At 68.9% G+C, this 55,542-nt stretch carries 49 protein-coding genes and 2 pseudogenes (1 of these 51 cut by a window edge); 29 read left to right on the forward strand and 22 right to left on the reverse strand.

The annotated features are described in order from the left end of the window. Positions 1 to 333 precede the first annotated feature (333 nt). Positions 334 to 2,163, reverse strand: a complete 1,830-nt coding sequence (locus H537_RS48150) for a tannase/feruloyl esterase family alpha/beta hydrolase (RefSeq protein ID WP_169517189.1) — start codon at positions 2,161 to 2,163, stop codon at positions 334 to 336. A gap of 304 nt (positions 2,164 to 2,467) precedes the next feature. On the opposite strand from H537_RS48150, the gene H537_RS0138155 reads away from it, so the two are divergent. Then, complete coding sequence (locus H537_RS0138155; RefSeq protein ID WP_029002044.1) at positions 2,468 to 3,133, forward strand: TetR/AcrR family transcriptional regulator; 666 nt, start codon at positions 2,468 to 2,470, stop codon at positions 3,131 to 3,133. Positions 3,134 to 3,220: 87 nt separating this feature from the next. After that, a complete protein-coding gene (locus H537_RS0138160; RefSeq protein ID WP_029002045.1) occupies positions 3,221 to 3,568 on the forward strand; it encodes a hypothetical protein in 348 nt (115 codons plus the stop codon). Positions 3,569 to 3,939: 371 nt separating this feature from the next. Here H537_RS0138160 and H537_RS0138165 read toward each other — a convergent pair whose 3' ends face one another. The 3 genes from H537_RS0138165 to H537_RS54115 all read right to left on the reverse strand — a co-directional run bounded on the left by H537_RS0138165 (position 3,940) and on the right by H537_RS54115 (position 5,757). Next, on the reverse strand, positions 3,940 to 4,194 hold the full coding sequence (locus tag H537_RS0138165; protein WP_029002046.1) for a hypothetical protein: 255 nt from the start codon (positions 4,192 to 4,194) through the stop codon (positions 3,940 to 3,942). 272 nt (positions 4,195 to 4,466) lie between these two features. Continuing rightward, on the reverse strand, positions 4,467 to 4,862 hold the full coding sequence (locus H537_RS0138170; protein WP_029002047.1) for a PxKF domain-containing protein: 396 nt from the start codon (positions 4,860 to 4,862) through the stop codon (positions 4,467 to 4,469). 94 nt (positions 4,863 to 4,956) lie between these two features. After that, on the reverse strand, positions 4,957 to 5,757 hold the full coding sequence (locus H537_RS54115; protein ID WP_029002048.1) for a PEP-CTERM sorting domain-containing protein: 801 nt from the start codon (positions 5,755 to 5,757) through the stop codon (positions 4,957 to 4,959). A 603-nt stretch (positions 5,758 to 6,360) separates the two neighbouring features. Here H537_RS54115 and H537_RS48155 point away from each other — a divergent pair. After that, positions 6,361 to 9,302, forward strand: a pseudogene (locus tag H537_RS48155) (Tn3 family transposase). 80 nt (positions 9,303 to 9,382) lie between these two features. On the opposite strand, the gene H537_RS0138185 reads toward H537_RS48155, so the two are convergent. From H537_RS0138185 to H537_RS52010, 6 genes and pseudogenes are all read right to left on the reverse strand, one after another. Further along, positions 9,383 to 10,375, reverse strand: coding sequence for a tripartite tricarboxylate transporter substrate-binding protein (locus H537_RS0138185; protein ID WP_029002049.1), 993 nt, complete (start codon positions 10,373 to 10,375; stop codon positions 9,383 to 9,385). Between the two features lie 172 nt (positions 10,376 to 10,547). Then, complete coding sequence (locus H537_RS0138190; protein WP_043462068.1) at positions 10,548 to 12,869, reverse strand: NADP-dependent malic enzyme; 2,322 nt, start codon at positions 12,867 to 12,869, stop codon at positions 10,548 to 10,550. 47 nt (positions 12,870 to 12,916) lie between these two features. Beyond that, positions 12,917 to 14,281: a C4-dicarboxylate transporter DctA gene (dctA, locus tag H537_RS0138195; RefSeq protein WP_051244599.1), complete on the reverse strand. Its 1,365-nt coding sequence runs from the start codon at positions 14,279 to 14,281 to the stop codon at positions 12,917 to 12,919. A 332-nt stretch (positions 14,282 to 14,613) separates the two neighbouring features. Then, positions 14,614 to 15,696, reverse strand: a complete 1,083-nt coding sequence (locus H537_RS52000) for an IS110 family RNA-guided transposase (protein ID WP_084151284.1) — start codon at positions 15,694 to 15,696, stop codon at positions 14,614 to 14,616. A 366-nt stretch (positions 15,697 to 16,062) separates the two neighbouring features. Beyond that, positions 16,063 to 16,657 (reverse strand): annotated as a pseudogene (locus H537_RS52005) (IS110 family RNA-guided transposase); the annotation flags it as partial. 349 nt (positions 16,658 to 17,006) lie between these two features. Next, positions 17,007 to 18,323, reverse strand: a complete 1,317-nt coding sequence (locus H537_RS52010; RefSeq protein WP_238446956.1) for an undecaprenyl-phosphate glucose phosphotransferase — start codon at positions 18,321 to 18,323, stop codon at positions 17,007 to 17,009. Positions 18,324 to 18,428: 105 nt separating this feature from the next. Between H537_RS52010 and H537_RS0138210 the strand changes: the two genes are divergently transcribed. The 10 genes from H537_RS0138210 (at position 18,429) to clsB (ending at position 28,473) form a co-directional block, all read left to right on the forward strand. Continuing rightward, positions 18,429 to 19,076 (forward strand): hypothetical protein, encoded by a 648-nt coding sequence (locus H537_RS0138210; protein ID WP_441293990.1) that lies wholly within the window; start codon positions 18,429 to 18,431, stop codon positions 19,074 to 19,076. Next, entirely contained in the window at positions 19,073 to 20,644 is a 1,572-nt protein-coding gene (ubiB, locus tag H537_RS0138215) for a ubiquinone biosynthesis regulatory protein kinase UbiB (RefSeq protein ID WP_029002054.1), read from the forward strand. The genes H537_RS0138210 and ubiB overlap by 4 nt, the downstream gene beginning before the upstream one ends. Positions 20,645 to 20,832: 188 nt before the next feature. Continuing rightward, positions 20,833 to 22,293: a high affinity choline transporter 1 gene (locus H537_RS0138220; RefSeq protein WP_029002055.1), complete on the forward strand. Its 1,461-nt coding sequence runs from the start codon at positions 20,833 to 20,835 to the stop codon at positions 22,291 to 22,293. Between the two features lie 103 nt (positions 22,294 to 22,396). After that, complete coding sequence (locus tag H537_RS0138225) at positions 22,397 to 22,702, forward strand: FmdB family zinc ribbon protein (RefSeq protein ID WP_029002056.1); 306 nt, start codon at positions 22,397 to 22,399, stop codon at positions 22,700 to 22,702. 25 nt (positions 22,703 to 22,727) lie between these two features. Continuing rightward, on the forward strand, positions 22,728 to 23,393 hold the full coding sequence (locus tag H537_RS48165; RefSeq protein WP_043462096.1) for a DUF502 domain-containing protein: 666 nt from the start codon (positions 22,728 to 22,730) through the stop codon (positions 23,391 to 23,393). A 73-nt stretch (positions 23,394 to 23,466) separates the two neighbouring features. Continuing rightward, a complete protein-coding gene (gene aspS / locus H537_RS0138235) occupies positions 23,467 to 25,257 on the forward strand; it encodes an aspartate--tRNA ligase (protein ID WP_029002057.1) in 1,791 nt (596 codons plus the stop codon). A 114-nt stretch (positions 25,258 to 25,371) separates the two neighbouring features. Then, positions 25,372 to 25,632, forward strand: coding sequence for a hypothetical protein (locus H537_RS0138240; RefSeq protein WP_029002058.1), 261 nt, complete (start codon positions 25,372 to 25,374; stop codon positions 25,630 to 25,632). A gap of 107 nt (positions 25,633 to 25,739) precedes the next feature. Beyond that, positions 25,740 to 26,243 carry a dihydroneopterin triphosphate diphosphatase gene (nudB, locus tag H537_RS48170; protein ID WP_043462098.1) on the forward strand — a complete coding sequence of 168 codons (504 nt, stop codon included), beginning with the start codon at positions 25,740 to 25,742 and terminating at the stop codon, positions 26,241 to 26,243. 3 nt (positions 26,244 to 26,246) lie between these two features. Continuing rightward, positions 26,247 to 27,065: an endonuclease/exonuclease/phosphatase family protein gene (locus H537_RS0138250; protein ID WP_084151286.1), complete on the forward strand. Its 819-nt coding sequence runs from the start codon at positions 26,247 to 26,249 to the stop codon at positions 27,063 to 27,065. A 76-nt stretch (positions 27,066 to 27,141) separates the two neighbouring features. Next, positions 27,142 to 28,473, forward strand: a complete 1,332-nt coding sequence (gene clsB, locus H537_RS0138255) for a cardiolipin synthase ClsB (protein ID WP_238446957.1) — start codon at positions 27,142 to 27,144, stop codon at positions 28,471 to 28,473. Here the strand turns inward: clsB and H537_RS48175 are convergent. Further along, positions 28,467 to 29,231 carry a S1C family serine protease gene (locus H537_RS48175; RefSeq protein ID WP_064736129.1) on the reverse strand — a complete coding sequence of 255 codons (765 nt, stop codon included), beginning with the start codon at positions 29,229 to 29,231 and terminating at the stop codon, positions 28,467 to 28,469. The two genes, clsB and H537_RS48175, sit on opposite strands and share 7 nt — an antisense overlap. Positions 29,232 to 29,396: 165 nt before the next feature. Continuing rightward, positions 29,397 to 29,780, reverse strand: coding sequence for a DUF805 domain-containing protein (locus H537_RS0138265; RefSeq protein WP_029002061.1), 384 nt, complete (start codon positions 29,778 to 29,780; stop codon positions 29,397 to 29,399). A gap of 57 nt (positions 29,781 to 29,837) precedes the next feature. Between H537_RS0138265 and H537_RS0138270 the strand changes: the two genes are divergently transcribed. Next, complete coding sequence (locus H537_RS0138270) at positions 29,838 to 30,920, forward strand: ligase-associated DNA damage response exonuclease (RefSeq protein WP_029002062.1); 1,083 nt, start codon at positions 29,838 to 29,840, stop codon at positions 30,918 to 30,920. 10 nt (positions 30,921 to 30,930) lie between these two features. Here H537_RS0138270 and H537_RS0138275 read toward each other — a convergent pair whose 3' ends face one another. Then, complete coding sequence (locus H537_RS0138275; protein ID WP_029002063.1) at positions 30,931 to 33,588, reverse strand: bifunctional acetate--CoA ligase family protein/GNAT family N-acetyltransferase; 2,658 nt, start codon at positions 33,586 to 33,588, stop codon at positions 30,931 to 30,933. A gap of 185 nt (positions 33,589 to 33,773) precedes the next feature. Here H537_RS0138275 and H537_RS48180 point away from each other — a divergent pair, with 185 nt between their 5' ends. Continuing rightward, positions 33,774 to 34,253, forward strand: a complete 480-nt coding sequence (locus H537_RS48180; protein ID WP_043462074.1) for a universal stress protein — start codon at positions 33,774 to 33,776, stop codon at positions 34,251 to 34,253. Beyond that, positions 34,246 to 35,652 carry a phenylacetate--CoA ligase family protein gene (locus tag H537_RS0138290; RefSeq protein WP_238446958.1) on the forward strand — a complete coding sequence of 469 codons (1,407 nt, stop codon included), beginning with the start codon at positions 34,246 to 34,248 and terminating at the stop codon, positions 35,650 to 35,652. The genes H537_RS48180 and H537_RS0138290 overlap by 8 nt, the downstream gene beginning before the upstream one ends. A 43-nt stretch (positions 35,653 to 35,695) precedes the next feature. Here H537_RS0138290 and H537_RS48185 read toward each other — a convergent pair whose 3' ends face one another. After that, positions 35,696 to 36,487: an alpha/beta hydrolase gene (locus H537_RS48185; protein WP_064736130.1), complete on the reverse strand. Its 792-nt coding sequence runs from the start codon at positions 36,485 to 36,487 to the stop codon at positions 35,696 to 35,698. Between the two features lie 158 nt (positions 36,488 to 36,645). On the opposite strand from H537_RS48185, the gene dcd reads away from it, so the two are divergent. The 3 genes from dcd (at position 36,646) to H537_RS0138310 (ending at position 38,706) form a co-directional block, all read left to right on the forward strand. Next, entirely contained in the window at positions 36,646 to 37,215 is a 570-nt protein-coding gene (gene dcd / locus H537_RS0138300) for a dCTP deaminase (RefSeq protein WP_029002065.1), read from the forward strand. 164 nt (positions 37,216 to 37,379) lie between these two features. Next, positions 37,380 to 38,258 (forward strand): KPN_02809 family neutral zinc metallopeptidase, encoded by an 879-nt coding sequence (gene ypfJ, locus H537_RS0138305; RefSeq protein WP_029002066.1) that lies wholly within the window; start codon positions 37,380 to 37,382, stop codon positions 38,256 to 38,258. Positions 38,259 to 38,271: 13 nt separating this feature from the next. Next, entirely contained in the window at positions 38,272 to 38,706 is a 435-nt protein-coding gene (locus H537_RS0138310; protein WP_029002067.1) for a DUF1801 domain-containing protein, read from the forward strand. 6 nt (positions 38,707 to 38,712) lie between these two features. Here the strand turns inward: H537_RS0138310 and H537_RS0138315 are convergent, their stop codons facing one another. From H537_RS0138315 to H537_RS0138325, 3 genes are all read right to left on the reverse strand, one after another. Beyond that, positions 38,713 to 39,870, reverse strand: a complete 1,158-nt coding sequence (locus H537_RS0138315; protein WP_029002068.1) for an alpha-hydroxy acid oxidase — start codon at positions 39,868 to 39,870, stop codon at positions 38,713 to 38,715. 110 nt (positions 39,871 to 39,980) lie between these two features. After that, positions 39,981 to 40,898 (reverse strand): LysR substrate-binding domain-containing protein, encoded by a 918-nt coding sequence (locus H537_RS0138320; protein ID WP_156902231.1) that lies wholly within the window; start codon positions 40,896 to 40,898, stop codon positions 39,981 to 39,983. A gap of 175 nt (positions 40,899 to 41,073) precedes the next feature. Continuing rightward, positions 41,074 to 41,553, reverse strand: coding sequence for a hemerythrin domain-containing protein (locus H537_RS0138325; RefSeq protein ID WP_029002070.1), 480 nt, complete (start codon positions 41,551 to 41,553; stop codon positions 41,074 to 41,076). A 76-nt stretch (positions 41,554 to 41,629) separates the two neighbouring features. On the opposite strand from H537_RS0138325, the gene H537_RS0138330 reads away from it, so the two are divergent. The 4 genes from H537_RS0138330 (at position 41,630) to H537_RS56680 (ending at position 45,345) form a co-directional block, all read left to right on the forward strand. Beyond that, positions 41,630 to 42,034, forward strand: a complete 405-nt coding sequence (locus tag H537_RS0138330; protein ID WP_029002071.1) for a YbaN family protein — start codon at positions 41,630 to 41,632, stop codon at positions 42,032 to 42,034. Positions 42,035 to 42,156: 122 nt separating this feature from the next. Then, the gene (locus H537_RS48190; RefSeq protein ID WP_043462079.1) at positions 42,157 to 42,747 is read left to right on the forward strand and encodes a TA system antitoxin ParD family protein; all 591 of its coding nucleotides are present in this window, start codon (positions 42,157 to 42,159) and stop codon (positions 42,745 to 42,747) included. A gap of 76 nt (positions 42,748 to 42,823) precedes the next feature. Beyond that, complete coding sequence (locus tag H537_RS0138340; RefSeq protein WP_029002072.1) at positions 42,824 to 44,527, forward strand: ExeA family protein; 1,704 nt, start codon at positions 42,824 to 42,826, stop codon at positions 44,525 to 44,527. Beyond that, a complete protein-coding gene (locus H537_RS56680) occupies positions 44,527 to 45,345 on the forward strand; it encodes a general secretion pathway protein GspB (protein WP_029002073.1) in 819 nt (272 codons plus the stop codon). Before H537_RS0138340 ends, H537_RS56680 begins: the two co-directional genes overlap by 1 nt. A 73-nt stretch (positions 45,346 to 45,418) precedes the next feature. Here H537_RS56680 and H537_RS0138350 read toward each other — a convergent pair whose 3' ends face one another. Then, positions 45,419 to 45,922, reverse strand: coding sequence for a CBS domain-containing protein (locus tag H537_RS0138350; RefSeq protein WP_029002074.1), 504 nt, complete (start codon positions 45,920 to 45,922; stop codon positions 45,419 to 45,421). A gap of 291 nt (positions 45,923 to 46,213) precedes the next feature. Between H537_RS0138350 and H537_RS0138355 the strand changes: the two genes are divergently transcribed. Together H537_RS0138355 and H537_RS48195 are read left to right on the forward strand one after the other, a co-directional pair. Continuing rightward, positions 46,214 to 47,038: an extracellular solute-binding protein gene (locus H537_RS0138355; RefSeq protein ID WP_043462081.1), complete on the forward strand. Its 825-nt coding sequence runs from the start codon at positions 46,214 to 46,216 to the stop codon at positions 47,036 to 47,038. Then, positions 47,035 to 47,247: a ribbon-helix-helix protein, CopG family gene (locus H537_RS48195; protein ID WP_043462083.1), complete on the forward strand. Its 213-nt coding sequence runs from the start codon at positions 47,035 to 47,037 to the stop codon at positions 47,245 to 47,247. Before H537_RS0138355 ends, H537_RS48195 begins: the two co-directional genes overlap by 4 nt. 30 nt (positions 47,248 to 47,277) lie before the next feature. Here H537_RS48195 and H537_RS0138365 read toward each other — a convergent pair whose 3' ends face one another. The 3 genes from H537_RS0138365 to dinB form a co-directional block, all read right to left on the reverse strand. Beyond that, complete coding sequence (locus tag H537_RS0138365) at positions 47,278 to 47,670, reverse strand: DUF779 domain-containing protein (RefSeq protein ID WP_029002076.1); 393 nt, start codon at positions 47,668 to 47,670, stop codon at positions 47,278 to 47,280. A gap of 118 nt (positions 47,671 to 47,788) precedes the next feature. Beyond that, the gene (gene adh, locus H537_RS0138370; RefSeq protein ID WP_029002077.1) at positions 47,789 to 49,309 is read right to left on the reverse strand and encodes an aldehyde dehydrogenase; all 1,521 of its coding nucleotides are present in this window, start codon (positions 49,307 to 49,309) and stop codon (positions 47,789 to 47,791) included. Between the two features lie 471 nt (positions 49,310 to 49,780). Next, a complete protein-coding gene (dinB, locus tag H537_RS48200) occupies positions 49,781 to 51,031 on the reverse strand; it encodes a DNA polymerase IV (protein WP_051244609.1) in 1,251 nt (416 codons plus the stop codon). A gap of 189 nt (positions 51,032 to 51,220) precedes the next feature. On the opposite strand from dinB, the gene H537_RS0138380 reads away from it, so the two are divergent. Together H537_RS0138380 and H537_RS48205 are read left to right on the forward strand one after the other, a co-directional pair. Continuing rightward, on the forward strand, positions 51,221 to 51,487 hold the full coding sequence (locus tag H537_RS0138380) for a hypothetical protein (RefSeq protein ID WP_029002078.1): 267 nt from the start codon (positions 51,221 to 51,223) through the stop codon (positions 51,485 to 51,487). Between the two features lie 351 nt (positions 51,488 to 51,838). After that, entirely contained in the window at positions 51,839 to 52,717 is an 879-nt protein-coding gene (locus H537_RS48205; protein ID WP_051244611.1) for a universal stress protein, read from the forward strand. Between the two features lie 37 nt (positions 52,718 to 52,754). Here H537_RS48205 and H537_RS0138390 read toward each other — a convergent pair whose 3' ends face one another. Continuing rightward, positions 52,755 to 53,117: an HPF/RaiA family ribosome-associated protein gene (locus H537_RS0138390; protein ID WP_029002079.1), complete on the reverse strand. Its 363-nt coding sequence runs from the start codon at positions 53,115 to 53,117 to the stop codon at positions 52,755 to 52,757. Positions 53,118 to 53,216: 99 nt separating this feature from the next. On the opposite strand from H537_RS0138390, the gene H537_RS48210 reads away from it, so the two are divergent. Together H537_RS48210 and H537_RS0138400 are read left to right on the forward strand one after the other, a co-directional pair. Next, positions 53,217 to 54,965: an ATP-dependent DNA ligase gene (locus tag H537_RS48210; RefSeq protein WP_051244613.1), complete on the forward strand. Its 1,749-nt coding sequence runs from the start codon at positions 53,217 to 53,219 to the stop codon at positions 54,963 to 54,965. A gap of 142 nt (positions 54,966 to 55,107) precedes the next feature. Then, a protein-coding gene (locus tag H537_RS0138400) for a patatin-like phospholipase family protein (RefSeq protein ID WP_029002080.1) crosses the window boundary here: on the forward strand, positions 55,108 to 55,542 show its 5' end (the start). Its footprint extends 594 nt past the window's final position; only the first 435 of its 1,029 coding nucleotides appear in the window; its start codon is at positions 55,108 to 55,110; the stop codon falls past the right edge of the window.

The following is a 55,542-nucleotide window of genomic DNA, read 5'->3' on the forward strand; positions in this document are numbered from 1 at the left end:
GGGGTGAGCGGGCGCGGCGGCGTGTACTGCGCATGAACGAGAGGCTCGCAACAAGGCCTACTGGCCCGAGGCCATGGAGCACGCGCTGACGGACCCGGACGAGCCGCCCACCGCTGCCCAGTTCCGCGACATGTGCTGCACTGCGCCGGTGTCAAGTTTCCATACGCGGTTGGAGTTCAAGCAGGCACACTGGGGGCGCAGGTCAGGCGCAAGAACTTGCCTCCGTCCAGCACCGCCCGCGAGGTGGCGTGGGCAGCCGGCGTGGTGCCGTGGACAACGGGCGCAAGAGATACGACCCGTGCTCCTTGCAAACCCCTTCAATGATTCGCCCTCTCAGGAATCACCACCGCTTGCACGAGCACGTTCGCGCTCACTACGCTGGCGCTCTTGATCACGCGTGAAGTCGGCCAACGGAACACATTGAACCGACGCACTCCTGGCCCGGCCCTCGGTCTTGCACCACAGTTGCTGGTTGGGGGTGTAGTGGAACAGACCCGCCCAGTGGAGCACGTCGCTCACGCCTGGGGTGGGAGGCCCCTGGACATAGCTCGACGCCTGGTTCACATTCCCGCGGCCGTTGTAGACAGAGGTCGACGGGTACGGGAACACCTTGCGCGTACGCGTCACCGGCGAGGTGGCGTCTCCGGTCGTACGGTACGAGATCACTTGTGCCGCGGGCGCCGTCTGGTCCTCTACCCAGTTCATGAGGGGCGTGAGCATATCGAGCGTTGCGGCGACAGGCCCACCGGCGCAGTGGTAGACGCCGGGAAGCATGTACAGCGTCATGAAGTGGGATGCGGCATCCCAACCCATGTAGTTGCGAACCGCATTGAAATAGTTCAGCGTTCCAAACGGCGAAGTGCCGGGGTCGGCCCAGCCCTGCCACATGATGAGCTTGCCGCCACGTGCAGCAAATGCGGTGAGGTCCGGGTTCGTCGGGTCATTGATGCCGTGCAGGGCATCAAGGTACCGGAACTCCTGGCTCGTGAACCGGATGTTGGCGTTGGTGATGCCGGTTTCGTGGAAGCGGGCCATGTAGTTGGGAAAGTCGTACGAGAACGCGAACTCGCTCGACGTGTCCTGGCTGTAGACCACGCCCGGTGCCAACGCAATGGAGCCAGCCCAGGCCAGCTCAGAGCCGTAAGGCATCCCGCCTGGCGCAAGTAGCCTTCCATTTTCATCCACCGGGCCCTGGTGGATACGGTTCGCGGCGCGCGCCTGCGCCGGTGTCAGGCACGAAGCGTTGTCGGCGCCGTTGCAGATGAGCGAGTTGGCGTTGAAACGACAGGCACGGGGATCCTGGATCATGCCGCTCTCGTCTGCACAAGCGGCCAGCACGGCCTTGGCCAGCGCCGGGATCTTGTCCGACGTGAGGATCGACGTCCCGTTGGGCGCACGGTTCACGCGCACGTTCCACGAGTGAGAGAAGGTATTGGTCGCCGTGTTGTCGATCGTAGGCGCACCGGCGAGGATGCCTTCGTAGTCCTCGGGATAGCGCTGGGCGACGTGCAAGCCGGCGCGACCACCGCTGGAGCAGCCGTCGAAGTACGAAAACTGGACGGGCCGGCCATAGAACGCACGCATGATGGCTTTCACCGCCACCGTCGCCTTGTGGTTGGAGCGGTAGTAGAAGTCGATCAGGCCATCCGGGTTGTTGAGGGCCCACATGCCGTCGGATATGGAGGCGAGGAATCGGTTGGGATTCATCTGACCCACATGCCCGCCGTTATGGCCAGCAACGGCGAGTTCGCCCGAGAGGATGCGCGGACAGTTCGTGGCTGCTGAAGGGCTGTAGCTCACAGGCAAGCTGATGAGGTTGCCGCAATAGCCGCCACAGCCTTGCATGACCAAGCGCCCGGTCCAGTTGTCCATCGGCAGCCGCACGTTGAACTGCAGCTCAGGCGCCACATAGCCGCTGACCACGCACTGAGCCGTCGGGATGCCGTTGCCTGCGGGGGTCTCGAGGGCGGAATTGATCTTGGTGGGGGCGTCCTCCAGCCTGCTGAAGTCCACCTTCATCAGGTCGGCGCAGGACATGACGGGAAGCGTTACCGACCCGCTCATGGCTTGTGCCAGGGGATGCAAGAGCCACAGCGCGGACGCGAACACCACGGCCAGAAGGCTTCGCGGCCTTCGTGCCGGTCCAGACAGGAGAGAAATCATGCTGTCTCCTATTGGCTTGCCAAAGCGGCGGGCAGGCATCAGGCCACGGTCAGGACGATGGACGTTGAACGGCCCAAAGCTGCCTGAGTGAGGTTGCGTCACCACGCTTGACCATGGAGCGCCCTACCCCTCGCAAGAGAATGCGAATTCACCCTCGTTGACTACACCGCCTTGGATCCGGGGAGCTCACGGTAACGGCGCTGTTAACAAAGCCGTTAAGGGCAAACCCGCCTTTCGCGCTGACTCTGGCCCTAGGCACTGATGTAGGGGGGGTGCAATCCTGGAACGCTGATACTCTTTGCAAATGGCTGCCAACGTTTCGACCAAACGAACGCCTGCCACCGTGCCGGGACGAGACACGGAGGTGGTGCGCGCCAGCCTGCTGCGGGCGGCGGCGTCAGAATTTGCCAGTCGGGGATTCGCGGGTGCCCGGCTCGAAGCCATTGCGGCCGAGGCCGGCGCCACGCGGGCGATGATCTACTACTACTTCGGCGGGCGCGAAGGACTGTACATCGCCGTGCTGGAAAACGCGTACCGGGAGATCTGGCTGGCCGAGCAGGCCATCGACACGGACGGCTTGGCGCCGGACCAGGCACTGCGCAAACTGGTCGAGTTCCGCGTGGACTACTACGTGAACCACCCTGTGTTCGTCTCCCTGGTTGCCATCGAAAACCAGCATGAGGCTCGCTACCTCAAGCAACTGCATTCGATGCCGTCATGGTCCGGGCCTTCTTTGGCCCGGACGTCGGAGATCCTGATCCAGGGACAGGCCAGCGGTGTTTTCCGTAAGGACATCGATGTGCTGGATCTCTACCAGCTCATCGTTTCGCTGGGATTCTTCAATGCCTCCAACCGCTACACCTTCGGCGCCATCTTCGGCCGCAACTGGTCCGACGTGGAGCATGTTCGGCAGTTCATTTCGGATGCTGTGTTGCGGTATGCCGATGCTCGCCGGCCAGACGGCAGGTGACTGGGTTTAGCGCACCCGCCAGTCATCAAAAAGCGTTCCGTACCAGTCCAGCAGTGCTACTGCGGCACGGTCCCGCGCCTGGGAGCGGTGAAAGCCAATCGTGCTCGCGAGCTCTCCAGCTACGCCGAGCGACCCGAGGCCATCGAGCACGCGCTGGCGCTGCTAGACCTGGACGAGCCGCCCACCGCTGCCCGCTTCCGTGACCTGTGCAGCACCGCGCCGGCGCCACCCTTCCGCGCGAACCCCGAGCCCAAGCAGGCGCTGCGCGCTGCCGAGATCCGGCGCAAGTACCTGCGGCCGGTGCCTCCCAGAGCGGGCCGCGAGCGCGCCTGGGCCGCCGACATGGTGCGGCGTGCCGATGCTGGCGAGCGCGTTTCAAAGTACGGCCTGCGGCTGGCATTCGATGCGCTGGGGCGGCAGGGCGTGGTGGACTGAACGGCGCTCTTGTCCGGAGTCACTCGGCGATGTCATTGATGGCACGGTCGGCAAAGTATTCGTCATCAAGCCGCATCCACCGCTGCCATCCACGCCAGCGAGATACTCCATGACAAGGCAAGACCTGACGTCGTGTGGCGGAGCCCGCACAGCAAAGCCACCGGGTATCCGAGTTGAGGGCCGGCGCAAGATCCTGCGCTGGCGGTGCGGCCCAGGATCGACCGCAAAGTAGCCTGGTCTGCTGAAACTGTGCAGCAGGCACGTGCCAGGGAGCGGCTGGATCTGGCGGCCAGCAACGGACGCCACACAGCTTCAGCCCGACGGCGTGCTGGTCCGCTGGGCACGGACCGAGCGGCACTGATTCAGGGCTGTCAGTCCTGCTGCGCGCGAATCGAGCCCAGCCACTCCACCAAGTCCCGCATCTGCTCCCGCTGCCGCTCGTTGAGCACGGTGGACAACGCGCCCGAGCCGAGTTGCTGCTCCAGCAAGGCCGTCATGGCGAGCTGCATTTGAGCGTGCCTGGGGTGCGTCTGTATGAGCGCGCCGATGGCCACCGTGAGGCCGGCAATGCTGGCGCGCAACGAGTCGATCCCTGCCGTGAGGTCTTCTTTGTCTTCGCTATCCATGGAGGGCCTTGCCATCGCCGCGCAGCGGCTGGAGTCTTGCGTCTGCAAGCAAGGCGCTCGCCCTACTGGTCCCATGGATGCAGGTTCGTAGCGATGCCCAGTTCCGAAGCTTTGATCAAGGAACCGTAGCACCCGCTGCAAGTAGCATCACCCGAAGGCCATGTCATTAGCGCCCCATCGTCAAAAACCAGCCGGTCCGCCCTCCGGCTCAGCAGCGCCATGGCGGGGTCCCCTTGCCTATAAGCATTGGCCCCCTGCCCCGTTGAACCGGCCTACCTGAAGCGGAAAAGCGCGGTGTGCTCGATGCCGTCGGCAAAGCGCAGGAGCAGCCTGTGGCACTGGCCGCTCCAACCAGGATCGGTTTTCCAGACGAAGGTGTAGATGTCGGTTTCGGCGTCATAGCGCAGGCTGTTGCTGCGGGCCTGCACGGAGTGCTCGATTTCGTCAGTGTTGGCGTCAGCGCGGCATGAGACCCACCGTGAAACCGGGAAACTTTCGGCGAAGATGTCCAGGCCGTGGTTGCCGCCCAGACGGAACCTTACGGTGACGCCTGCGCCTGCCTCGAGCGTATTGATCTCAGGCAGGGCGTTTACGGGGCCACGGAAACCGCCAAATCGGTAGCTGCTCTTGAGTGCCACCGTGTGAAAGACGCCCGCGTCGATCGCCATGATGCCGCGCAGTCCGGAGGGTATGGCTGTCTGGCCAAATGTGCCGTCACCCCAGGCCACCACCGTGCCGTTGCGTTTGAGCGGGCTCTGCAGATTAGGTTCGGCGTCGGCGCGCTGCGACGCCGACCACGGCCAAGCCCGCCAGCATCAGTGCGTAGGTCGATGGCTCAGGAATGCCCGCCACTCTGCCACCGGCGACGACACCCCACTTGCCCCACAGCACGGCTTGGTGGTCCTTGTCGTTTCGCAGCAGCACCGACATCTGCCCCATCAGATGCTCGGTATCTGGCGGCGAGGTAGGGGTTACGAACGCGCTCACTTCCTGCTTGAACGGATCGCCGTCGATAAACTTTGACTGGAAAAACACGCTGGCGTAGGAGCCGTCATTACCAAAGCCGCGACGAGCATCGACCCAAGGCGTACCCCAAGCATCCAGCGTGTACTGCCCGGTAACCCGTATCGCCGTGTTGGCTGACAGCACGAACAGCGGTTGCCCGTCAACGGTGCGGTACAGGGCACGGCTTTGGTATTCGTTGTGCTTGGTATCGGCGTAGCCGTTCACGCTGATATCAAAAGTACCGCCGGCAAGCAGTCCAGCGCTCGAGACGGAGGAAAAGCCGCTCTTGCCGTCGCTGGGGTCTTCGACAAAAGCTGAAGCGGGCACGGTGAAACTGCCCATGGCCCTGTCGCACCCGTTGCCGACGTCGCAGAAGTGGTAGTCGATGAAGGACTGGGCCAGCGCGCCGCCGCTGAACCGCACGTAGGGCGTGATGCCGTCGTTGGGATCCAGATCCACCAGCTCGTAGTGCAGATCGGTGAGGCTGGCGGTGGAACCGACGGCAGCCAAGGCGGGGGCGGATACGGCAACCAGCAAGGTGCTCAGGACGAGTTTCATCAAGGCGTCTCCATCCAGAAAAATGAAGAATTTCTGGGAGCAGAAGGTACGGCGAGCCTGCGCAGCATCCGTGCAAGACCGCCGCCCAAGAACCATCCGTTGTTGCTGGCACGGGTCAAAGGATGCTGACGTTACGTCCGTAACCAAGCCCTTCAGAGCATCGCTGGTCGAGGGGCGGGCCCAGTGCCGTTGCTCCAGATCAGCTCTTGTTTTACGGCCATCGTGACGCTGCAACCAAGTGTCTTCATGCCGGCCAAAGGCTCTTGTCTTCGCTATCCATGGTGATCGTTGCCATGGCCACGCAGGCGGCTGGAGTCCTGCGTGCGCAGGCAAGGCATCGGCGCCTTGCGCCCATGGATGCAGTCTTTCCGTGTCGGTGCTGCGAATGGCCATGCAGCTGCCAGGCGAGCACCGTTTTCACCAGGCGGCTATGGGGTGGACGGACTCCGCGTGCAAATGGGTGCGCTTGGGGTTACGTCCAGTTGCGATCGCTAGGACTAGGGTTCTCACTTATTCGGCAGCCCAGATGCTGACGGCTGGCTGATGGCAGCACTCACTGCCACCCAGTAGAGTCGGCGTCCCACTTCCTGCGCCGAGGCAGCGATGTCTGCATTTGCCGACCGCTTCGTTGGATGCGACTGCCTGCCGGGGCGGCTGAGCGATTTCGACCGGGAGCACTACTTCTCCCTGACCAAGGCCGACGCCGAGGCCGTGAAGGAGCACTTCCGGGAAGCCCACCAGCTGGCCGCGGCGCTGATGGTGCTGTTCATGCGCGTGGCCGGGCGTCCCCTGGACGGTTTCACCGTCCTGCCGCGCAACCTGCTGCGCTGTACGGCCGGCGCCCTTGGCGTAACGGCCCCGTCCATTGCCAGCCTGCGGTCGATCTACAGACGCAAACAGACCCTCTTCACCCACCAGCGCTGGGCCAAGGAGTATCTCGGGCTCACCGAGCTCGATGCCCCGCAGGAGCACGACCTCGTGTCGGCACTGGAGGTGCGAGCGCAGGATGCGGCGCACACCGATGACCTCGTGCAGGTGGCCAGGCACTGGCTCTTCACCCGTCGCATCCTGATTCCCTCGACCCGCCGGCTGCTGGACTGGGCGCGCAATGCCTTTGCCAAGATCGAGACGCAGATCGTGATCTGCGTGGCCGATGCCGTGGGCCGCGCGAAGGCTGCGAAGCTGCTGCTGGCTGTGCACGCGCCGCAGCCCGGCACGGACGTGAGCCGCATCGAATGGCTCAAAACGCCGCCCAGGCGACACAGCCCCACGACGCTGGCCGAGACACTGGAGAAGGTTCGATATCTCAAGACGCTGGGGCGCACGAATGGGACCTTTCCGGCGTGGTGCTGGCGCGGCAGCAGGCCTACGCGCGTCAGATACAGGCTCGGCGGCCCTACAGGACCCGCGACATCAAGCTCGCCGCGCAACTTGTCGAGGTGGTGTGCTTCCTGCGCGTGACGCTGCTGGAGCTCACTGACGCGGCGCTGCACCTGGCCAGCCGGCGCGCGCAGCAACTCGTTCGCTCGGCAGCCGAGCGCGCGCGCACACGGCACGCCCAGGAAAGCGCGAGCCAGCTGCGACAGGCCGCGTTGGCCAAGGCGGTGCTCTACGACGGCACCAAGTCCTGGGAGGAGCGGGTGCTGAAAGCGCAGGAACTGCTGGCCACGGTCGGCGATGCCGTGCCGGTCAGCTTCGCGTCGCGCGTGCGAAGGGCGCTGGCCGACGACTCGACGCGGGTCCATGCCTGCCTCGATGTCCTGTCCGGGCTGGAGTTTCACGGGAGGGCCAAGGATGCTGGCCTTGAGCAGTGGCAGGCGTGGACCGCGTTGCGCGCCCGGGTCGGCCGCGAGGGCGTCGGGCGCAACGACATCCCGGACGTGGGAGCGGCCTGGAGGAGCCTGGTGCAGCAGTCGGACCACAAGGCGGGCTGGCGTGCCTTCGAGGCCAGCACGATGCTGGCATTGCGGCGCAGCCTGCGCCGCGGCTCGGTGTGGATCGACCACTCCCTGAGCTTCCAGGGCCGAGAGCAGTTGCTCATCCCGCCACAGCAGTGGGCGTTGCAGCAGCGCGAGCATGTGGAACTGCCGGGCGTGCCAGGGTCGTTCGACGCGCTGCTGATGCCGCTGGTGGCTGCCATCCACGCGGGCATGCAGGCCCTGGTGGAAGCGCTGCGCGTGGGCAAGGTGGAGATCGGCACGGACCGGATGCTGCACCTGCCGGCCCTGGCGGCGCTGCCCGACGATGGCGAGCCAGTGCGCACGCGCGAGGCCATCTACCAGCGCATCGGCGACGTCCAGCTGCCCGACCTCATCCTTGAGGTGGACGCCGCAACCAACTTCAGCGATGCGCTGCTGGGGCACCGGGCAGCCTCTTCGCAGGAGCTCATCGCCGTGTACGGTGCGCTGCTGGCGCACGGCACGGACCTCGATGCCAGGGGCGTGGCGCACATGATTCCGGGGCTGGATGCCGCTCAGATCCTCGTGGCCATGCGCGCCATCGAGGGCAGCGGGCGGCTGCGCCGCGCTAACGAGCGCGTGGCCGAATTCCAGAGCCGCCTCCCACTGGTGGCACTCTGGGGCGACGGCGACAAGGCGTCGAGCGACATGCCCGCCCTCGATGCGTCACGGCATCTTTGGAACGCGCGCGTCGATCCGCGCCGGCGTACCTACGCCGCGGGCATCTACACCCACCTGCGCGACCGCTGGGGCATCGTCTACGACCAGCCCATTGTGCTGGGCGAGCGCCAAGCTGGAGCCGCCATCGAGGGCGTCGAGCAGCACAACCGGGTCGAGGACCGCATTCGGCTGTCCTTGGTTGCTTGCGATACCCATGGCTGGACGGACGCTGCGATGGGAGTCGCGAAGCTGCTGGGGTTTGATCTGTGTCCGCGCTTGCGCGATCTGGCCGAGCGCAAACTTTTTCTGCCCAGGCCGTATCTCATTCCCGAGGAGTTGGACGCCGTGACGGAGCGACGCGTTTCCCTCAAGGCCATCGAGCTTGGCTGGCCGGAGCTGCTGCGCCTGGCCACGTCGATCCGCAGCGGCCGGGTGTCGGCGGCGCAGGTGATGCAGCGCTTCGGCTCGGCGGCGCGAGGCGACCCCGTGCACAGGGCCGCCGAGCATCTGGGCCGGCTGCTTCGTACGGTGTTTTTGTGCGACTACCTCGCCGTGGCCGACTTTCGGCGCGAGATCCACACGCTGCTCTCGCGGGGGGAATCCGTGCACCAGCTCCAGCGCGCGGTCTACAGCGGTCGCATAGCGCCCGAGCGTGGCCGGCGTCCCGACGAGCTGCGGGCCATCTCGGGTGCTCACAGTCTGCTGACGAACGTCGTGCTAGCTTGGAATACCCAGCGCATGAACGACGTGGTCCTTGCACTGCGCGGCAGCGGCATGCGCATCGAGGACGATTGGCTGCGGCACATCGGGCCGGCTCACTTCGGGCACATCAACTTCCGCGGCACCACGCGCTTTGGAGTCGAAAAATTCTCCGAGTCGCTGTTGCGGGAGAACAGTGGCGAAGCGGCCAGTTTCAAGCTCAGGTAGCGGCTGGCTCGCGCAAGGTTGTAGTGGCACGACAGCGGGGCACAGGACAGAACCCATGTGCACCTGCCTGTGCATGTGCATCAGTCGGCGTATGCGCCGGCCGCCTTGATGACCTTGGACCAGCGAGCCGCCTCTGCCTCTACGAACTTCCTGTGCCCGGCCGGTTCTACGCGCCCATCTGTGACGACGGAAATGCCCAGCGCCTCCTGGCGCTTGATGAGGTCTGGGTCTTTGAGTGAGGCGCGCAGTGCCCCGTTGAGCTTGGTCAAGACCGCGGGCGGCGTGTCCTTGGGCGCGTAGAGGCCGTGCCAGATGGTGACGTTGAAATCACTCAACCCGGACTCGGCCAAGGTCGGTATGGCTGCGAGCGCTGGCAGCTTCATGCGCTGCGCGCTGGTGACGGCGTAGGCCACGACCTTGCCGCTCTCGATCTGCGGCACGCTGTTGGTGGCCTGTTCGCACATCAGGTCCACCTGCCCGCCCATGAGGTCCGTCATGGCCGGACCGGTGCCCTTGTAGGGCACGGTGGTCAGCTGCAGGTTCAGCGCGCTTTGCAGCATCAGCCCGCACAGGTGCGAAGCCGAGCCGACGCCGGCATGGGCCAGGTTGACCTTGCCGCTGTTGGCCGAGAGCCACTTGCGGAGGTCGGCGAAGTTCTTGGCTGGAAGGTTCGTACGCCCGATCAGCGTTGAAGGCGCCTCGTTGATCAGGCCAAGGTAGGCGAAGTCGTCGATTCCCTTGTAGGCCAGCTTGCGGTACAGGGCGGGGGCGGTCGCGAAGCCGATGTGGTGCACCAGCAAGGTGTAGCCGTCCGCCTTGGCGTTGGCCACCTTGGCCGCGCCCAGCGTACCCCCAGCACCACCGACGTTCTCAACCAGGATCGTCTGGTTGCCGAACTGCTTGCGCATCGAGTCGGCCAAGTCCCGGGCAATCTTGTCGCTTGGCCCGCCGGCTGCGAACGGCACGACCAGCGTGATGGGCTTTTCCGGGAACTCGGCCCGCACAGCCTGACCGGTCATGGCCATGAATCCGGCCAGGGTGATGGCACTGGCGCGGTAAATGATTCGACGCATATGTCTTGTCTCCGGATATGTGTTGGGCGGGCTTGTTGCCGCTGTCGATGATCAGAAAACGAATGCGCCAAGGCCAATGCCGGATTTCTCTGGTTTGATGCCTGGCCGGCATGGCCTTGCGCGCATGCCGCCGGCGGGCTCGTTGCCTGCGGCGGCATGCACCCTGGTGCGGTCAGGCGACCGGCCTCACGGGTGCATTGGCATCGGCCACGGTCAGCGCCGTCATATTGACGATGCGGCGCACCGTCGTGCTGGCCGTGAGGACGTGCACCGGCGCCGCGGCGCCAACCAGGATGGGGCCGATGGCGATGTTCCCGCCGGCCACCACCTTCAGCAGGTTGTAGGCGATGTTGGCCGCGTCCATGTTCGGAAACACCAGGAGGTTGGCGTCGCCTTCCAGGGCGGAGCGCGGCATCACCTGCTGCCGCTGGCTGCTGTCGAGTGCCAAGTCGCCATGCATCTCGCCGTCCACTTCGATCCACGACGCGCGCTCGCGCAGCAGAGCCAGCACGCGGCGCATCTTCACGGCGCTGGGCTGGTCGCTGCTGCCGAAGTTGGAATGCGACAGCAGCGCCACCTTCGGCGCCAAGCCAAAGCGCAGCATCTCCTCGGCCGCCATGACGGTGATCTCGGCCAGTTCTTCGGCACTCGGGTCGTAGTTGACGTGCGTGTCCACGAGGAAGACCTGCCGGTTGGGCAGTACGAGGCCGTTCATGCAGGCATAGACCGGCACGCGCTCGCGTTCGTCGCCAGGGCGCGCGCCGCGTTTGCCGATGACCTGGTCGATGTAGCCCAGATGCTGCGCCGTGGTGCCCCAGCTGCCGCAGATCAGGCCGTCCACCTCGCCCTTGTGCAGCAGCATGGAACCGATGAGCGTCAGGCGTCGCCGCATCTCGATCTTGGCCGTCTGCGCCGTCGTGCCCTTGCGCTCCGTCATCGCGTGGTAGGTCTGCCAGAAGTCGCGGTAGCGCTCATCGTGCTCGACGTTGACGATGTCGTAGTCGATGCCTTGCTTGAGGCGCAAGCCGAATTTCTCGATGCGCTGGGCGATCACGGCCGGGCGGCCGATCAGCGTCGGGCGCGCCAGACCCTCGTCCACCACGATCTGCGCCGCACGAAGCACCCGCTCCTCCTCGCCTTCCGCATAGGCCACGCGCTTCTTCGCCGCGCTCTTGGCCATGTCGAAGATCGGCTTCATCGTCGTGCCGGAGGCGTACACGAAGGCCTGCAGCCGCTCCCGATACGCTTGCAGGTCGGGAATCGGGCGTTGCGCCACACCGCTGTGCTTGGCGGCCAGGGCCACCGCGCTGGCGATCTCGATCATCAGCCTGGGGTCGAAGGGCTTGGGAATCAGGTAGTCTGGCCCGAAGGCCATGGTCTCGCCGACGTAGGCCGCTGCAACCCGGTCGCTTTGTTCGGCCTGCGCCAACTGCGCAATGGCATGCACCGCCGCGATCTCCATCTCGTCGGTGATGGTTGTGGCCCCGCAGTCCAGCGCCCCACGGAAGATGTAGGGGAAGCACAGGACGTTGTTGACTTGGTTCGGGTAGTCGGCGCGGCCGGTGGCCATGACCGCGTCGTCACGCACGGCGCGCACCGCCTCCGGCGTGATCTCGGGCGTCGGGTTGGCCAGCGCGAAGATCACGGGGCGCGAGGCCATGCGCTCGACCATGGCCGCCTCGAGCACGCCGCCCGCGGACAGGCCCAGGAAGACGTCCGCGCCGCCGATCACGTCCGCCAGCGTGCGCGCATCGGTGTTCTGTGCGAACTCGCGCTTGTCCTCGTCCATCAGCTCCTTGCGGCCCTCGTAGACCACGCCGGCCAAGTCGGTGACGAACACGTTCTCGCGCTTCAGTCCCACCTTGAGCAGCAATTTCAGGCAGGCGAGCGCAGCCGCCCCGGCGCCGGAGGCCACCAGCTTGACCTGCGCGATGTCCTTGCCCACGACCTTGAGCGCGTTGAGCATGGCTGCCGCTACCGTGATGGCGGTGCCGTGCTGATCGTCGTGGAAGACAGGGATCTTGAGCCGCCGGCGCAGCTCACGCTCCACGTAGAAGCAGTCCGGCGCCTTGATGTCTTCCAGGTTGATCGCGCCGAAGGTAGGCTCCAGCGCGGCGATCACGTCCACCAGCTTCTTCGAATCCTTCTCGTCAATCTCAATGTCGAACACGTCCACGCTGGCGAACTTCTTGAACAGGACGGCCTTGCCCTCCATCACCGGCTTGGAGGCCAGGGCGCCGATATCGCCCAGGCCCAGCACGGCCGTGCCGTTGCTGATGACAGCCACGAGGTTGCCGCGGGCGGTGTACCGATAGGCGTTGGCCGGGTCGGCGATGATCTCCTCGCACGGCGCGGCCACGCCGGGCGAGTAGGCCAGCGACAGGTCGCGCTGGTTGACCAGTGGTTTCGTTGCGGCCACCGCAAGTTTGCCGGCGGGCGATTGGGCGTGATAGTCGAGCGCGGCTTGGCGCAGGTCTTTGGAGTGGGTGGTCATGGTGGTCAGGACTGAAGCGTTGGGGTAGATGGCGTCGCGCGCTGGAGTCAGGAGCGGACCGGCAGGTCGCCTGCAGTCAACGGCGAGCTCTCCATCGGCAAGCCATCGCCTGCCTGGGCCTGCGCGACACCGCCGCCGGTCACCTCGTGCCAGCGCGCCTCGTCGAATGCCCCTTCCCACTTGGCCACCGCGATCGTGGCCAGCCCGTTGCCGATCAGGTTGGTGATGGCGCGCGCTTCGTTCAGGAAGCGATCCACCCCCAGCAGCAGAACCAGCCCGGCCACGGGAATGGTGTGCAGGCTGCCCAGCGTGGCGGCCAGCGTCACGAAGCCTGCGCCGGCCACGCCCGCAGAGCCCTTGGACGTGAGCATCAGCACGCTCAGGATCACCAGCTGGTCGGACAGCGACAGCGGCACGTTGGTGGCCTGTGCCACAAATACCGCTGCGATGGTCAGGTAGATCGCCGTGCCGTCCGGGTTGAAGGTGTAGCCCGCGGGCAGGACCATGCCGACGATGCTCTTGCGGCAGCCTGCGGCTTCGAGCTTCTTCATCATCTGCGGCAGCACCGACTCCGTGGACGCCGTGCCGAAGGTGATGAGCAACTCCTCACGGATGTAGCGCAGGTAAGAGCGTATCGAGATGCGGCAGATCCGGGCCACCGCGCCGAGCACGACCAGCACGAACAGCGCGCAGGTGGCGTAGACCGCCACGATGAGCTTGCCGTAGGCGGCCATGGAGCCGATGCCGTACTTGCCGATGGTGAAGGCAATCGCACCGAAGGCACCGATGGGGGCGAGCACCATCACCATGCGCACGATGCCGAACATGCCCTGCAGGAACATGTCCAGCATGTCGATGAAGGGCCGCACGCGGTCACCGAAGCGCGACATGGCCGCCCCGAACAGCACGGCAAACAGCAAGATCTGCAGCACGTTGCCTTCGGCGAAGGAGCCGACGACCGACTTCGGGATGACGTTCATGAGGAAGTCGACGGCGCCCGTGTGCTGGCTCTCGGCCATGCTCGTATAGGCCGAGATCGACTTGCCGTCGAGCGCTGCCGGATCGACGTTCATGCCCACGCCGGGCTTGATGACGTTGACCACCAGCAGGCCCACCACCAGCGCGAGAGTCGAGAGCACCTCGAAGTACAGCAGCGCCTTGGCGCCCACCTTGCCGACCTCCTTGAGGTCGCCCATGCGGGCGATGCCCACGACGATGGTGGCGAAGATGACGGGCGCCAACAGCATCTTGATGAGCTTGATGAAGCCGTCGCCCAGCGGCTTCATGTCGGTGCCGATGGCCGGGTAGAAGTGTCCCAGCGCCACACCCAACAGGATGCCGATCAGGACCTGCACGTACAGCCGGCGCAGGAGCGGTACCCGTGCCGTGGAAGCGGCCGTCTCAATGCTCATGATGTCTTATATGGACTACAGGGACTTCCCGCCCTGTCAAGCTACTTCGTTGGCATGTGTCTGTTTCCCTGATCTGAACTGCTCAACCTGAAGTACGTGCACAGAGATGGGACTGCAAATCTACAGACGACCTTATGGCACCAAAGCATTGCGGTGCGGGTCCAGATACCAACCGCTCAGCAGGACTCCATTCGCCCCGAGTCGCTGCCCACAAGGAGCACGACTGTCCATATACCGAGTTCACCTGCTGCCGGTCCTACCTGTGTGACGTATCTTCGCTTCGCAGCTCTTTCAACGGGCTATGTGGTTAAGGGGTTCGTCGGCGAGTGCCATTAACCGAGGCCAGCACACCGTTGTGGCATGACAGACACATGATTCGGGTCGAACTTGGCACCTCGTGTAAGGACAGCCCACAAGATCCGAGCGTTCTTGTTGGCCAGGGCCACTGCGGCCTTCTGCCAGCCAGTGCGCATCATGAGCTGCACCATCCACTGCGATATCCGGTCATGGCGCTTATGAGCACTTCGCAGCGCGCATTTCGCTCCTTGTATCAACAAGGTGCGCAGGTAATCATCTCCACGTTTTGTAATGCCACCAAGGTTTGTCTTGCCGCCGCTGGAACACTGGGTAGGAACCAAGCCCAACCAAGCTCCGAATTGTGCTCCCGACCTGAACTGCGCCAAGTCGCCTACGCAGGCAATCAGTGCCGAGGCGCCAATGGGGCCGACTCCACAAAGATGCATAGCGGCTTTGGCTTCTTCACTGCTGCGCACGTGTGCTGCGATGCGTTCATCGCACCACGCAATGCGCTCTTCAAGTTCTCGCCAATGTGCCTGTGCCTGCTGCAACGCCAGGCGGGCGACCGTTGGTAGGCCGCTGTTCGCATCCTCCATGGCGTCCGGTAGAGCACGTCGCAGCGCTTCTGGCGACTGAGGGAACACCAGTCCGAACTCCGCTAACAGCCCGCGGATTCGGCTGATGCAGCCCGTGCGCTCTTCCTTGTAGCCCTCGCGCAGTCGATGGACCATCATCATGCCCTGCTGGTCCACCGACTTCACCGGCACGAACCGCATGCTCGGTCGCGAAGCAGCCTCGCACACTGCAGCGGCGTCATTGGCGTCGTTCTTGCCCGACTTGCCCTGCATGCGGTACGGAGCCACGAAATGGGCAGCGATGATACGAGCATCCAGTCCCATGGACTTCAAACGCCGAGCCCAGTGGTGAGAACCTCCGCAGGCCTCCATCGCGATGAGGCACCCCGGTGGTAGCTGGGCGCACCAGGGCAAGAATTTCTCGCGCTGCAGTGCCTTGTTTACCACCACGCGTCCCTGGGCATCCACCGCGTGTACTTGGAGCACGTGCTTGGCCAGATCAACACCTACCCGAACGATTTCACCTCGTGTAATGTCGCTCATGGGGCTTCTCCTGTTCGCTCCGAATGACGATCCACAGGTCAATCTTGGTGCTTCGACACCGTCAAAGAACTGGGGAAGTCCCTTCGTATTCGCCCCCTTTTGCCAAGCTCTCAGTGTATGAAGGCGTGAAGGAAGATTGCACCCGTACATCCGGACTTTGGTGCGAGGACAAACTCGCTGTCCCTGATGGGTTCTGCTGACCGGCTTCTCAATCGCTCTCACGCACTCTGGGTGCCAAACGAATCACGGGTTGAGCCGGTCACGGTCTGACCTGTCATGCCATCACTTGCTGAATAGCCTGAGCAATCGGTGGTCTGGATCTCCTGATTTGGTTGTGAGGTTTTAAACGTCTCCGGTCCAACTGCACTATGCAGTTGGGCAGCCTGCTGAGTAGCCGGGTTGGTATTCGCGGTCTTGAGCCAATAGCGCCCACACTACACGTGCATTCTTGTTGGCCAGCGCAACGGCCGCGACGTTGGCGTGGCGCCGCGCAAGCAATTTGGTGAGCCAGTTCTCCACCTGCTCCTTTCTGCGTAAGGAGGCAGAGAGAATGGCGCGCGCACCGTGGATCAGTAGCGTGCGCAGGTACGCGTCGCCACGCTTTACTGATACCCAGCAGCACATTCTTGCCGCCGCTGGAATTCTGGCGTGGCACCAAGCCTAACCAAGCGGCAAACTGACGGCCATTTGAGAAATTCTTCGCATCGCCCACTGCGGCCACTAATGCACTAGCAGTTACAGCTCCGATGCCGGGAACCGCTGCCAGTTTGCGACTCAACGCGTTATTGCGATGCCAAGCCGCAATTTGGCCTTCGATCTCGCCGACTTGGCGGTCAAGTTCCTTTAGGTGGTCCAATAACCGCTGCATTAGATGCCGGAATGCTCCTGGCAGTTCGTTTGTTGCATCTTCGATCAACTCAGGCACACGCAGGGTGAGGTGCGCCATTCCCTGCGGAATAATTCAACGCTTCCACTTTGGCACGTCGATGCCGTTACGGGTGGGGGCGTCCATCCCATTGCTCTCGTTGTAGATGTGTTTGTGGTGCAGCCGTGAATCCATCAGCCGCATGGGCAACCGCGGCCATCCGACGTTGTTCACGCCCGCGCCGGTCACGGCCGACGTTGAGCTAAAAAATCTGTGGCTGGGCACCGAAGAAGTGCTCGATGAGCATTGCAACAGAATCCAAAATTGCCGGAAAGAGAATGTGCCGGGTCTGATTTACTTCGCATGCTCACGCTGACATCAAATTTTCTGCGCTTGCGCCAATAGAGGAGCTGCCAGAAGAAACTCTACTGGTAATGGTTTTGATTTAATAGGCATTCTTGTCAAAAAATACCAATCTCGCGGTTCGCATCATGATGTGAAGGTCCAGCGCAAGAGACCAGTTGCGCAAGTATTCGAGGTCATATTCCACTCGTGCCTGCATTTTATGGATAGTGTCGGTTTCACCGCGATGGCCATTGACCTGGGCCCAGCCTGTAATTCCCGGTTTGACCTTATGGCGTACCATGTACGCCTTGATAAGCTTACGGTACTCCTCGTTATGGGCCACGGCATGCGGTCGTGGACCAACAATGCTCATGCTGCCCTGGAGTACGTTGAAAAACTGAGGAAGCTCGTCCAGTGAGGTGCGGCGCAGAAATGCACCAAGCGGTGTGATTCGCGGGTCATGCCGTGTCGCTTGGCGCACTACCTCGCCGTTTTCTTGACAAGTCATTGTGCGAAATTTGTAGACCAGTATTTCGCTGCCATCCAATCCATTGCGTCGTTGTTTGAAAATTACAGGTCCGGGAGATGAGCGTTTGACGGCTATTGCTATCGCAATCAGTATTGGCGAGATCAAGGCCAAGATCGTCGAGGCAATAACCAAATCAGAAATTCGCTTGACGAGTTCGTTTGTGCCGGTAAATGGGGTCTCGCAAATTCCAACTACAGGAATGCCGTTCATGTCCTGAAGTCTGCCTTGAATGATGCTTATTCCAAATACATCAGGGACGAAAAAGATGGAGGCCGTAGTACCTTGAAGGGATTCAAGCAGTTCTACGATCCGAGGCTGCAGGCCCAGTGGCAGGGTGATATAAACCTCTTTGATGCCGTGCGTACGGATATAAGGCGCAACCTCCTGCAAGGTGCCAAGTACCGTACTGGCTTCCTCGTGCACACGGGCGTCTTGGCGGTCGTCGAAATGACCTACGAACACACTGCCTTGGTCAGCAGTTTCACGCAACGCCCTGGCTACCTTTACGCCCAACAGTCCGCTACCTACCACGACGGCCGGCCGTCGCAGCACAGGAAGCGCGGCTCGGCGCCGCAAGATGAACTGTCCCGTGCATACGCCTATCCACAACAGTACCGGCGTAATGACCGCCCAGGTCAATAGCACACGCCGATTGAAGTAGCCCAGGCTCTGTGTGGCGTAGCCACACAACATCAATGCCAGCAGTAGCACAACCCAGCTATTGACGATATCCATAGCCGCTGCTGGTAGTGGGTCTTTGAAGCGCTGGCGCCCTGGAAAGGTCAGTGCGAACACCAGCAGGCCCAGCGTGAGCGCTGGTCGTTCTATGGGTTGGCCATACCACTTGGTGGCAAGCAGGAACACCACCACCGCGATGGTGGGTTCCATGAAGGCTGCCACGAGGGAAGTGACTGATTGAGGGGCGCTGTAGAACGTCCGTTTGTAACTACGATGGGCGATCATGGAATCCGGTTGACCTGCGTTGGGTGCGGCATGGACAAGCCATGCCGACAGACCAGTTCCTTCCCCCTTTTCTTGCCGGCCATTCTCGGCCCTGTGTCGGTCTGCACCGGCTCGCTTCCCACAGATGCGGGCGTCCAAACCCGGGTGCCTACAATGCCGCGCATGTTGCAAGCCCTCAACGCCCTGTTGGCCCCCGCTCTGATGGAGCGGCTGACCCTGCTCCTGAATCATGTGCTTGACAGCGAGCCTGCGGCGCGCGAGTTGCTTCGCCCCCGCCAGGGCGCGCTGGTGCAGTTCCATCTTGAACAATGGCCCCGGCTGCTGCCACCGACGCCCACGCTGTGTTGGCGCATCACGCCGGCAGGGCTGCTGGAGTGGTGCGATACCCCCCCGACGGCGGCTCAGCTGCATGTACGGGTGGACGCCTCCAACCCTGCCATGCTGATGGCTCAGGCGTTGGCCGGCTCGCAGCCGGCACTCAGGCTTGACGGTGACGCCGCGCTGGCCGCGGACATCAACTGGCTGCTGCAGAACCTGCGCTGGGACATGGCTGCCGATCTGGAGCGGGTGCTGAGCCCCGCAGCAGCGCAGCAGCTCAGCGCGCTGGGTGCAGCACTGGCGCGCGGCTTGCGGCAGACCGTGCTTGGCGGCACGGTGCGCTGGCGTGCCGCTTCATGAGGCAGTTTGCTCGGCTGATCTACATCGCGTTCACCGTCCTGCGCTTCGGCCTGGACGACATCGCGCTGTCGCACTTCCGCCAGCGTTGGGTCCGCGCGCTGGCCGCCGTCGTGACCGTCGGGCGCCGCTACGACGAAGCGCGCGGCGTGCGCCTGCGCCAGGCGCTGGAGCGGCTGGGACCGATCTTCGTCAAGTTCGGCCAGGTGCTGTCCACGCGGCGCGATCTGCTGCCGCTGGACGTGGCCGATGAACTGGCCAGGCTGCAGGACCGCGTCGCGCCGTTCCCGAGCGTGCAGGCCGTGGCGTTGGTGGAGGCAGCTTTCGGGCGGCGCATCGACGAGCTGTTCACGAATTTCAGCCCCGAGCCGGTGGCCAGCGCTTCCATCGCGCAGGTGCACTTCGCCACCCTGCGCGACGGCCGGGAGGTGGCGGTCAAGGTGCTGCGCCCGGGCATGCTGGCCGTCATCGAGGACGACCTGGCGCTGCTGCACCGCCTGGCACGCTGGGCCGAGCGCGTCAGCCCCGATGCGCGGCGGCTCAAGCCGCGCGAGGTCGTGGCCGAGTTCGACATCTACCTGCACGACGAGCTGGACCTGGTGCGCGAGGCGGCCAACGCGGCCCACCTGCGGCGCAACATGGATGGGCTCAACCTCGTGATGGTCCCCGAGATGATCTGGGACCTCTGCGCCCCGGGCGTCATCGTGATGGAGCGCATGCATGGCGTGCCCATCAGCCAGATCGGCCGCCTGCGCGAGGCGGGCGTGGACATCCCCAAGCTGGCCCGCGACGGCGTGACGATCTTCTTCACGCAGGTGTTCCGCGACGGCTTCTTCCATGCCGACATGCATCCCGGCAACATCCAGGTTAGCCTGGATCCGGCCACCTTCGGGCGCTACATCGCGCTGGACTTCGGGATCATGGGCACGCTCACCGAGGTGGACAAGGAATACCTGGCGCAAAACTTCATTGCCTTCTTCCGCCGCGACTACAAGCGCGTGGCGGAGCTGCATCTGGAGTCGGGCTGGGTACCGCCGGGCACTCGCATCGACTCCCTGGAGTCGGCCATTCGCGCCGTGTGCGAGCCGCACTTCGACCGCCCGCTCAAGGACATCTCGCTGGGCCAGGTGCTGCTGCGCCTGTTCCAGACTTCGCGCCGCTTCAACGTCGAGATCCAGCCCCAGCTCGTGCTGCTGCAGAAGACGCTGCTCAACGTCGAAGGGCTGGGGCGCCAGCTCGATCCCGAGCTCGACCTGTGGGCGACGGCCAAGCCGTTCCTGGAGCGCTGGATGAACGAGCAGATCGGCTGGCGCGCGCTGGTGGACCGCCTCAAGCACGAGGCGCCGCACTACGCGCGGCTGCTGCCCGAAGTGCCCCGCCTGCTGCACCACGCGCTGCAGCGCTCGCCCGGCAAGGGCGAAGATTCCCAGGCGCTGCTGCTGGCCCTCCTGTCCGAGCAGCGCCGGACCAACCGGCTGCTGCAGGGCATTCTCTGGGGCGCCCTGGGCTTCGCGCTGGGGGTAGGCCTGATGCGCCTGGCGCTGCGGCTGCACGTGCTGATGCCGCTTTGATGCCGGGCTGAAGGCGCTGCTCCGCGTGGGCTTGCTGCCCGTTTGTGCCGCGGATTGCAGGCACGGCGGCGAGGCGTCAAGGAGCGTGCAAGCTTGCCCCCCGCGATGCAGGGGATAATGCGCGCGCTTTTTCGGCGCCGCCGTCCGGCGGCGCCTTCCCCAGCCTTTCCCCGACCGCAGGCCGTTCCATGCTGCTGACCCTGGTCCTCGTCTACCTGCTGCTGACCATTGCCATCGGCCTGTGGGCCGCCAAGCGGGTCAAGAACACCTCGGACTTTGCGGTCGCAGGCCGCCACCTGCCGCTGGTGATGATCGTCACCACTACCTTCGCCACCTGGTTCGGCTCCGAGACGGTGCTGGGCATCCCGGCCAAGTTCGTGCAGAACGGGCTGGGCGAGGTGGTGGAGGATCCGTTCGGCGCGGGCACCTGCCTGATCCTGGTCGGCGTCTTCTTCGCCGCCAAGCTCTACCGCATGTCGCTGCTGACCATCAGCGACTACTACCGCGAGCGCTACGGCCGCGGCGTCGAGGTGGTGTGCTCGCTGATCATCATCGTCAGCTACCTGGGCTGGGTCTCGGCGCAGGTCACGGCGCTGGGCCTGGTGTTCAACCTGCTCTCGGGCGACGCCATCAGCGTGCCGGCGGGCATGGTGCTGGGCACCGCTTCCATCCTGGCCTACACGCTCTTCGGCGGCATGTGGTCGGTGGCGGTGACGGACTTCATCCAGATGATCATCCTGGTCGCCGGCCTGGCGATCATCGCCGTCTTCGCCGCCGACCAGGCCGGCGGCGCCGACAAGGTGATCGCGCTGGCCACGAGCAAGGACCTGTTCCGCTTCCTGCCCGAGCCGACCTTCACCGACATCGTGTTCTTCATTGCCGCGGCGATCACGATGATGCTGGGCTCGATTCCGCAGCAGGACGTGTTCCAGCGGGTGATGTCGGCCAAGGACATCAACGCCGCCACCAAGGGCCCGGTGATCGGCGGCGTGTGCTACATCGCCTTCGCCTTCGTGCCGATGTTCCTGGTCACGAGCGCGCTGATCATCATGCCGGAGCAGGCCACCGAGCTCATCGAGCAGGATCCGCAAAAGGTGCTGCCCACGCTGGTGCTGGAGCACATGCCTTTCGTGATGCAGGTGCTGTTCTTCGGCGCGCTGCTGTCGGCCCTCAAGAGCACGGCCTCGGCCACGCTGCTGGCGCCCTCGGTGACCTTCGTGGAGAACGTCTGGCGCCAGTTCTTCCCGCGCCAGAGCGACCGCCAGGAGTTGCGCACCATGCGCATCGCGGTGCTGGTGTTCAGCGTGCTGGTGTGCACCTACGCCATCCTCTCCGAGGGCACGCCGATCTACGACATGGTCTCCGGCGCGTACCAGGTGACGCTGGTGGGCGCCTTCGTGCCGCTCACCGCCGGGCTGTACTGGAAGCGCGCCACCACGCAGGGCGCCATCTTTTCGATCGTGCTGGGCATCCTGACCTGGGCCATGTTCCTGGCCACGCCGGCGGGCGAGATGTTCCCGGCGCAACTCGCGGGCTTCCTGATGGGCGCGCTGGGCATGCTGGTGGGCTCGCTGGGTCCGCAGGCGCTCAAGAACCGCCATGGCTCGCACCATGCGCTGCGCGGCCTCGACAGCGGCTTGAAAGCCTGATGCGTGACCTTATCTGCGGCCGCGGGCGCGGCGCCTATTCCTTGCGACATCGCCGCCCCACCTCGGGCTTTATAATTTTTCGTTTTGCATCAAAGGCTTAGCCATGCCGATCTACGCTTATCGCTGTTCCGCCTGCGGTCACGCGAAGGACGTGCTGCAGAAGATGTCCGACCCCGTGCTGAGCACCTGCCCGGCCTGTGGCGCCGAGGCCTTCAGCAAGCAGCTCACTGCCGCGGGCTTCCAGCTCAAGGGTTCGGGTTGGTACGTGACCGACTTCAAGGGCGGCAGTGGCGGCACCTCCGCGCCGGCCGCAGCTGCCAGCAAGGCGGCCGAGCCGGCCGCGGCGTCCTCGTCGTCGTCCGATGCCGCGCCGGCAGCGGGCTGCGGCGGCGCCTGCGCCTGCCACTGATGCCTTTGGGCAAGGGCCGTCGCGCGTGAAGAAATACATCGTTGCCGGGCTGCTGGTCTGGATGCCGCTGGCCGTCACGGTCTGGGTGCTGCTGTGGGTGCTCGGCCTGATGGACGGCGTGTTCGACTGGCTGCTGATCGCCGCATCGGCCGTGCTGCCGCTGTCGGCGCAGGCCGGCCTGGACGACCTGCGCAAGATCCCGTTCCTGAGCGTGCTGGTGATGGTGGCTGGGCTGCTGCTGACCGGCGTGTTCGCGGCCAACGTGCTGGGCCAGTGGTGGCTGCGGCAGTGGGACCGGCTCATGGGCCGCATCCCCATCGTCAAGTCGATCTACAGCTCGGTCAAGCAGGTTTCGGACACGCTGTTCTCCAGCAGCGGCAACGCCTTCCGCGAAGCGGTGCTGGTGCAGTACCCGCGCGCGGGCTCCTGGACCATCGCCTTCGTCACCGGCCGCCCCGGCGGCGAGGTGGCCACCCAGCTCGGCGGCGGCGAGCACGTGAGCCTGTACGTGCCCACCACGCCCAACCCGACCTCGGGCTTCTTCCTGATGGTGCCGCGCGCCGACGTGGTGCCGCTGCAGATGAGCGTGGACGAAGCGCTCAAGTACATCATCTCGATGGGCGTCGTCGCCCCGCCTCCGCCCGTGGCGGCCCCTGTCGCGCCGCTGCCGCTGCGAAACCGCGCCGGCTGAACGACGCCGGCGCCATCTTCCCCACAGGCCGCCGGCCGCGGCGGCCTCCCGAACAAGTCTCCTGGAGCCAACAATGAGAAGCAGCTACTGCGGCCGCGTCAGCGAAGCGCTGATGGGCCAGACCGTGACCCTGATGGGCTGGGCCCACCGCCGCCGCGACCATGGCGGCGTGATCTTCATCGACCTGCGCGACCGCGAAGGCGTCGTGCAGGTGGTGTGCGACCCCGACCGTCCGGAGATGTTCGCCATCGCCGAGAGCGTGCGCAACGAGTTCTGCCTGAAGGTCGTCGGCAAGGTGCGCGCGCGGCCCGCGGGCACCGAGAACGCCAACCTCGTCAGCGGCAAGATCGAGGTGCTGTGCCACGAGCTGGAAGTGCTCAACCCCAGCGTCACGCCCCCGTTCCAGCTCGACGAGGAAAACCTCTCCGAGACCACCCGGCTGACGCACCGCGTGCTGGACCTGCGCCGCCCGTACATGCAGAACAACCTGATGCTGCGCTACCGCGTGGCCATGGAAGTGCGCAAGTACCTCGACGAGCAGGGCTTCATCGACATCGAGACGCCGATGCTCACCAAGAGCACGCCCGAAGGCGCGCGCGACTATCTGGTGCCCTCGCGCGTGCACGACGGCATGTTCTTCGCGCTGCCGCAGTCGCCCCAGCTCTTCAAGCAGCTGCTCATGGTCGCGGGCTACGACCGCTACTACCAGATCACCAAGTGCTTCCGCGACGAGGACCTGCGCGCCGACCGCCAGCCCGAGTTCACGCAGATCGACTTGGAGACCAGCTTCCTGTCCGAGCAGGAGATCCGTGACCTCACCGAGGGCATGATCCGCCACGTCTTCCGCAAGGCGCTGGACGTGGAGCTGGGCGAGTACCCGGTGATGACCTACGCCGACGCGATGCGCCTGTACGGCTCCGACAAGCCCGACCTGCGCGTGAAGCTAGAGTTCACCGAGCTCACCGACGTGATGGCCGACGTGGACTTCAAGGTCTTCAGCACCCCGGCCACGACCAAGGGCGGCCGTGTGGCCGCGCTGCGCGTGCCCGGCGGCGTCGAGATGAGCCGCGGCGAGATCGACGGCTACACCGAGTTCGTCAAGATCTACGGCGCCAAGGGCCTGGCCTGGGTCAAGGTCAACGACCTGGCCAAGGGCCGCGAGGGCCTGCAGTCGCCCATCGTCAAGAACCTGCATGACCGCGCGCTCCAGCAGATCCTGGAGCGCACCGGCGCGCAGACCGGCGACCTGATCTTCTTCGGTGCCGACAAGGCCAAGGTCGTCAACGACGCCCTGGGCGCGCTGCGCGTGAAGATCGGCCACAGCGACTTCGGCCGCGCCAAGGGCCTGTTCGAGGACCGCTGGGCGCCGCTGTGGGTGGTGGACTTCCCGATGTTCGAGCACGACGAGGAAGATGACCGCTGGGTCGCCGTGCACCACCCGTTCACCGCGCCCAAGGACGGGCACGAGAACCTGATGGACACCGACCCCGGCGCCTGCGTAGCCAAGGCCTACGACATGGTGCTCAACGGCTGGGAGCTCGGCGGCGGCTCGGTGCGTATCCACCGCGCCGACGTGCAGAGCAAGGTGTTCAGCGCCCTGAACATCGGCCCCGAGGAGGCGCAGCTCAAGTTCGGCTTCCTGCTGGACGCGCTGCAGTACGGTGCGCCCCCGCACGGCGGCCTGGCCTTCGGCCTGGACCGCCTGGTCACGCTCATGACCAAGGCCGAGTCCATCCGCGACGTCATCGCCTTCCCGAAGACGCAGCGCGCCCAGTGCCTGCTCACCGGCGCGCCCAGCGCCGTGGACGAGAAGCAGCTGCGCGAGCTGCACATCCGCCTGCGCAATCTCGCCGCCACGGCTTGATGCAGCTCAAAGGTCGGGCCCTGTGGGCCCGACCTGGGGGACAGCGTGCAATAAGGACGGCATAGGGTTAACCCCTGGGGTTTACACTGTTAGGGTAAACACTAAGGAAGCACCATGAAGACCCCGATCCTTGCCCTGGCCCTGCTGGTCGTTGCCGCCATCGCCCAAGCCGAAACCGTGGCCCCGGCCCCCGCGCAGACCGCGGTGACCCGCGCCAATGGCGAGCACCCCGCCGTGCTGGCCGCGCGCCAAGCCCGCAACGGCGGCATCGACGCCAACCGCTTCATCGTGGCCCCGCCCGCCAGCACCCGCTGGACCAGCGGCCCCGCGCTGGACGCTGTCGTCGTGCAGACGGCCAACGCCAGCGCCCGCTGATGCAGCGTCCCCGTGCCCTCGGTGCGCGCCTGTGCGTGCGCGCCGCGGCACTGCGGCCTTGACCGGCCGCGCCTTGAGGCGCTTCCCGCGCCGCTATGCTCAGGCGCATGCCTGAAGCCCTTCCCAAGCGTCCCCACAAGATTCCCGAATCCGTGCTGGTGGTGATCCACACCCCGGCGCTGGACGTGCTGCTGCTGGAGCGAGCCGACCATCCCGGCTTCTGGCAGAGCGTCACCGGTTCCAAGGACCGCGTCGACGAGCCGCTGATCGAAACCTGCGTGCGCGAGGTGGCCGAGGAAACGGGCATCGAAGTGCGCTCCCCGGGCATCGGCCTTGCCGCGCTGCAGGACTGGGGGCTGCGCAACGTGTACGAGATCTATCCCGTCTTCCGGCACCGCTACGCCAGCGGAGTGACCCACAACACCGAGCACGTGTTCGGCCTCACGGTGCCCCCGGGCATCCCGGTGCGGCTGGCGCCGCGAGAGCACGTGGCGATGCGCTGGCTGCCCTGGCGCGAGGCCGCGGCGGCTTGCTTCTCGCCCAGCAACGCGGAGGCGATCCTGCAGCTGCCGCGCTTTGCCGGCCGCGCCGGCGCTGCCGCGGAGGGCTGAAGCATGGTGCTCAACCGCTTGCAGTCCACTCAGCTGCCGACGGCCACGCCCAGGAGCGAGAGCGACACCGCGTTGCTGCGCGTGGCGACCTACAACATCCACAAGGGCGTGCGCGGCATCGGCCCGCGCAAGCGGCTGGAGATCCACAACCTCGGCCTGGGCGTGGAGGCGCTGGACGCCGACATGGTGTTCCTGCAGGAGGTACGCCTTTTCCACAACCGCGAGGCGCGCAAGTTCGACCGCAGCAAGTTCGGCTGGCCCGAGCAGGGCCAGGCGCACTTCCTGGCGCCCGAAGGCTATGACGTGGCCTACCGCACCAACGCCGTCACGCGCCACGGCGAGCATGGCAACGCGCTGCTGTCGCGCTGGCCCATCGGCGACGTGGGCCACTTCGACGTCAGCGACCACCGCTTCGAGCAGCGCGGGCTGCTGCACGTGCCGGTGCAGTGGGGCGGCATGACGGTGCATGCCGTGGTGGCGCATTTCGGGCTCATCCACGCCAGCCGCGTGCGCCAGGTGCAAAAGCTCGCCGAGTTCCTGGAAGCCAACGTCCCATCCGACGCGCCGCTGGTGGTGGCGGGCGACTTCAACGACTGGGCCGAGAAGCTGGACCCGCCCATGTACGGCATCGGGCTGCAGCGTGCGCGGCCCGCGGAAGCGCGCGCGCACTGTCCGACCTTTCCCTCGCTGGCGCCGGTGTTCGCGCTGGACCGCTTCTACCTGCGCGGCCTGCGCTGTCGCTCGACCTTCGTGCCTCGCGGCACTGCCTGGGCCCGCATGTCGGACCACCTGCCGCTGGTGGCCGAACTCGAAGCGGCATGAGCGCCCCCGCACGGCCGCTCCGGAGGGGGCGATCCGTCCCGCTTGGCAGGACCGCGCGTAGCGTGAGGGTGCGCCAGTGAGCCCGGAGCGTTCCTCCAGCCGGCGCCGGCGCGCCGCGGCGGACGATCCGCAGGACGCCTCGGCGCTGCTGAACAACTGGTACGACCATCCGCGGGCGCTGTTCTGCGGCGGCAACGAGGTCCAGCTCCTGCGGGGCGGACGCGAGCTCTTTCCCGCCATGTGCGAGGCCATGGCGGCGGCGCAGCACGAGGTCTGGCTCGCCACCTACATCTTTCATGACGACGACGCGGGCCGGCTGGTGGCCGACGCGCTGCTGGCCGCCGCCGCGCGCGGCGTGAAAGTGCACGTGGTGGTGGACGGCTTCGGCAGCAAGGCCTCGCTGCCCGCGCTGTACGAGTGGTTCCGCGGCACCGGCGTGGAGCTGGCGGTGTTCCGCCCGGTGCGGCGCTGGTGGACGCTGCTGCAGCCCGGACAGCTGCGCCGGCTGCACCAGAAGCTGTGCGTGGTGGACGCGGCGCTGGGCTTCGTGGGCGGCATCAACGTCATCGACGACCACAACGACCTCAACCACGGCCACACCGACACGCCGCGGCTGGACTTCGCCGTGGCGCTGCGCGGCCCGGTGGTCGGCCCGGTGCAGCAGACCGTGGGCGCGATGTGGTCGCGCGCGGCCTTCGGCCACGACTGGCCCGAGGAGATGAAGGCGCTGGCGCGCAGCAGCGAGCCGGTGGCGCGCGTGCGCGGGCTGCTGCGGCGGCTGCGCATCACGCCGCCGCTGAAGAACCAGCTCTGCAGCGACGCCGAGCGCCCCGTGCGCGCCGCCTTCGTGGTGCGCGACAACCTGCGCCAGCGCCGCGCCATCGAGCGCAGCTACGTGGACGCGCTGCGCCGCGCGCGCACGCGCATCGACCTGGTGTCGCCGTACTTCTACCCGGGCCACCTGTTCCGCCGCACGCTGCGCGACGCCGCGCGCCGCGGCGTGCAGGTGCGGCTGCTGCTGCAGGGCAAGCTCGACTACCGCATCGCGGGCCTGGCGGCGCAGGTGCTGTACGACGAGCTGCTGCGCCACGGCGTGCGGATCTTCGAGTACATGCCCGCCTTCCTGCACGCCAAGGTGGCGCTGGTGGACGAGGAGTGGGCCACCGTGGGCAGCTCCAACATCGACCCGCTGTCGCTGCTGCTGAACCTGGAGGCCAACGTGATGGTGCGCGACCGCGACTTCACGCGCGAGCTGGCTGCCGAGTTCGAGGCCGCCATCGCCGACTCGCGCGAGGTGCAGGCCGTGCACCTGCGCTCGCGCGGCTTCTGGGGCGCGCTGCGCCGCGGCTTCGTGGCCTGGGGCGCGCACGTGTACCTGCGCGTGGCCGGGATCACCGGGCGCTACTGAGGCACCGCGGGTTCGGCGGGCAGGGCGCCCGTGGGTACGCCCGTGCGCGCCGGCGTGGCGAGCAGCGCCGGCGCGCCGCGCAGCAGCTCCAGCGCGTGCACGATCGGAATGGCGTAGCTGATGCCCGAGGGCTGCGTCAGCGCGCTCTCGCGCCCGGCCTTGACGAACACCATGTTGAGCACCGCCACCACCTCGCCGCTGGCCGCGTCGTACACCGGGCTGCCGCTGTTGCCGGGGTAGGCGGTGGCGTCGAGCTGGTAGAGCACGAAGGGCCCGTCGCGCAGCTGGCGGATGGCCTGGTTGCTGAGCTGCTGCGACGAGGCCGTGGGCAGCGACGCCGGCGTCACGGCCGAAACGATGCCGCGGTGCGTCACCGGCGAGTAGCCCAGCGCGCCGCCGATGGGAAAGCCCGTGAAGCCCACCTCGGTGCCCTCCGGCAGCTCGCGCGCGGAGGCCAGCGTGAGCGCCGGCAGCGGCGCCCCCTCGATCGCCAGCAGCGCCAGGTCATGCCGCCGGTCCAGCGCCAGCAGCGTCGCGGGGCGCACCTCCGCCACGCCGTCGCCGCGCCGGCGCGGCACGCCCACGGCCAGCGGCGCCGCGCTCTCGCTGGGCAGCGCCTCGGGCAGCACGTGGGCGTTGGTCAGCACCCGGCGCCCGTCGCCGATCACGAAGCCGGTGCCGCGAAAGCCCAGCCGCGGGTTGTCGGTGGCGCGCCACGAGCCGACCACCACCACCGACGGTTTGACTTTGGGAATCACCGCGGCCAGTTGCGCCTGGGCAGGAAGCAGGCTGCAAGTGACAAGGACACAGGCGACGAGGGTGCGCGGGAAGCTCATGGGCAAGGAGGGGACGCGGGACGACAGCGGACGGGCCAAGGACTTGCCTCTGCGGGGAGGGCCGTGCGGGACGGGTACAGCGCTGCCTCAGAGCTGGTCGCGAAGGTCCTCGCCGTACTCGTTGCTGCCGGGCGTGCCGGGCAGCAGGCCGTTCTCGATCAGGGTCCAGACCATGCCGATCAGCGGCACTGCGTTGATCAGCACCCACCAGCCGGTCTTGTCGCGGTCGTGCCAACGCTTGACGGACACCGCCAGCGCCGGCCAGGTCAGCAGCAGGTTGACCACGTCATTGGCCTTCTCCTCGCTCATGCCGGCCACGCGCAACAGCGTGTTGGCCAGCACGCCCAGGCCCAGCAGCCCCAGCACGCCGTAAAGCCACCAGATGCGGCGCGGAATGCGGCCCTGAAAGCTGAAATAGATCTGCTGCGGGCTCATCGCCTCTTCGGCGAGCCAGGAGGAAGACGGGGTCATGGTGCGGTGCAACGAAACGCAACGGATTCTCCCATGGGCCCCCCTCACAATCCCCCGATGGACCGTGCACAAGCCACAGCGGCGGCTGCCGCGCGCGACCTTGTGGTGGAACGCCCACAGGGTCTGTACTGCCCGGCTGGCGATTTCTACATCGACCCCTGGCAGCCGGTGCCCCGCGCCGTCATCACCCATGCCCATGCCGACCATGCGCGCCGCGGCCATGGCCACTACCTGGCCAGCGCGGAAGGCGAGGGCGTGCTGCGCACGCGCATGGGGGCGGACATCGCGCTGCAGGCGCTACCCTGGGGCGAGGCGGTGGAGCACCACGGCGTGCGCATCAGCCTGCATCCCGCCGGCCACGTGCTGGGGTCGGCGCAGGTGCGGCTGGAGCACCGGGGCGAGGTCTGGGTGGTCTCGGGCGACTACTGGCTCAGCGGCCACGAGGCCGAGGTCAACCCCACCTGCACGCCCTTCGAGCCGGTGCGCTGCCACTGCTTCATCACCGAGTCCACCTTCGGGCTGCCGATCTACCGCTGGCAGCCGCAGTCGGCGCTGTACGCCGAGATCGACGCCTGGTGGGCCGCCAACGCCGCCGCGGGGCGCGCGAGCGTGCTGATGGGCTACGCCTTCGGCAAGGCGCAGCGGCTGCTCGCAGGCGTGGACGCGGGCATCGGCCCGATCGTCGTGCACGGCGCGGTGGAGCCGCTCAACGCCGCGTACCGTGCCTCAGGCGTCGCGCTGCCGCCCACGCACCGCGTCACCGAATGCCCCAAGGAGGCGCTGCGCCGCGCGCTGGTGGTGGCGCCGCCCTCGGTGTCGGGCTCGCCCTGGCTGCGGCGCTTCGGCGACGCGAGCGACGCCTTCGCCAGCGGCTGGATGGCGCTGCGCGGCGCGCGCCGGCGCCGCGGCGTGGACCGCGGCTTCGTGCTCTCCGACCACGCCGACTGGCCGGGCCTGCAGCGCGCCATCGCCGCCACCGGCGCGCGCCGCGTGATCGTCACCCACGGCTACGAGGCCGTGATGGTGCGCTGGCTGCAGGAGCAGGGCTACGAGGCCGGCGCGTTCAGGACGGAGTACGGGGACGAGGCAATCGAAACGGAGGCCAGCGCGGCGGAGGAGGGCGTTTCGTCCGCCGAGTGAGAGGGGCCGCTCAGAGGTCCATCCAGATCCGCCGCGTCCCGTCCGCGCGGTCCGGCGGCCCTTCCGTGAAGCCCAGCCGCTTGCCCAGCGCGCGCATGGCGGCGTTCTCCTCCAGCACCACCGCCACGATGCGCCGGGTGCCCTGGGCGCGCAGGTAGTTGATGAGCTTTCCCATCAGCAGCAGGCCCAGGCCGGTGTGCTTCAGGTCCGAGCGCACCAGCACGCCGAATTCCGCGTCCTGGTTGTCCGGGTCGGCCACCGCGCGCGCCACGCCCAGCGTGTGCTCGCCGCCTTCCGCATTGGGCTCGGTGGCGATGAACCCCATCTCGCGCGCGTAGTCGATCTGCGTCAGCCGCGCCAGCTCGCTGCGCTCGATGCTGCGGCGGCTGTAGAACACGCGCATGCGGATGTCCTCCGGCGACACCCGCGACAGGAATTCCAGGTGCTGCGCCTCGTCTTCGGGCCGGATCGGCCGCAGCGTGATCTCGCGGTCGTGCCACTGCACCGTCTCCACCAGCGCCGTGGGGTAGGGCCGGATGGCGAAGTTCGCCTCGCCGGACGGGCAGGTGCTGCTGGCGCGGATGCGCGCGTCCAGCGCCACCACGCCGCTGGGGCTGGCGATGAGCGGGTTGATGTCCAGCTCCGCGATCTCCGGCACGTCCGCCAGCAGCTGCGACACCGTCACCAGCACGCCGTACAGCGCCTGGTGGTCCACGGCCGAGGTGTCGCGCCAGGCGCCCAGCAGCTTGGACACGCGCGTGCGCCCCACCATCGAGCGCGCCAGCGGCTCGTTGAGCGGCGGCAGGCCCACGGCGCGGTCGGCCAGCACCTCCACCGCCGTGCCGCCATGGCCGAACAGCACCACCGGGCCGAACAGCGGGTCGATGGTGCTGCCCACGATCAGCTCGCGCGCGTGCGAGCGCTTGACCATCTGCTGCACCGAGAAGCCCAGGATCGTCGCGTCCGCGCGCCGCGTGCGCACGCGCTCCAGCATGGCGACGGCGGCCTCGCGCACTTCGAGCGCGCTGTTGAGGTCCAGCACCACGCCGCCCACGTCGGACTTGTGCGTGATCTGCAGCGACAGGATCTTCAGGACCACCGGGAAGCCGATGCGCTGCGCCGCCTCGGCCGCCGCCTCCGGATCGGGCGCGGTGCTGGTGGTGGCCGCCACCGGGATGCCGCAGGCCGTGAGCACCGCCTTGGCCTCGGGCTCGGTGAGCATCTCGCGCCCGGCGGCCAGCGCCTGCTGCACCAGGGCGCGGGCACGCGCGGTGTCGACCGCGGGGCGCGCCGGCGCCGCGGGCGGCGCCTCCATCAGCTGCGCCTGGTTGCGCGCGTAGTCCACGCCCAGGGCGAAGGCGCGCACGGCCTGCTCGGGCGTGTCGAACACGGGCAGCCCGGCGTCGTGGAAGCGCTCGCGCGCCTCGGCCACCGCGGCCTGGCCCATCCAGCAGCTCAGCAGCCGCGGCGGCATGCGCTTGAGCAGCGGCACCAGCGCCTGCGCGATCTCGCTGCTGGGCACGATGGCCGTGGGCGCGTGGATGAACAGCACCGCCGGCTGCGCCGGGTCGGCCGCCAGCGCTTCCAGCGTCGCCACGTAGCGCTCCACCGGCGCGTCGCCGATGAGGTCCACCGGGTTGGCGTGCGACCAGTTCGGCGGCAGGTGGGCGTCCAGCGTGGCGATGGTGCTGTCGGCCAGCTGGCACAGCTTCATGCCGGCGTCGGCCGCGGCATCGGCGGCCATCACGCCCGCGCCGCCGCCGTTGGTGACGATGACGAGCTCCTCGCCGCGGCGGCCGCGGAAGCGCGAGAGCGTCTCCGCGGCGATGAACAGCTCCTGCAGCGTGCTCACGCGCAGCATGCCCGCGCGCGCGATGGCGGCGTCGAAGACCAGGTCCGAGCCCGCCAGCGCCCCGGTGTGCGAGGCCGCCGCGGCCTGGCCGGCGCTGGAGCGCCCGGCCTTGACCACGATCACCGGCTTGTTGCGCGCCGCCGCGCGCGCGGCGGACATGAACTTGCGCGGCGCGCTGACCGATTCGATGTAGAGCAGGATCGCCCGCGTGCGCGCGTCGCTGGCGAGGAAGTCCAGCATGTCGCCGAAGTCCACGTCCGCGCCTTCGCCCAGCGAGACGAAGTGCGAGAAGCCGATGCCGTTGGCGCGCGACCAGTCCAGCATCGCCGTCATCAGCGCGCCGGACTGCGACACCAGCGCCAGCTCGCCGGGCAGTGCGTCCACGTGCGCGAAGCTGGCGTTCAGGCCCAGCCGCGGCGTGAGCAGCCCGATGCAGTTGGGCCCCAGGATGCGCAGCAGGTGCGGGCGCGCGGCGTCGAGCATGGCCTGCTTGAGCTCGCGGTCCAGCCCGGCCGTCATCACCACCGCGGCGCGCGTGCCGCGCTCGCCCAGCTCGGCGATGAGCCCCGGCACCGTCGCCGGCGGGGTGCAGATCACCGCCAGCTCGGGCGCCTCGGGCAGCTCGGCCACGCGGGCGTAGACGCGCTCGCCGTCGAGCTCGCGCAGCCGCCGGTTGACGGCCAGCACCGGGCCGGCGAAGCGCCCGGCGCGCAGGTTGCGCCACACCGTGGCGCCCACGCTGCGCGGGCGGTCGGAGGCACCGATGACGGCCACCGAGGCCGGATCGAACAGGGAGTCCAGGTTGCGGATGCTCATGGGTTCATGCTCGCATGCTCGTGATTGCGGGCGCCGAAGGCCGCACGCAGCGTGCCCGCGCATGGCGTCGCGGGCGCCTGATTCAAATCAACGGCCACTGCTTTGAGGGCTTGGCGCTTCGCGGCTAAAGTGCCTTGGGGGCCGCCAGCCGGCCCAACCATAACGACAGTTGAAGGAGACCGTCGATGAAGATCCTGCTGCCCGTGGACGGTTCCACCCTGGCGCTGGATGCCGTGCGGCATGCATTGCAGCTGGTGCGTGAGGGCCTGCGCGCCAGCTTCGTGCTGGCCAACGTGCAGGAGCCCGCCACCTTTTACGAAATGATGACCCTGCACGACGCCGAGGCGCTGGCGCGGCTGAGCGAGGGCGCAGCGGCGGACTCGGTGCAGGGCGCGCAGGCGCTGCTGCTGGAAGCGGGCGTGGAGTACGAGGTGCAGGTGGGCCAGGGCGACGTGGCGCACACGCTGCTGGACATCGCCGAGGAGCAGCAGTGCGACGCCATCGTCATGAGCGCGCGCGGTGTGGGCGGCTTCGCCCCCGTGCTGGGCTCGGTGGCGCAGACGATGCTGCACGACTGCAAGCTGCCGCTGACCATCGTGCGCCATGCCGAGGCCGAGCCCGTGCCGCCGGCGGAAGACCTGGACGAGGAGAGCCCTGGTGCCTGATTCCCTGAGCGGCGCCGCGCCGATGTTCGACCTGCTCAGCGCGGGCGCCGCGGCGTGGGACGTGGTGAGCACGGCGCGCGCCAATCCCGCGCTGCTGGCGCAGCGCCAGCGCCAGCGCCTGGTCGAGCTGGTGCGCGGCGCGCAGTCGCAGTCGCGCTGGTACGCGCGGCAATGGCCGGCCGACGCGGCGCGGCAGCCGCTGCAGGCGCTGCCGGTGCAGCGCCGCGGTGAGCTGATGTGCCATTTCGACGAGTGGGTCTGCGACCCGGCGCTGCGCCTGTCGGACGTGCAGGCCTTCGTGCACGACCCGCGGCGCATGGCGCAGCCCTTCCTGGACCGCTACACGGTGTGGGAGAGCTCGGGCACCAGCGGCGAGCCCGGCATCTTCGTGCAGGACCCGGCGGCCATGGCGGTGTACGACGCGCTGGAGTCGCTGCGCCACGGCGGCACCTCCCCCTGGAGCTGGCCCGTGCCGCTGGGGCTGGGCGAGCGCATCGCCTTCGTCGGCGCCACCGACGGCCACTTCGCCACCTGCGTCAGCGTGCAGCGGCTGCGCCAGCGCCATCCGTGGATGGCGGGCAACCTGCAGGCTTTCTCGATCCTGCAGCCGGTGGAGACGCTGGTGGGCGCGCTCAACGCCTGGCGCCCCAGCATCATCGCCACCTATCCCACGGCCGCGGTGCTGCTGGCGGAGCAGGCGCAGGCCGGCGAGCTGCGCATCGCGCCGCGCGAGATCTGGACCGGCGGCGAGACGCTGGAGCCCCTGCTGCGCCGGCACGTGCAGCAGGTTTTCGACTGCCGCATCCGCAACAGCTACGGCGCCTCCGAGATGCTGGCCATGGGCTGGGAGTGCGACCACGGCGCCATGCACCTCAACAGCGACTGGGTGATCCTGGAGCCGGTGGACGACCAGTACCGGCCGGTGCGGCCGGGGCAGGCCTCCTCGCGCGTGCTGCTGACCAACCTGGCCAACAAGGTGCAGCCGCTCATCCGCTACGAGCTGGAGGACCAGCTCACACTCTATGCCGGGCGCTGCGCCTGCGGCAGCGCGCTGCCGGTGATGCACGTGGAAGGCCGCGGCGACGACCTGCTGCACATGGACGCGCGCGCCGGCGGCACCGTGACGCTGCTGCCGCTGGCGCTGTCCACGGTGATGGAGGAGCACGCGCGCATCTACGACTTCCAGCTGCGCCAGTGCGACGGCCGCACCCTGGCGCTGCGCCTGGGCGGCCCGTGCAGCGAGGCGCCGGCAGCGCTGCAGCGCTGCCGCCAGGCATTGCAGCACTTCGCGCACGTGCAGGGCCTAGTGCCGCTGGAGCTGCTGGACGAGACCTCGCTGCCCATGCTGCGCGGGCGCAGCGGCAAGCTGCGCCGGGTGCTGGCGCGGGCGGAGACGTGAAGAACGGTTGTCCGAGAAACCGGCGGCGGGGCGGCGCGTCGTTTCAGTGCGTCCGCAACAGCCCGTCCGCCAGGGCGTCGTCCGCGTAGGGCCGCCACTGGCCTTCGGGCTGCGCCAGCCGGTCCGCCACCACGGCCCAGACCTGCGGATGCCACACCAGCCCGATGTGGCTGGCCTGCACTTCCACGTTCTCGGCCTGCGGGCTAGTGGCTTCGCGGCAGGCCTGCCAGGCCACCACGCCGTCGCTGCGGCTGTAGATCGAGGTCGTGGGCACCGGCGGCGTGGCGGCCAGCCGCGCCAGCAGCGCCTCGTCGATGTGCGGCAGCCGCCCACTGAAGAGCTGGTAGAGCACGCCGACGTTGGTGTGCTCGCCGCGGCCCGCGAAGGGCGTGCCCAGCGTGATCACCAGGCGAACCAGGTCCGGGCGGCGCCGGGCGATCTCGCGTGCATAGATGCCGCCCAGGCTCCAGCCCACGAGGCTGGCGCGGCGACCCTGCTGCCGCACGGTGCAGGCCACGCCTTCGGTGAGCCGGTCCAGCCAGTCCTCCACCGCGCCTTGCGGGCCGATGTTGCAGCCGCGGCCCCAGTCGTTGGCCTCGTAGCCCAGGTCGCGGCAGCAGCGCTGCAGCGGCGCCATGGCCACGGCGTCAGCGCCCAGCCCGGGGAAGAGCACCACGGGATGGCCGTCGCCCGAGGGCAGCCGGCTGCGGTCCATGAAGCCGGCGCTGACGTATTCGAACAGGGCGCGCATCGGCTCCAGTCCCATGAGGGCCAGCGGCGGCGCGCCATAGGCATAGGTACAGCTCGACGAGGGCACGGGCGGGGAAACGGACATGGCGGGACTCGAATGCTGTTGGTACGGCAGTCCAGGCAAGCCCTGCGCCCGTCACGCACCAGCTTGAGGCGCGTCATGGTGTCAGCGCTGTCCTACACGGGGAGGAGCTGACGCGGCGCTGTCAAAATCCCGGTCAGTACCGTTGACCGGAACAAGACATGAGCATCAAGAGCGACAAGTGGATCCGCCGCATGGCGCAAGAGCACGGGATGATCGAGCCCTTCGAGCCCGGGCAGGTCCGCTACGCCGCGGACGGCCACAAGATCGTCAGCTACGGCACCAGCAGCTACGGCTACGACATCCGTTGCGCGCGCGAATTCAAGATCTTCACCAACGTGCACTCCACGGTGGTGGACCCGAAGAACTTCGACGAGAAGAGCTTCGTGGACTTCGAGGGCGACGTCTGCATCATCCCGCCCAACAGCTTCGCGCTGGCGCGCACCATGGAGTACTTCCGCATCCCGCGCAACGTGCTGACCATCTGCCTGGGCAAGAGCACGTACGCGCGCTGCGGGATCATCGTCAACGTCACGCCCTTCGAGCCCGAGTGGGAGGGCTACGTGACGCTGGAGTTCTCCAACACCACGCCGCTGCCGGCCAAGATCTACGCCGGCGAGGGCTGTGCGCAGGTGCTGTTCTTCGAAAGCGACGAGGTCTGCGAGACCAGCTACGCCGACCGCGGCGGCAAGTACCAGGGCCAGCGCGGCGTGACCCTGCCCAAGACCTGATTCCACACCCCTGGCGGACCGTGCCGGCGCCTCCGCGGGAGGCCCGGCACGCCGCCGCATGAGCCCATGACTGCGCCGCGCATGCCGATTGCTGCTTCTGCGACACACACGCAGGCGGACCGCCCCGGGCGGACCGCCATTTCAGTCTCAGCCAGGGAGCCGTCATGAGGTGGCAGGGGCAGCGGGAGAGCGACAACGTCGAGGACGTGCGCGGGGAGTCCGGAGGCGGCGGCTTCGGCGGCTTGCCCATCGGTGGGCGCGGGCTGAGCCTGGGCGGGGTGGTAGTGGCGCTGGTGGCGGGCTGGATCTTCGGCATCAACCCGCTGGCGCTGCTGGGCCTCATGGACGGCGGCGGCACGAGCGCGCCGCCGCAGCGCGAGGTGGCGCCCTCGCACCCGACCGACGAGCGCGCCCGCTTTGCTTCAGTCGTGCTGGCCGATACCGAGGACGTCTGGGGCGCGATCATGGGCCGCGCCAACCGCCCCTACGAGCCGCCGCGCATGGTGCTGTTCCGCGGGGTCACCCGCACCGCCTGCGGCACGGGCGAATCCGCCGCCGGGCCCTTCTACTGCCCGGCGGACCGCAAGGTCTACATCGACCTCAGCTTCTTCGACACGCTGTCGCAGCGCCTGGGTGCGCCGGGAGACTTCGCGCAGGCCTACGTCATCGCGCACGAGGTCGGGCACCACGTGCAGACGGTGCTGGGCCTCACGCAGCGCGTGGACGCGCAGCGCCAGCGCCTGGGCCAGGCCCAGGCCAACGCGCTGTCGGTGCGGCTGGAGCTGCAGGCCGACTGCTTCGCCGGCGTGTGGGCGCACCACTCGCAGCGCGGCAAGGGCTGGCTGGAGGCGGGCGACATCGAGGAGGCGCTCAACGCCGCCTCGCAGATCGGCGACGACACGCTGCAGCGCCGCAGCCGCGGCACCGTGGTGCCCGAGAGCTTCACGCACGGCAGCAGCGCGCAGCGCGTGCAATGGTTCAAGCGCGGGCTGCAGTCAGGCGCGCCCGCGCAGTGCAACACCTTCGAAACCGCCGGTTCCTGAAAGCAGGCTTTCCATGCGACGACTCTCCAACTCCGCCGCGCTGGTGGACAACTGGTTCGACATGTTGCCCCCCCACCAGCAGGCCACGGTGCGCGCCCTGCATGGCGCGGTGCTCGACGCCGCGCCGCAGCTCGTGCCCAGCGTGAAGTGGGGCAACCTGGCGTACCTGGACGGTCCGGCGCAGCTGCTGTCCATCAGCACGCACAAGACGCATGCGCAGCTGCAGGCCGCGCGCGTGCTCTGCGCCATGCTGCCGCCGCACGGCCCCGGTGACGAGGCCGCGGACCACCCGCTGGCGCGCCCGCTCAAGTGCCGTTACTCGCAGGGCGTGGACGAAGGCCAGGTCGCGCGCGTGGTGCACGCGTGCATGGAGCTGCGCCACCGCATCGACCCGGCGCAGCTGCGGCCGGAGCCGCACGGGACGCCGAACCCGTCAGGGGTCCGGTAAGGGCGCTCAGGGCTTCGGGAACGTTCCCGGCAGCAGCACGCCCGTGTCCACGCTGGAGAGGTTGCGGTGGCCGCAGAAGGCCATCGTGAGGTCCAGCTCCTTGGCGATGATCTCCAGGCAGCGCGTCACGCCGGCCTCGCCCATGGCGCCCAGGCCGTAGAGGAAGGCGCGGCCGATGAGCGTGCCGCGCGCGCCCAGGGCCCAGGCCTTGAACACGTCCTGGCCGCTGCGGATGCCGCCGTCCATCCAGACCTCGATGTCCTTGCCCACCGCTTCCACGATGGCCGGCAGCGCCTCGATGGAGCTGGGCGCGCCGTCGAGCTGGCGCCCGCCGTGGTTGCTCACGATCAGCGCGTCGGCGCCGGAGTTGGCGGCCAGCCGCGCGTCCTCCACGTCCATGATCCCCTTGAGGATCAGCTTGCCGCCCCAGCGCTTCTTGATCCACTCCACGTCGCCCCAGTTGAGCTGTGGGTCGAACTGCTCGGCGGTCCAGGAGCTCAGCGAGGAGAGGTCGCCCACGCCCTGCGCGTGGCCGACGATGTTGCCGAAGCTGCGGCGCTTGGTGCCCAGCATGCCCATGCACCAGCGCGGCTTGGTCGCCAGGTTGATGAGGTTGGCCAGGGTGGGCTTCGGCGGCGCGGACAGGCCGTTCTTGAGGTCCTTGTGGCGCTGGCCGAGGATCTGCAGGTCCAGCGTGAGCTGCAGCGCGGAGCAGTTGGCGGCCTTGGCGCGGTCGATCAGGCGCTCGATGAAGCCGCGGTCGCGCATCACGTAGAGCTGGAACCAGAAGGGCTTCGTCGTGTGGGCCGCGATGTCCTCGATGGAGCAGATGCTCATGGTCGAGAGCGTGAACGGAATGCCGAACTTCTCCGCCGCCTTCGCCGCCAGGATCTCGCCGTCGGCGTGCTGCATGCCCGTGAGGCCCGTGGGCGCGATGGCCACCGGCATGGCCACGTCGTGGCCGACCATGCGGGTGCGGATGGAGCGGCCTTCCATGTTCACCGCCACGCGCTGGCGCAGCTTGATCTTCTGGAAGTCGTTCTGGTTGGCGCGGTAGGTGCTCTCGGTCCAGGACCCGCTGTCGGCGTAGTCGTAGAACATGCGCGGCACGCGCCGCTTGGCCAGCACGCGCAGGTCTTCGACGTTGGTGATCACGCTGCTCATGGTGTCGTGTGTCTCCGGGTGTTTCTGATGGGCGCGCATCGTAGCGGTGCCCCGGGCGGCACGGCCGGACAAATGTTCAGGCGCAACCGGAAAGCGGCGCCGGCCGGGGTTCAGCCTGCGCGGCGCGCGGCCAGCTGCTCCAGCGCATCGCGCGCGATGCGCTCGCAGCTGCGCTGCAGCCACTGCGCGAAAGCCGCCGCCGCGCCGCCCGTGGCGTGAGGCAGCACGTGGTACTGGTGGGCGGGCGTGGCCTGCACGTCGAACAGCGGCACCAGCGTGCCGTTCTCCAGCCAGGTGCGCGCCAGGGAAGGGCGGGCCAGCGCCACGCCCTGGCCGCCCAGCGCGGCTTCCAGCGTCAGGCCCAGGTCCAGCAGGCGCGGGCCCTGGTCGGGCTCGGCCCAGGGCAGGCCGGCGGCCTCGAACCACGGCGCCCAGGGCTCCAGCGGCGTGCGCAGCAGCGGCGCGCGGGCCAGGTCGGTGGGCGTGCGCAGCGGCGGCAGCCGGGACAGCAGCGAGGGCGCGGCCATGGGCAGCACCACGTCGGGCATCAGCACCGTGCCGCCCACGGCCGCGGCGTCGCCGTGGCGCACCTGCACCTGCACGTCGGCCTCGGCGCCGGCAGCGTCGAGGAAGGGAATGGAGAGCACCACCTCCAGCTCCACCGCCGGGTGGGCCTGCGTGAAGGCCGGCAGCTCGGGCACGAGGATGTGGCGCGCGAAGGTGGGCGGCGTGCTCACGCGCAGGCGCTGCACGCGGCGCGCGCCGCGGCGGTGCTGGGGCGCGGCGGCCAGCAGGCCCAGCGCCGCGCGCACATGCGTGAGGTATTCCTTGCCGGCGGGCGTGAGCGTCAGGCGCGGGCCGCGCTGGAACAGCGGCGTGCCCAGCAGCTCCTCCACCGCGACGATGCGCTTGCCCACCGCGCTGGCCGTCACGGCCAACTCCTCGGCGGCCTTTTCGAACGTGCCCAGCCGCGCCGCGGCCTCGAAGGCACGCAGGCCGTCGATGGAGGGAAAGCGCAGGTCTGGCATGGCTGGCCGCACTCTAGCAGCGGCCCCGGGCCCGGCCGGGCGGCGACAGCGAAGCCGCGTGCGGGGCGCGGTCGCAAGACGCGGCCCGGAAACGCGGCCCTGAATGCCGAACGCCGCCCGGAGGCGGCGCGGCAAGGTGATTCAAAGGTGATTCAGGAAGCGAGTCGGTGCCGATTCAGTCGTTGCAGGAGGTGCTGCCGCAACCAGTGATGGCGCCCTCGGCCACGGGCTCGCGGGTGCGGCCAGTGACGGGGTCGAAGCCCACCTGCTCCATGTGGAAGGCCAGGCCCGCGTCCATCATCTGCGCGTGGCCCGGGAACCACTGCGCCAGCTCCGCCACGGCCTGCTTGAGCGGGCCGAAGTCTCCCTCGGTCTGCGCCAGCGCCACGACGTTGCGCATCACCTGCAGCACCGCGGCGTGCTGGAAGCTGTGGCAGTTCTCGGTGGCGAAGCCGGTGGCGGCCATCCAGCGGTCTTCCTGCGCGAAATGCTCGACGGTGTGGTCCAGCAGCTCCTGGAAACGCTGCAGCAGCGTGGCCGGCTCCGCGTCGAGCACGGCTTCGGCCGCGGCGAGCAGGTCCACGAATTCTTGGTGCGTGTTGTCCATCTGCGGCTGCTGCAGAGCCAGCGCATCGGACCAGGTCAGGGTCGGCATGGGGCGCAAGTGTGGACCCCGCCGCGAGCCGATCCCTTGAGCCAGCTCAAGTCGGCGGCCCCGTTAGCATCCGCACATGAGCACGGAATTCATGAAACCGCGTCGCCGGCCCCTGCGCTGGCTGTGGCTGGCTGCCGGCGGCGTGAGCCTGCTGCTGGGCGTGGTGGGGGCCTTCCTGCCGCTGCTGCCCACCGTGCCCTTCGTGCTGCTGGCGGCGTTCTGCTTCTCGCGCGGCAGCGAGCGCTGCGAGCGCTGGTTGCTGGAGCATCCAACCCTGGGCCCGCCGGTGCGGCAGTGGCGCGAGCAGCGCGCCGTGCCGCTGCGCGCCAAGCGCATCGCGTGGTCGATGATGGCGCTCTCCAGCGTGCTGGCCGCGTGGTGGATGCCCTCGCCCTGGCGCTGGGTGCCGGGGCTGTGCTGCGCGGCGGTGGCGCTGTGGCTGTGGCGGCTGCCGAACGCCGTGACGCAGCCTCCGGGCTGAGCCCGGCGTGGGTGTGACACAGGCCACGCGCGGGGCCGGGTCGGGCGCCGGGCGGCCCTCCGTCATCGTCGCCGGTGCCCGACGGTGGTAGATTGCCGCCCTTTGCTAAACCGGCCATCAGCATGTCCCAGACGATCCGCATCCCAGACTCGCTATTCGCGCTTGCGCAGCGCGAATCCGAGTTGATGAGCCGCACCGTGGCTCAGCAGCTCGAACATTGGGCCCGCCTGGGGCTGGCCCTGGAGGCGTCGGGCGTGACGGCGAGCCAAGTGCGGCACCTGCTGGACATGGAAATGGGCCGCCGCCTGGACCTGCCTTCGCGCTCGCTGCGCCGTGAGGAGTCGCCCTTGCCGCCCGTCGTGCCCGAGCGTGCGCGCGAAAGCGAAGCCTGGGGCGAGCCCGAGGAAGAGCGCGAGCCCGAGCGCGAGCGCGAGCCCGCCAGCGGCAACGGCGCCGACGAGGGCTACGACGAGGACTACAGCGACGAGGAAGTCGCCGTGGCCATCACCTGCATCAGCGGCGTGCTGTCGCTGGAGGAGGGCGCCGACGAAGCCGACCTGTCCGAGCGCGAGCTGCGCCGCCTCATGGCCGGGCTGCTGCGCCGCCGCCGCCACATGAGCCTGTCGGAGCTGGAGGCGCTGAGCGCCGAGCGCCGGCTGCAATTGGCCACCGAGATCGCCTTCGCCGAGCACGCCGCGCGCGGCCGGCGCTGAGCTTGTCCGCCGCAGCGAGGCCGCGGCACGCCTGAGGCGCCTCGACCGGCCGGTCCCGAACCCCGAACCGTCGCCGATGTACGTCAATCATTTCGGGCTGCGCAACGAGCCCTTCTCCATCGCCCCGGACCCGCGCTACCTCTTCATGAGCGAGCGCCACCGTGAAGCGCTGGCGCACCTGCTCTACGGCGTGCGCGGCGGCGGCGGGTTCGTGCTGCTCACGGGCGAGATCGGCGCCGGCAAGACCACCGTCTGCCGCGCCTTCCTGCAGCAGTTGCCGCCCGACTGCCACGCCGCCTACGTCTTCAACCCGCGCCTGACGGCGGTGGAGCTGCTGCAGACGGTGTGCGAGGACTTCGGCCTGGGGCACGTCGAGGCCACGACGGTCAAGCCGCTGGTCGATGCGCTCAACGCCTTCCTGCTGCGCGAGCACGCCGCCGGGCGTCAGTGCGTGCTGGTCATCGACGAGGCGCAGAACCTCAGCCCCGAGCTGCTGGAGCAGCTGCGGCTGCTGACCAACCTGGAGACCGACGAGCGCAAGCTGCTGCAGATCGTGCTGGTGGGCCAGCCGGAGCTGCAGCGCACCCTCGCCGGCATGGAGCAGCTGGCGCAGCGCGTGATCGCCCGCTACCACCTGCAGGCGCTGTCCGAGTCCGAGACGCGCCAGTACGTGGAGCACCGCCTGTCCATCGCCGGCCTGGGCGGACCGCCGCCCTTCGACGCCTCGGCGCTGCGGCGCGTCCACGCGCTGACGCAGGGCGTGCCGCGGCGCATCAACCTGCTGTGCGACCGCGCGCTGCTGGGCGCCTACGCCCAGGGCCGCCGCCAGGTGGACGCCGCCACCGTGCGCCAGGCCGCCTCCGAAGTCTTCAACCTGCCGCCGCGCCGGCACCAGGGCGTAATCGCCGCCGCGGCGCTCGCTGGCGCGGTGGGCCTGGGAGCCGTCGTCTGGAGCAGCCTGCACTCCCCGACACCGAAGCCGGCGCTGGCCCAGGCCGACGCGGACGCCAGCCGGCCCGCCGCGGCTGCCTCGCAGGCCGGTGCGGCTTCCCGCCCGGGCGCGGTGGCGACGGCCGCCTCGGCGCCGGCCGCGGCGGTCGCCACCGCCGGGGCGGTGCCCGACGCCCCGGCCGCGGCGCTGGCGGCGGCCTCCGCCGCCTCGGGCCCGGTGCCCATGCCGCTGGCCGGGCTGCCGTCCGAGAACGCCGCCTGGCGCGAGCTGGCGGTGCTGTGGAAGCTGCCGGTGGGCGAGGCCGACGCCTGCGCCGCCAGCACCGCGGGCGGCTCGCAGCGCGCCGGCTGCTGGCGCGGCAGCGGGCTGGGCCTGACGCAGCTGCGCCAGTTCGACCGCCCGGGGCTCCTGGCACTGCGCGACGCGCAGGGGCGTCCGACCTGGGCGCTGCTGGTCGCGCTGGACACGAGACAGGCCACGCTGCGCGCGCATGGCCGCGAGGTGAGCGTGCCGCTGGCGGCGCTGGCGCCGCTGTGGCAGGGCGAATGGGCCAGCTTCTGGCGCGCGCCGCCGGGCTACGCGCGCCCGCTGGCCGAGGGCGACGAGGGCGCGGGCGTGGCCTCGCTGGCGCGGCTGCTGGCGCGCGCGCAGGGCCGCACGCCGCCGGTGCAGCCGCCGCGCCGGCTGGACGGCGCGCTGCTGGCGGAGCTGCGCGCCTTCCAGCTCGGCGCGGGCCTCAAGCCCGACGGCGTGGCCGGCCCGGGCACCTTCATGCTGCTCAACCGCGCCGCGGGCCTCGACGAGCCGCGGCTGCTCAAGGCTCCCTGATGTCCTACATCCTGCAGGCGCTCCAGCGCGCCGAAGCCGAACGCAACCGCGGCGCCACGCCGGGCCTGCACACGCCCACGCTGCCCGCCGCCACCGCGGCCGAGCCGCGCCGTGGCCGCGCGCTGCCCTGGGGCCTGGGCGCCGCAGCGCTGGCCGTGGCCGGCGCGCTGGCGTGGTGGCTGTGGCCGGCGGCGCCCGCGTCCGGGCCGGTGGCGGGCACGCAGACGCCGTCCGCCACCGCCGCCGCGCCGCAACCCGCGGCGCCGGCCGTTCCCGCGGCCCCTGCACCGGCCGCGCCGGCGACGCCCCTACCGGCGGCGCCGCCGGTGGCGCAAGCCGTCCCGCCCGCGGCGGTCATCACCGCGCCGCCTGAAGCCGCACCCGCCCCGGCGCCCCGGGCCGAGCCCGCGCCGCGCCGCGCCCCGGCCGATGCGCCACCGCCGCGCGCTCCGGCGGCCACCGCCATGCCGCCGGCCGCGATGACGCCGCCAACGGCGGGTCCGGCCACCGCGGCGCGCCCGGCGACCCCGCCGGCTCCAGTGGCGCCCACGGCCCCGGCGTCCCCGGCCAACACGGCTCCCGCGCAGGCGCCGCTGCCCACGCTGGCCGAGCTGCCGCCGGCGCTGCGCCAGTCGCTGCCGGCGCTGAACCTGGGCGGTGGCATCTACTCCGCCGAGCCCGCCAACCGGCTGCTGATCGTCAACGGCCAGGTGCTGCGCGAGAAGGCGCAGATCGCGCCCGAGCTGGTGCTGGAGTCGATCGGGCCGCGGGCGGCGGTATTCCGGTTCAGGGGGCAGCGCTTCGAGATGCGCTATTGACGCCGGTGTCCGCCGTTGTAGGAACGGGTGGCGCAGCCCCGAGGGACCCCATTGGCGCGCCCCGGCGCCGGCGTCATTCCGGCATAGCGCTCGGATCGTCCGGCGCCCAGCCCTTGGACGGCGTGCGCCCCGCATCCAGTGCGTGCAGGCGGTCCGGCACCGAAGGCGTGGAAATGCCGCTGAGCGCACGCTGCGCCGCCTGGGCATCGCCGCGCGTGGCCACGTCGCCCAGCGACAGCATGCCCACCAACCGTTCGCGGCGGTCCAGCACCGGCAGGCGTCGGATCTGGGCCCGCTGCATGCGCTCCACCACTTCGTCCAGCGGCTGGTCCTCGTAGCAGCTCTGCACCAGCGCCGTCATCACCTCCGACAGCGGCGTGGCGCTGGCCGTCATGTCCAGCGCCACGGCGCGCAGCACGATGTCGCGGTCCGTGACGATGCCCACCACGCGGTCGTCGTCGCACACGGGGATCACGCCCACGTTGAGATCGTCCATCGCCTTGGCGGCAAGCTGAACGTTGTCGCTGGGCGTCATCGCGCGCGCGCCGCGGGTCATGACATCGGCAACCTGGGTCATGGTGCTGCTCCTGTGTCCTGGAATGGGTTGGCAAGGCCGGGGCGGCACCGCATGAGCCGCGGGCCGCGATGCCGCAGCTGAGGCATCCGGCATGCCGTGCCGCCGCTGCTCCCCGGCCCGGGTGGAGCAGCGCGCAGCTCTTCCGCTCGGGCCCGGGATGGCGCCGGGCCGCCAGTTATGCTGTGGCGCACATATCGCGCAGTAAAGGCGGAATCAGAACAATGGCGTCAAGCCTGTTCCACCGCCGCGATGCCGATCTACTGCCGTGCTCCATCCGGGTACACCGACCCCTTGAACTCCATCCGGACCGTGCTCGGCCTGGCCCTGGCCGCCGCCGCGTCCGCCTCTTTCGCGCAAGCGGCGCCGGCCGCCGCAGCCGCCCCCGTCACGGTGTTGGCCGCCGGCAGCCTGCGCGTGGCGCTGACCGAGGCCGCGCGCGCCTTCGAACGCCAGTCCGGCGCCCAGGTCAGGCTCAACTTCGGCGCCTCCGGGATGCTCAAGGACCGGCTGCTCGGCGGCGAGCCCGGGGACCTGTTCGCCTCGGCCAACATGGAGCATCCGCAGGCGCTGGCCGCGGCGGGCCGGGCGCGCGCCGTGCAGCCCTTCGCGCGCAACACGCTGTGTCTGCTGGGCGCGCCGGGCTTCAGCCTGCAGGGCCGGGACGTGGCGCAGCGGCTGCTCGATCCGGCGCTGCGCGTGGCCATCTCCACGCCGGTGGCCGATCCGGCCGGGGACTACGCCTTCCGCTTCTTCGAGCGCATCGAGTCCAGCGGCGCCGGCGGCCCGGGCTCGGCCGACCAGCTCAAGCGGCGCGCGCTGCAGCTCGTCGGCGGGCCCACGTCGCCCGCGGCGCCGCCCGACCGCAGCCTGTACGCGATGCTGCTGGGCGAGGGCCGTGCCGACGTCTTCGTCACCTACTGCACCAACGCCGCCCAGGCCGCGCGCGAGAACCCGGCGCTGCCGGTGCTGAGCGTGCCGGCGCCGCTGGAGGTGTCCGCCACCTACGGCCTGGCGCTGTTGCAGGGCGCCTCGCCGGCGGCCGAGGCCTTTGCCGGCTTCCTGCGCGGCGAGGGCGGGCAGGCGGTGCTGCGCGGCCACGGGTTCAGCTCGCCATGACGCGCGGGCTCAAGTCACGCGCCGCCGCCGGCGAGCCGGTGCGGCTGACGCTGCGGCTGCCGGCGGACACGGTGCGCCGGCTGCGCGAGGTGGCGCGCCAGCGGGGCCTGAGCGTCAACGGCCTGCTCGACGAGGCCGCGGCGCTGGCGCTGCTGGAATACGAGTTCATGCGACATCCCGACGAGGCGCCGCCGCCGCCTCGGAGCTGAGGCCAGGGAGGCGGGCGCAGCGCCCCGGGCTCACACCCGCCCGTTCGCCTCCAGCCAGCGCCACTCGGTGTCCTCGTACAGCCGCGCGCGCGAGACGAAGTGCTGCCCCGTGGCGCCTTCGAGCGAGAACATGCCGCCGCGCCCGGGCTCGGCGTCCAGGATCAGCTGCGAGCCGCTCCAGTACTCGAACAGCGACTCGTTGATGTAGAAGGGCTCGCCGTCGACGTGGCCCAGCAGCCGGTCGTGGTCGCTCACCAGCAGCTCGCCGCGGCCGTAGCACATGGGCGCGCTGCCGTCGCAGCAGCCGCCGGACTGGTAGAACATCAGCGCCCCGTGTTGCGCGCGCACCTGTGCGATCAGCGCCAGCGCCGCCTCGGTGGCCACCACCTGCTGCACTTCCTTCATGTCGTCGGCCGTGGTCATCGGCATTCCCCCGGTGGGCCGTCGCCGGCCTGCCTGAAATGAAAAAAGGCGGCGGCATCGCGCCGCCGCCCTCCCTGGCGATCCGTCAAGAGAAGGGCCCTCGCGGGGCCCCGCCCGATCAGAAGAAGCCCAGCTTGTTCTCGCTGTAGCTGACCAGCAGGTTCTTGGTCTGCTGGTAGTGGTCCAGCATCATCTTGTGCGTCTCGCGGCCGATGCCCGACTGCTTGTAGCCGCCGAAGGCCGCGTGGGCCGGGTAGGCGTGGTAGCAGTTGGTCCACACGCGGCCGGCCTGGATGCCGCGGCCCATGCGGAACGCGGTGTTCATGTCACGGCTCCACACGCCGGCGCCCAGGCCGAAGTTGGTGTCGTTGGCGATGGCCAGGGCCTCTTCCTCGTCCTTGAAGGTCGTGACCGACAGCACGGGGCCGAAGATCTCTTCCTGGAAGATGCGCATCTTGTTGTGGCCCTTGAAGACGGTCGGCTTGATGTAGAAGCCGCCTTCGAGGTCGCCGCCCAGGCTGTTGCGCTCGCCACCGATCAGCACTTCCGCGCCTTCGCCACGGCCGATGTCCATGTAGGACAGGATCTTCTTGAGCTGCTCGTCGGAAGCCTGCGCACCGATCATGGTGCTGGCGTCCAGCGGGTTGCCGGCCTTGATGGCGGCCACGCGTTTGATGGCGCGCTCCATGAACGCGTCATAGATCGACTCGTGCACCAGCGCGCGCGAGGGGCAGGTGCAGACCTCGCCCTGGTTCAGCGCGAACATGGCGAAGCCTTCCAGCGCCTTGTCGAAGAAGGCGTCGTCCTTGGCCATCACGTCGGCGAAGAAGATGTTGGGCGACTTGCCGCCCAGCTCCAGCGTCACCGGGATCAGGTTCTGGCTGGCGTACTGCATGATCAGCCGGCCGGTGCCCGTCTCGCCCGTGAAGGCGATCTTGGAGATGCGCTTGGACGAGGCCAGCGGCTTGCCGGCTTCCACGCCGAAGCCGTTGACGACGTTGAGCACGCCCGGGGGCAGCAGGTCGCCGATGACTTCCATCAGCACCAGCACCGACACGGGCGTCTGCTCGGCGGGCTTCAGGACGATGCAGTTGCCCGCGGCCAGCGCCGGCGCCAGCTTCCACACGGCCATCAGCAGCGGGAAGTTCCAGGGAATGATCTGGCCCACGACGCCCAGCGGCTCGTGGAAGTGGTAGGCGTAGGTCTGGTGGTCGATCTCGCTGATCGTGCCTTCCTGCGAGCGCACGCAGCCGGCGAAGTAGCGGAAGTGGTCGATGGCCAGCGGCAGGTCGGCGGCCATCGTTTCACGGATGGGCTTGCCGTTGTCCCAGGTCTCGGCCGTGGCCAGCAGCTCCAGGTTCTGCTCCATGCGGTCGGCCATCTTCAGCAGCACGGCGGCACGCTCGGTGGGCGAGGTGCGGCCCCAGGCGGCCTTGGCGGCGTGCGCGGCGTCCAGCGCGCGCTCGATGTCCTCTTCCGTGGAACGGGGGATCTCGCAGAAGACCTTGCCCGTCACCGGGGTGATGTTCTCGAAGTACTGGCCCTTGGCCGGCTCGACCCACTGGCCGCCGATGAAGTTGCCATAGCGCTTCTTGAAGTTGACCGGGAAACCAAATTTGCCGGGTTCGAGCATGTCCATGCGTGTCTCCTTGTGAACGCGTCTGTGAAAGTGGCCCCGGCTGCCTTTTGGGTCTGCAGCCGCCGGAGCGCTGGATCAGGTTGCGGCGTTCCTATTGCCAGGACCGTGCCAGCGGCGCGGCACGGTGCCTGGCGGCCCCGCGGGCGTCACAAACTCCGGGTCAGTACCGAGGCCGGTGCCACGCTGGTGCCGGTGCTGTGACGTCAGGACTGCTCCAGGCCTTGGCGCTGTCCCAGCGCGTCACAAGGCCTGACGTCATCATGGATTTGCACGTCTTTGCATATGCAACAACCACAGGTCAAGGCGCGGCGGCCAGCACACCGGTGTCTTGTAAGGACCTGAAGTGGTTCATGGACTACAAGACCCGTTCGGGCTGAGCTTGTCGAAGCCCTGCGGCGATAACCGAGCGCCTGCTCTTCGACAGGCTCAGAGCGAACGGGTGATGGGTTGTCCAGCGATGGACTGGAATTCCTATTGCGCCGGCGCGTCGAACAGCGGCAGCTCCGGCTGCGTGGGCAGGTCGGCCCGGGCACCGCCGGCTGCGGCCTTGCGCGCGGCGCGCGGCGCGGGCGCAGGGGCGTCGGAGCGGCTGAGCGAGCCCGCGCGGATGCCCAGCAGCCGCAGCCGCTTGGTGAGGTCCACGCGCTTGAGGCACAACCCCGCGGCGCGGCGGATGGCGGCGGCGTCGGCGGTGGGCGCGGGCAGGGTCTGGTCGCGCGTGACCGTCTGGAAGTCCTCGAAGCGCAGTTTGATGCCGATGGTGCGGCCCAGGTAGCCCTTGCGCTGCAGGTCCTCGGCCACCTGCTGCGCCAGCCGCGTGAAGATGGCCGAGAGCTGCGCGCGGTCGCGCACCGCGTGCAGGTCGCGCTCGAAGGTGGTCTCGCGGCTGATGGACACCGGCTCGCTGTGCGTGACCACCGGCCGCTCGTCCAGGCCGTGCGAGGCCTCGTACAGCCACTGCCCGTAGCTGCGGCCGAAACGCTCGATCAGCCACGGCGCCTCGCGCTGTGCCAGCTCGCCGATGCTGCGGATGCCCAGCGCCTCGAGCTTGGCGCCAGCCTTGGGACCGATGCCGTTGATGCGCCGCACCGGCAGCGGCCAGATGCGCGTGGGCAGGTCCTGCAGCGTCAGCACCGTCAGGCCGTCGGGCTTGTCCAGCTCGGAGGCGATCTTGGACAGCAGCTTGTTGGGCGTGACGCCGATGGAGCAGGTGAGCCCCGTGGCGGCACGAACGTTGTTGCGGATCTCTTGCGCCACGGCGCGCACGCCGGCCAGCGGGTCGTGGCCCAGCACCTCGCGGACCGCGGGCAGCTCGCTCAGGTCGATGTAGATCTCGTCGATGCCGCGGTCCTCGATCACCGGCGCGAGCTCCGCCACCGCGGCCTTGAAGCGGCGCGACATGGCGCGGTAGGCGTCGAAGTCGGCGGGCAGCAGCACGGCATCGGGCGCGAGCTGCGCGGCCTTCATGAGGCCCATGCCCGAGTGCACGCCGTAGGCGCGCGCCGGGTAGGTGGCGGTGGTGATGACGCCGCGGCCGGCGTAGTCGCGCAGCCGCGCGAAGCGGCGGCTGCCGTCGGGCAGCTCCTCGGGCTGGTGCGCGCGCCGCCCGCCGATGACCACCGGCAGCCCGCGCAGCTCCGGATAACGCAGCAGCTCCACGGACGCATAGAAGGCGTCCATGTCGAGGTGCGCGATCCAGCGCTGACCGCTCGGGCTGTGCATGCATACAGCATAGCGGGCGGGGGCGGCGCACTTCGTTCGATGCGCGCGCGACGGTGCCGCCCGGTGTGCCGCATCAAGGCCGCGCAGGTGGCGCGGGCTACCATGGCGGGCTGGCTGTCGAGCGCCCGGCCGGGCGGCTTGGCCTTGTTTTCCGCAACCCGATCCACGTCCGCAAGAGAGAACCGCTGCATGACCACCCCCGGCCTGATACGCCTGCTACCGGGCCAGCGCCAGCTGATCTTCAACACCGACGGCTCCAACGCGCGCTGGTACCGGGTGTTCAACCGCGGACAGTCGCCCATGGGCGTGATCTACGCCAACAACCCCGGCAACACCGCCTCGCTATCGCAGACCATCGACCCGGGCCGTTCCATGGACTTCCTGGCCTACCGCCTGGAGGTGCGGCACCTCTCGGGCACCCACATCCTCGACGGGCTGTACGAGGCGCTGCCCTAGGGCTGTCGGGCTTCCGTTCAGGCTGAGGCCTTCGACAAGCTCAGGACAGGCTCTGTCGAAGCCTCGTGTCCCGGCTGGCCTGCAGGCCCTTCGACAAGCTCCGGGCGAACGGAAAGCCCAGGCCGCTGCACTGGACGCGCGATCTGCGGCGCCGCAGGTTCCGGAAGGGACGGCGACGGCCATGGCTCCGGGGCCGATCTCGGCATGCGCCACCTGGCGTGCGCCTGACCGTGGTCAAGCGCGCAGGCGCCCCCGCTCGGCCTGGGCGGGACGGGGCGCACTAGCATCGGCAGGGCGCCGGCGGTTGTGGCGGCGCGTCGTGAATCCCGCAATCAATGAAGGAGCTGTGACATGAGCGAACTGCGCCGGATCGTGGTTCACGTCAGCGACAGCCCGCGCGCCCGCGAGGTGGCGCTGTGGGCGGCGTCGCTGGCGGACGAGCATGGGGCCGAGCTGGAGGCGGTGCATGCGGTGGAGGCCACGCCTACGGCGGCCTACCTCACGCCGGAGGCCACCACCATCGCCACGCAGCTGAGCATCGACAGCGACCGCGGGCGCATCGAGCAGGCGCGGGCGCTGATCGACGAGGTGGGCCAGTTCCGCGAGAAGCCGCTGCCCTTCGAGAGCGTGCTGGCCGACCCGCTGCCCACGCTGCTGCGCCACGTGCGCTGCGCCGACCTGCTGGTGATGGGCCAGCACGACCCGGAGACGCCCGACGGCACCGCGTCCGGGCTGGCCGGCCGGGTGCTGATGGGCGCGGGCTGCCCGGTGCTGTTCGTGCCCCACACCGACGGCCACGGCGGCCCGCGCCCGCGCGCGGTGCGCAACGTGCTGGTGGCCTGGAACGGCAGCCGCGAGAGCGTGCGCGCGCTGCGCGACGCGCTGCCGCTGCTGCGGCGCGCGGCCAAGGTGGAGCTGGTTCGCTTCGTGCGGGGCGACGACGACGTGCCGCCGCTGGAGCCGCTGGTGCAGTACCTGGCGCTGCACGGCGTGCGCGCCACGTGCAGCTTGCAACGCAGCCGCGAGCCCTCGGTGGGCGAGCGGCTGCTGTCGCCCTGGACGCCCGACGCCCCGGTGGCCGAGGCGCTGCTGTCACGCGCGGCGGACGTGGATGCCGACCTGATCGCCATCGGCGGCTACGGCCACGCGCGCGCCTGGGAGCTGGCCCTGGGCGGCGTCACGCGCACGCTGCTGCAGTCGATGACGGTGCCGGTGCTGATGTCGCATTGAGGCGCGGGGCGGGCGCGCCGCCGCGCCCGCGGACGGCTTACAGCCCGTCCACCCCGTCGCGCCGGATGGTTTCGCGCGCATTCTTGGTCTTGTCCAGCGCCTTGCCCAGGCTGCTGTCGAGCACGCGCAGCAGCTTCTCGACGGCGCCGTCGATGGCGGCGCGCATGTCGCCGGTCTGGTGGCTGGCGGTCAGCGGCTCGCGGCCGGCGACGCGGGCCTCCAGCAAGCAGCGCTTGTCGTCGTCACCCAGCTTGGCGGCATTGCTGTCGCTCAGGTGCACTTCCACGCGCGTGATGTGGTCGGCGTAGCGGTCCAGCTCGGTTTCCAGGATCTGCGCGATCTCGCGCTCCATGTCTTCGCGGCCGGGGATGTGGTCGTCGGTGTTGACTTGTACTTGCATGCTGTTCATTCCTCTCGGTTTGTAGGCCCGGGCGGGCCGGATGGTGCTCCTCCGGCAAGCGGCGTGCGCTGCCGAGGAGCACGGCATCATGGCAACCCTATGCGCCTGTTCGCACAGCTTTACGCCGAGATCGACGCCCGCACCGCCACGCTGGAGAAGGTCGCGGCCCTGCGCCGCTACCTGGGCGCCGCGCCCCCGGCCGACGCGGCCTGGGCCGTGTACTTCCTGGCCGGCGGCAAGCCGCGCCAGAGCGTGCCCGGTGCGCTCATGCGCGCCACGGCCTGCACGCTGGCGGGCATCCCGGACTGGCTGTTCGAGGAGAGCTACCAGGCCGTAGGAGACCTGGCCGAGACCATTGCCCTGGTGCTGCCGCCGCCGGCCAGCCGCGAGGGCGAGGAGGTGGGCCTGGCGGAGTGGGTCGAGACGCGGCTGCTGCCCCTGCGCGGCCAGCCGCCGCAGGCCCAGGCCCAGTGCCTGGCCCAGTGGTGGGGCACGCTGGACACCCCCGCGCGCTTCCTGCTGTGCAAGCTCATCAGCGGCTCCTTCCGCGTCGGCGTGAGCAAGCTGCTGGTGCAGCGCGCGCTGGCCGAGCACGCCGGCCTGGACGCCAAGCTGATGGCGCAGCGCATGATGGGCTACACCGACGCGCGCCAGCCGCCCGGCGCGGCGCGCTTCCTGGCGCTGCTGGCGCCGCAGGACGAGCACGGCGCGACGCCGAGCGACAGCGGCCAACCGTACCCCTTCTTCCTCGCGCATGCGCTGGAGGCGGTGCCGGAGGCGCTGGGAGCGCCGGCGGACTGGATCGTGGAGTGGAAGTACGACGGCATCCGCGCCCAGGTGGTGCGCCGCGCCGGGCAGTGCTGGATCTGGTCGCGCGGCGAGGAACTGGTCACCGAGCGCTTCCCGGAGGTGGTGGCGCTGGCGCAGGCGCTGCCCGATGGCACGGTGGTGGACGGCGAGATCCTGGCCTGGCAGGACGGGCGTCCCGCGCCCTTCGCCAGGCTGCAGCAGCGCCTCAACCGCAAGACGCTGCCGCGCAAGCTGCTGCAGGAAGCGCCGGTGACGCTGCTGGCTTACGACCTGCTCGAAGAGCACGGGCAGGACCTGCGCGGCGAGCCGCTGCTGCACCGGCGCGAGCGGCTGGAGGCGCTGTGCGCGCGCACCGGGCTGCCGATCTCGCCGCTGCTGGAAGCGGACAACTGGGAGGCGCTGGCCGAGCAGCGCGCCGCCAGCCGCGAGCGCGGCGTCGAAGGGCTGATGCTCAAGCAGCGCGCCGCGCCCTACGGCGCCGGCCGCACCAAGGCCGAAGGGCTGTGGTGGAAGTGGAAGATCGAGCCCATGACGGTGGACGGCGTGCTGGTCTACGCCCAGCGCGGCCATGGGCGCCGGGCCAGCGTCTACACCGACTACACCTTCGCGGTGTGGAGCCGCCCGCCCGCCGACGCGGCCGAGGCGCAGGCGGTGGTGGAGGCGATCGCGCGGCGCGCGCCGGTCGTCCCGGGCGGGCTGCAGCTGGTGCCCTTCACCAAGGCCTACTCGGGGCTCACCGACGCGGAGTTCGCCGAGGTGGACCGCGCCATCCGCGCCAGCACGATCGAGAAGTTCGGCCCGGTGCGCAGCGTGCGGCCCACGCTGGTGTTCGAGCTGGGCTTCGAGGGCATCGCGCGCAGCCCGCGCCACAAGAGCGGCATCGCGCTGCGCTTCCCGCGCATGCTGCGGCTGCGACCGGACAAGCCGCTGCACGAGGCCGACACCCTCGCGACGCTGCAGTCGCTGCTGGACCAGCACGGCAGCGCCGCCGCCCCGGCGGCCGGGGAGGGCGCCGGCGAGGCAGAGTCGCCCGCTTGAGAAACTGAAGGCGCTGCCGAAGTCCCCGGTGCGCGCTCCACTTCCCGGGCGCCGCTGAAACATCGCCTCGTCCTGCCCGCGGGCACGGCGGGGCGTGCTCCAGCCCCTTCGACGAATCGCAATCAAGCAAGAAACAACTCGAATGGAACCATTTGCCATCGATCTGGCGCTGCAGGGCGGCGGCTCGCACGGCGCCTTCACCTGGGGCGTGCTGGACGCGCTGCTGGAGGACGGCTCCCTGCGCTTCTCGGGCATCTCCGGCACCAGCGCCGGCGCGCTCAACGCCGCGGTGCTGGCCACGGGCCTGGCGCGCGGCGGCAACGAGGGCGCGCGCCGGGCGCTGCGCGCCTTCTGGCTGGACGTGTCGCGCGCCGGCCAGTGCTTCGGCGCGCTGCAGCCCCCGGCGCTGCCGGGCTGGACGCAGCCGTCCAGCATGCCGCTGTGGGGCTGGACGCCGGCGGACTGGTTCCAGAGCTGGGCGCGCAGCTTCAGCCCCTACCAGCTCAACCCTTTCGGGCTGAACCCGCTGCGCGACCTGGTGGCGCAGCACGTGGACGTGGACGCGCTGCGCGCGGCG

The sequence above is a fragment of the Azohydromonas australica DSM 1124 genome, assembly GCF_000430725.1.
Classification (GTDB): Bacteria; Pseudomonadota; Gammaproteobacteria; order Burkholderiales; family Burkholderiaceae_C; genus Azohydromonas; species Azohydromonas australica.

What these genes read in the sequence shown, in the direction of transcription:
- H537_RS48150 (WP_169517189.1), bottom strand. Translation starts at nt 2,163, where the DNA reads ATGATTTCTCTCCTGTCTGGACCGGCACGAAGGCCGCGAAGCCTTCTG.
- H537_RS0138190 (WP_043462068.1), bottom strand. Translation starts at nt 12,869, where the DNA reads ATGACCACCCACTCCAAAGACCTGCGCCAAGCCGCGCTCGACTATCAC.
- H537_RS0138165 (WP_029002046.1), bottom strand. Translation starts at nt 4,194, where the DNA reads ATGGATAGCGAAGACAAAGAAGACCTCACGGCAGGGATCGACTCGTTG.
- H537_RS0138350 (WP_029002074.1), bottom strand. Translation starts at nt 45,922, where the DNA reads ATGACCCAGGTTGCCGATGTCATGACCCGCGGCGCGCGCGCGATGACG.
- H537_RS0138240 (WP_029002058.1), top strand. Translation starts at nt 25,372, where the DNA reads ATGAAGACCCCGATCCTTGCCCTGGCCCTGCTGGTCGTTGCCGCCATC.
- H537_RS0138250 (WP_084151286.1), top strand. Translation starts at nt 26,247, where the DNA reads ATGGTGCTCAACCGCTTGCAGTCCACTCAGCTGCCGACGGCCACGCCC.
- H537_RS0138320 (WP_156902231.1), bottom strand. Translation starts at nt 40,898, where the DNA reads ATGCCAGACCTGCGCTTTCCCTCCATCGACGGCCTGCGTGCCTTCGAG.
- H537_RS48205 (WP_051244611.1), top strand. Translation starts at nt 51,839, where the DNA reads ATGAGCGAACTGCGCCGGATCGTGGTTCACGTCAGCGACAGCCCGCGC.
- H537_RS0138390 (WP_029002079.1), bottom strand. Translation starts at nt 53,117, where the DNA reads ATGCAAGTACAAGTCAACACCGACGACCACATCCCCGGCCGCGAAGAC.
- H537_RS0138210 (WP_441293990.1), top strand. Translation starts at nt 18,429, where the DNA reads ATGGACAAGCCATGCCGACAGACCAGTTCCTTCCCCCTTTTCTTGCCG.
- H537_RS0138220 (WP_029002055.1), top strand. Translation starts at nt 20,833, where the DNA reads ATGCTGCTGACCCTGGTCCTCGTCTACCTGCTGCTGACCATTGCCATC.
- dctA (WP_051244599.1), bottom strand. Translation starts at nt 14,281, where the DNA reads ATGAGCATTGAGACGGCCGCTTCCACGGCACGGGTACCGCTCCTGCGC.
- H537_RS0138275 (WP_029002063.1), bottom strand. Translation starts at nt 33,588, where the DNA reads ATGAGCATCCGCAACCTGGACTCCCTGTTCGATCCGGCCTCGGTGGCC.
- H537_RS0138170 (WP_029002047.1), bottom strand. Translation starts at nt 4,862, where the DNA reads ATGGCGATCGACGCGGGCGTCTTTCACACGGTGGCACTCAAGAGCAGC.
- nudB (WP_043462098.1), top strand. Translation starts at nt 25,740, where the DNA reads ATGCCTGAAGCCCTTCCCAAGCGTCCCCACAAGATTCCCGAATCCGTG.
- aspS (WP_029002057.1), top strand. Translation starts at nt 23,467, where the DNA reads ATGAGAAGCAGCTACTGCGGCCGCGTCAGCGAAGCGCTGATGGGCCAG.
- H537_RS0138185 (WP_029002049.1), bottom strand. Translation starts at nt 10,375, where the DNA reads ATGCGTCGAATCATTTACCGCGCCAGTGCCATCACCCTGGCCGGATTC.
- H537_RS0138325 (WP_029002070.1), bottom strand. Translation starts at nt 41,553, where the DNA reads ATGCCGACCCTGACCTGGTCCGATGCGCTGGCTCTGCAGCAGCCGCAG.
- adh (WP_029002077.1), bottom strand. Translation starts at nt 49,309, where the DNA reads ATGGACATGCTCGAACCCGGCAAATTTGGTTTCCCGGTCAACTTCAAG.
- dinB (WP_051244609.1), bottom strand. Translation starts at nt 51,031, where the DNA reads ATGCACAGCCCGAGCGGTCAGCGCTGGATCGCGCACCTCGACATGGAC.
- H537_RS0138155 (WP_029002044.1), top strand. Translation starts at nt 2,468, where the DNA reads ATGGCTGCCAACGTTTCGACCAAACGAACGCCTGCCACCGTGCCGGGA.
- dcd (WP_029002065.1), top strand. Translation starts at nt 36,646, where the DNA reads ATGAGCATCAAGAGCGACAAGTGGATCCGCCGCATGGCGCAAGAGCAC.
- H537_RS48195 (WP_043462083.1), top strand. Translation starts at nt 47,035, where the DNA reads ATGACGCGCGGGCTCAAGTCACGCGCCGCCGCCGGCGAGCCGGTGCGG.
- H537_RS48180 (WP_043462074.1), top strand. Translation starts at nt 33,774, where the DNA reads ATGAAGATCCTGCTGCCCGTGGACGGTTCCACCCTGGCGCTGGATGCC.
- H537_RS48185 (WP_064736130.1), bottom strand. Translation starts at nt 36,487, where the DNA reads ATGTCCGTTTCCCCGCCCGTGCCCTCGTCGAGCTGTACCTATGCCTAT.
- ypfJ (WP_029002066.1), top strand. Translation starts at nt 37,380, where the DNA reads ATGAGGTGGCAGGGGCAGCGGGAGAGCGACAACGTCGAGGACGTGCGC.
- H537_RS0138380 (WP_029002078.1), top strand. Translation starts at nt 51,221, where the DNA reads ATGACCACCCCCGGCCTGATACGCCTGCTACCGGGCCAGCGCCAGCTG.
- H537_RS0138330 (WP_029002071.1), top strand. Translation starts at nt 41,630, where the DNA reads ATGAGCACGGAATTCATGAAACCGCGTCGCCGGCCCCTGCGCTGGCTG.
- ubiB (WP_029002054.1), top strand. Translation starts at nt 19,073, where the DNA reads ATGAGGCAGTTTGCTCGGCTGATCTACATCGCGTTCACCGTCCTGCGC.
- H537_RS52010 (WP_238446956.1), bottom strand. Translation starts at nt 18,323, where the DNA reads ATGGAACCCACCATCGCGGTGGTGGTGTTCCTGCTTGCCACCAAGTGG.
- H537_RS48190 (WP_043462079.1), top strand. Translation starts at nt 42,157, where the DNA reads ATGTCCCAGACGATCCGCATCCCAGACTCGCTATTCGCGCTTGCGCAG.
- H537_RS0138365 (WP_029002076.1), bottom strand. Translation starts at nt 47,670, where the DNA reads ATGACCACGGCCGACGACATGAAGGAAGTGCAGCAGGTGGTGGCCACC.
- H537_RS0138315 (WP_029002068.1), bottom strand. Translation starts at nt 39,870, where the DNA reads ATGAGCAGCGTGATCACCAACGTCGAAGACCTGCGCGTGCTGGCCAAG.
- H537_RS0138265 (WP_029002061.1), bottom strand. Translation starts at nt 29,780, where the DNA reads ATGACCCCGTCTTCCTCCTGGCTCGCCGAAGAGGCGATGAGCCCGCAG.
- H537_RS0138270 (WP_029002062.1), top strand. Translation starts at nt 29,838, where the DNA reads ATGGACCGTGCACAAGCCACAGCGGCGGCTGCCGCGCGCGACCTTGTG.
- H537_RS52000 (WP_084151284.1), bottom strand. Translation starts at nt 15,696, where the DNA reads ATGAGCGACATTACACGAGGTGAAATCGTTCGGGTAGGTGTTGATCTG.
- H537_RS0138225 (WP_029002056.1), top strand. Translation starts at nt 22,397, where the DNA reads ATGCCGATCTACGCTTATCGCTGTTCCGCCTGCGGTCACGCGAAGGAC.
- H537_RS56680 (WP_029002073.1), top strand. Translation starts at nt 44,527, where the DNA reads ATGTCCTACATCCTGCAGGCGCTCCAGCGCGCCGAAGCCGAACGCAAC.
- H537_RS54115 (WP_029002048.1), bottom strand. Translation starts at nt 5,757, where the DNA reads ATGAAACTCGTCCTGAGCACCTTGCTGGTTGCCGTATCCGCCCCCGCC.
- H537_RS48210 (WP_051244613.1), top strand. Translation starts at nt 53,217, where the DNA reads ATGCGCCTGTTCGCACAGCTTTACGCCGAGATCGACGCCCGCACCGCC.
- H537_RS0138340 (WP_029002072.1), top strand. Translation starts at nt 42,824, where the DNA reads ATGTACGTCAATCATTTCGGGCTGCGCAACGAGCCCTTCTCCATCGCC.
- H537_RS0138310 (WP_029002067.1), top strand. Translation starts at nt 38,272, where the DNA reads ATGCGACGACTCTCCAACTCCGCCGCGCTGGTGGACAACTGGTTCGAC.